The sequence below is a fragment of the Vibrio sp. Vb0304 genome (assembly GCF_033338995.1).
Classification (GTDB): Bacteria; Pseudomonadota; Gammaproteobacteria; order Enterobacterales; family Vibrionaceae; genus Vibrio; species Vibrio alginolyticus.
The window spans coordinates 115,343-173,013 of the sequence record NZ_JAWOTT010000006.1; the positions used below are offsets into that span (position 1 = coordinate 115,343).

A 57,671-nucleotide genomic window follows, 5' to 3' on the forward strand; every position below is an offset into this window, starting at 1 on the left:
TCGATTTCGAATACGATAGTACGACCGTTTAGACCGAACTTACGCTCAAGCTCAGGGTGAACTGTACCGATCACGCCCACTTCTTTGCCGTCTACGATGATTGCCGCAGATTGACCTGGGTGAAGTGCTGGGTTAGCTTTTTTGCTTTCAGGTGACAGTGCAGCGAAAGAGTACGCTTTTTCGTTCGCAGATAGCTCTAGAATCGCTTCTAGATCGCCCTTAAGGTCGAAGAAATCAACCGTGTTGGTTTCGATATCCCAGTGCTCTTCACCACGAGTACCAGCAATAACACCTGCAAGCATAGGCTCTTGACGCATGCCGTTTTCTGCAGATTCACATGGGATGAAACGTAGGCCATATTCGAATAGACGAACGCGTGGCTGTTGACGCTTCTGGTTGTGAACAACCGTGTTCAACAGACCTTGGATAAGACCAAGACGCATTGCTGACATGTCTGCAGAAATTGGGTTTGGAAGTACGAGAGGCTCAACACCAGGTACAACTAGCTTTTGCTGCTCAGGCTCAACGAAGCTGTATGTGATTGCTTCGTGATAACCACGGTCAACAAGAAGATCACGAACGCGTTTCAGTGGAAGATCCGCTTCAACGTGGTTGTGCATCTTAAGTGCTGCTGCTGGGTTTTGGTTAGGAATGTTGTCGTAACCGTAGATACGGCCAACTTCTTCAATCAGGTCTTGCTCGATAGCGATATCGAAACGCCATGTTGGCGCTACTGCCACCCAACCTTCTTCAGAAGCTTCAACAGTCAAACCTAGGCGCTCTAGGATTTCTACTACGTCAGCATCAGCGATGTGGTGACCTAGTAGGTTGTCTAGTTTAGTACGACGTAGAGCAACTTTGTTTGGCTTAGGTAGGTCTGCTTCAGACTCTACTGCAACAACAGGTGCTACTTCACCACCACAGATCTCAACTAGAAGCTGAGTTGCACGCTCCATTGCGCTCACTTGTAGTGCGTAATCCACACCACGCTCGAAACGCATTGAAGAATCAGTGTGCAGACCGTAGCTACGAGCGCGACCACGGATGTGGTCAGGTGCAAAGAATGCACACTCTAGTAAAACGTCTTTAGTCTCAGTTGTTACACCTGACTCTTCACCACCAAAGATACCTGCGATTGCAAGTGCTTTGTTGTGGTCCGCTACTACTAGTGTATCTGCGTTTAGTTCTGCTTCGCTGCCGTCAAGAAGTGTTAGCTTCTCACCTTGCTCAGCCATACGAACTACGATGCCACCTTCGATCTTCGCTAGATCGAATGCGTGCATTGGTTGGCCTTGCTCTAGAAGAACGTAGTTAGTGATATCTACCACAGGGTCGATAGAGCGAATACCACAACGACGCAGTTTCTCTTGCATCCATAGTGGCGTTTCAGCTTGAACGTTTACGTTCTTAACTACACGACCTAGGTAACGTGGACACGCAGCTGGCGCTTTCACTTCGATAGACACTTTATCGTCGATTGAAGGGGCAACTGCTTCTACTAATGGCTCTGTCACGTCAGCACGGTTTAGTACGCCAACTTCACGAGCTAGACCACGAATGCTGAAACAGTCAGCGCGGTTTGCTGTTAGGTCTACGTCTACTGTTACGTCGTCTAGACCTAGGAATTCACGGAAATCAGTACCGATTACTGCGTCTTCTGCTAGTTCCATGATGCCGTCTGACTCAACGTCGATACCTAGTTCAGTGAACGAACAAAGCATGCCGTGAGATGGCTGGCCACGTAGTTTCGCTTTTTTGATTTTGAAATCACCTGGAAGAACAGCACCAACTGTTGCGACTGCTACTTTCAGACCTTGGCGACAGTTAGGTGCGCCACAAACAATGTCTAGAAGCTCTTCTTCACCCACGTCAACTTTAGTTACGCGCAGTTTGTCTGCATCTGGGTGTTGGCCACATTCAACAACGTGACCGACTTTAACGCCAGTAAAAGAACCAGCAACAGGAAGAACGTCGTCTACCTCTAGGCCGGCCATTGTAATTTGGTGAGTTAGCTCGTCAGTAGTAACCGCAGGGTTTACCCACTCACGAAGCCATGATTCGCTGAATTTCATGTTGATGAACCCTCTGGATTACTTGAACTGTTTTAGGAAACGAAGATCGTTCTCGAAGAACGCACGTAGGTCGTTCACGCCGTAACGAAGCATTGTTAGACGCTCAACACCCATACCGAATGCGAAACCAGAGTATTTTTCAGGATCGATACCTACGCTACGTAGCACGTTCGGGTGAACCATACCGCAGCCTAGTACTTCTAACCATTTACCGTTTTTGCCTTTCACGTCTACTTCAGCTGAAGGCTCAGTGAATGGGAAGTAAGATGGACGGAAACGTACTTCTACTTCTTCTTCGAAGAAGTTACATAGGAAATCGTGCAGGATGCCTTTCAGCTGAGCAAAGTTTACGTTCTCATCAACCAGCATGCCTTCCACTTGGTGGAACATTGGCGTGTGCGTTTGGTCGTAGTCGTTACGGTATACACGGCCTGGTGCGATGAAACGGAATGGTGGTTTACCATTTTCCATCGTACGGATCTGTACGCCTGACGTATGAGTACGAAGCATCAAGTCTGGGTTGAAGAAGAAAGTATCGTGGTCAGTACGCGCTGGGTGATCAGCTGCGATGTTTAGCGCATCGAAGTTGTGGAATGCATCTTCGATCTCTGGGCCAGCCTCGGTGTTAAAACCAAGTTCGCCAAAGAACTTCTCAATACGCTCTACAGTACGAGTTACTGGGTGTAAACCACCGTTTTCAATACGACGACCTGGTAGTGTTACGTCGATTGTTTCTGCTGCTAGTTTCGCTTCAAGCTCAGCACGTTGTAGTGCATCTTTACGAGCTGCGATAGCTTGCTGAACTACGCCTTTCGCTTTGTTGATCTCTTGACCAGCTTCACGGCGTTCTTCTGGTGGTAGTTTGCCTAGGCTTTGAAGTTGAGCAGTTAGCTCACCTTTTTTACCCAGATACTGAACACGCACTTCATCAAGTGCGACTAGCGATTCGGCAGCTTCAATTGCAGTGCTCGCGCTAGCAATGATCTCTTCTAGATGTTGCATCGTTTCCTCATCTACCTGTAGGTAGTGTCCATAAGGGAGTGATTGGTTTTTTGATAGCTGTACATAGTAGCCAAACCGGGCACCAATGCCAAATTGAATTACGAAAAGAAGAGGTTATTGAATAAAAAGAGCACAAAAACGTCAAAAATGTCATCTTTAGTTAATCTGCCGTTTAGTTGTGCCCTTTTGTTTTAGAAATAGTATTGAATAGATAGCTCGATAAAATCGTCATCTCTAGCGAAGTAGAGCAAATCATTTGGTGTTTCATTTTTAAACAACCAAGCATCAATTTGCCACTTAACGTGATTCGATATTCGGCTCGATGCTTCTAACTTAGCATTGTAAACATCATCGTTATCTAAATCCTTCGTAATTCCCGTCAATACTTCCGTTCCGTCCTCATCATTGAGCGCCCAACGAATACCTGCAAACACATCATTTTGACCGATAGTTTGTGCGTTGTTCCCACGACTGTCATAGAGGTACTCACCAATAACTCCCACATCCCAAACCGTGTCAAATGCACCGACGAAGGTATACTCAAAACCCGTCACAAGACCGACATGATTATCAGCGCTATCTCGATAAACACTTTCTAGTTTCCATAACCAATCGCCAACAATTCCTTGCACATCCAGACCGACATGACTCATCAGAGCGTAGTAAGGCTTTAATTCTCCGTACTCTAAACGAAAGTAAGGATCCCGGTTTGTTCCATATAAATAGCTTAGGCCTACGTCCCAATCGCCAAGCATTTTCGAATATCGAAAAGCCACATCTACGTGCTTCTCTTCTCTGCTTGATTCATAGATAGCATCATCAGAGACAACGGGTTCGGTTCGCAAGCGGCCATCTGTACCCGCAAACGTTCGTTCCCTAAAGTAAGGTAACAACATTGCGTGGACGGTGCCCCAGTCTTTGAAAGAGGTAAAATGTAACATCGGCTGACCGAGTTTATCTTCACCATCGACGGCTTCAATGGCATCTGTTTGGTTTACGACATCAACTAAATGGGCTGATTCAGTCACTCCCCAAAAGACCTTACTAATCCCAACTCGAAGCTCATAATCATCCCAATAAGTCAGATAAAGTGCCTCTCGTATGTCGCCATGACTTCGCTCATCGTCTAGACCATCCAGACGATAGAAAGGTGTGAAAGTAAAGTTTGCATCACCATTTTGCATCTCCCAGTAAAATTCTGGCTGCAAAACCAATGACGTTTGCGCTTTGCTCTGACCCTGAGAGCCCGTTTTAAAAAACTGACGATGCTCAATATTGACTTGTCCTGCGAGCTCGACGGCAGTCAGAGGCATCGAGTAAAAAAAGGCTGCTGCACTAAGCAACAACCCAACATTTAATCGCTTCATTTTTCCTCCACTACCTCACTCGCTTCAACACATTCTTATGAAAGTCATTGTCTTGTAATCCAGTGTTAAAACGCATTTCGCTAGTCGTTAGCTCAGTACTTTTTCCTGTTTGATGGTTTGTCATCGCCATAGTGTGCGCTCGCCAATATTGGTTGAGATATTGCTTGTAATCGGAAAAAGAAAGCGTTTTTAACAAAGAGCCTTTGCGGTCGTAAAACTCAACTTTAAGTGGACGATAATGCGCTTTATCTAACCATACCGTTTGCTTGGTATAACCTGAGTTCTTATCGGTCGGAATTTGCTCTACGACGAAAACATCTTGCCCGTTTATGCTGTCATCTTTTAGGTAGTTGAAACGGTATTTTTCAATCTCAAAGGAACTGAGATCCTCATACGCGAATTCACTGCCCATAAAAGGACCTGATTTGTTACGCGAGGAAATACGTTTCACACGTTTCAGTGCAGGAAGGTAAAGCCATTGGTCATCGGCACCCACCGTATGAGAATGGTTAAGAAACGCCGTGCCTTTTACATCTCTCGGTTCATCAAATATCGTGAGCCCTTTGTTACCATCGCCATCAACTTCGAGTGATTGTAAGCGCATTAAACGTGTGCTGCTTTCTCCTTGCGCGTTTCGCAGAATCATTTGCATCGTAGCAACAGAATCCCCCCACCCTTCATCACGGGCTTTGCGCTCTTGGGCAATTTCTAGTCCTTTGGCTTCATCCGCCAACACCGCATGACTCATAATAAGCGAGACAGAAAGTACTGATACTTTTAAGGCATTTTTTACTAAATTCATGTTCAATCCTTTAATTCGTTATGACTGAGTAACAGTCTTGGTTTGAGAGTCAGTTGATTTAAGCTTATTTCGGCGCTCCACCTCGTCGTAAACGCCTTTGTCAAACAACATCAGTAGAGTCGGTAGAAAGATGAAATCCACAACAAGAGCAATGAAGATAACAATGGCACTCAACTGTCCCATATCGGCATTTAAGCGGAAGCTCGACATCGCCAGAACAGAGAAACCAGCAACAAGCACGACCGTCGTAATCCAAAGCGCGCGCCCCACGGTGCGAAAGGCGTAGCGAACCGCTTGCTCCGCACTGTGGCTATCTTTACGAGCGTGTTGATATTTAGAAAGAAAGTGAACGGCGTCATCGACAACAACACCAAGCGTTAATGTCACAACGACAGACAATCCCAAGTTTATCTCGCCAGAAACCAGCGCCCAAATACCAAAACCAATAAGCGCAGGAGCAATATTCGGGACAAGACTAATTAAGCCAAGCTTGAACGAACGCAAGGCAAAGATCAGTAATGCAGAGATTAAGACAAGAGTAATGGGCAAGGTTGACAGCATGCTGGCCATATTCGTTTCACCAATATGCGCAAACATCAATGAAGGACTAGAAGCAACAACATCATATTGAGGCGCGTTTTCGTTAAACCATTGGTAAATGCGATTTTCCAAATCAACAAGCTCGACGCTGCCCAAGTTCTCCACGGTGAGAACCATCTTGATCGACGACTTATCTACATTGATTTGGTTGTTCAAATCTAAACCATACGGTAGTGACATTTCGTAAAGCAGCAGATATTGAGCCGCTAATTCTCTGTCTTGAGGGAGCGAGTAATAAGCCTGATCATCTCCATGCATGTTCTTGTTTAGGCGCTTATAAACATCGCTCAAGGTCGCAACATGGTCCGTTTCTGGCTGCAACCTTAGCCAGTCAGTAAATTTACCCACGGTATTGAGAAAATTAGGATCCGCAATACCCTGCGATTCGTTGGTTTTTATCGCGATACTGATGTTCGCCATGCCACTGATTCGCTCTTCCATAAAATCAGCCGCTCGGCGAAATTCATTGCTATGGCCAAAGTACTCGACGGATTCATCATTGACTTTGTTCAGTGGAATCAAGCTCGCACTCGCGACAATAACAAGCACCGACAACGGCAATAAAGCATGTCGCTTTGACACCACGAAATCTCCTAAATGATCCATAAAGTGCTTTCTTTCATCAGAAATATCCGACTTCACCGTAACCGGAAGGATATTAAGCAAGGCGGGAAGTAACGTGATGGAAAGGAAACAAGCAACCATGACGCCAAGGGCTGATAGGTTGCCGAAATCTCTCAGGATTGGAGAATCCGACATATTCATCATTAAAAAGCCGATCGCGGTGGTAATGGAGGTAATCAAGATAGGCATGAAATTGAGCGCAATACTTCGCTCAATAGAGTGGGCTTTACTAAAGCCGTTTTGCATAGACTGACGCATTGTCGCGATGATGTGTACACAGTCTGCGACGGCAAGCGTCATCACCAAGGTAGGCACATTAACGGTCGCCGTGCTTAAGAACATACCAGCCCATCCTGACAAGCCCATTGTAACCATAACCGAGCCGATAATAACGATGAGCGTCGCGATGACGCTAAGCAATGAGCGCAACATGATGGTCAGAAACACCAATATCACTAGTAACATAGTTGGCACTAATGTTGCGCTATCATCTTGGGCTGCGGTCATAAACGCGTAGTTCATTGCAATAATGCCAGCCTTGTGGAATTCGGTGTCTGGGTACACTTGCTGATAACGCTCAATCATTCCGTTTATGTAAGCAACCACCTCTTGTACTTCAGCAGTTTTATCTATTTCAGGGAGTTGGACCGTAATGTTTACGACCGTGACATCTCCTTTTTCAGAAATCAGTGAACTTTTCAAAACCGGCTCACTCAACGCAATACTTTTGACTTTCTCTATTCGTTGAGGTGTCAATTCATATTCGCTATACAGTAAATCTTCGACAAGAAGATCATCTTCAAACGCTTCGGTATGCTGGTAGTTAGCGAGGGAATCAACGCGGGTGGAGTATGGAACTTGCCACGCCTCGTCAGTGATCTGCTGAATAAGAGATAATGTGCTAGGAGTAAAAACAGTGCCGCTCTTTGGCGCTATAACCAAAGCAAGACTGTCAGATTTTGCAAAGGTGGTTTGAATTTCATCAAACGCAAGTAACTGCTCATTTGTTCCATCAAAGAAGATGTCGTAATCTCCTCTAAAGTAAAGATTTTTTCCTCCAATGGTTGCTATGACAATCAATAAAACGGTAGCAAGCATCACCAATACACTGTAATTCGTTGGTAGCTTACCCCACCCTGAACGGGCGTATTGTTGAACGTTGTGATGTGGCATCACACTCTCCTTTTGTGACGTTTCGTCAAATTTAAAAACTAAAAAACAGCAAATGCTGTAAATAACCAGACAAACTCGACATGCAAACTTTAGATCGAATGAATTTGGCTACATAAGTTAGTTTTTAGTAACTTCCTATGCTTCTCGTGATCATTGGCTGAACGCCAACCTTCGAGATTTAATGACGATTCGTCACAATAGTGCGATAAAAAAGCCAACCATAACGTCAGATTGGCCTTTCCAGTTTATTAGCGATTCACTGACTCTAAATAAGCAAGCTCTTCACTAAATAACTCCTGCTCCACTCGACGCCAGGTTTTACGGTAGTCCCATTCTGTAGATAAAGGCGACCAACCTAAACCATCAAGTAACATATTCGCGTTGTGCAGTACTGAGAATGGGTCTTGAATTCGCTGAATACATCGACTGTTCGATGCATTTTGCGCCAAAGCGTTTGAACCGAATGCAATAGACCAGTTGGCGAATACAATAGCATCAGAACCAATTGCGGGAGAAAACTTAAGATCACCACATTCTACCGCATTGTTCACCAGCGCATCAGCACCATCTATTACTTGTTCTTCCAAGTTATTCAGTTCATTCACACGTTTAGGCGAAGCCTTCTCTAGAACCCAAGGCGTCTTTGCAACAATCGCACAAGTTGATAGTACTGGCTCCATACGAGCGTAAATACGATAACCTACATGCATCGCAATGATTTTTTCTCTGGTATTGCCATTAAATTTGGCGGTACGTTCGAAAAATATTGCTTCGCTTTTCAGCGAATGAATACAAAGCGCAAGAATCACATCTTCTTTGCTGCAAAAATGATTGTAGATCGTCCCTTTAGAGTAAGGGCTTGACGCTGTAAGCTTGTCCATCGTTAAGTTGGCAAAGCCTTGCTCTTGAACTAAAGACTTAGCCAATTGAATAAGCTCTATCTCACGATCAGCAATCGCCTGTTGCTTTTTTGTTAGCCCTGAAGACACACGACATCCGTCTTGCTTGCTATATTTTTTACAGCGAAAGTTAAACATAATCCTTTGATCCGTATACCAACACACTCCCAATAATTGTAACACGATTCTTTAATACAGGAACGCAACTAAAGTTGACGAACCGTCACAAATGACACTTCGTCATAATAGATCAAAAAACAAACATTTCAAGTATGAATTTATAATTAGAAGATAAATAGCTACCAATTATGCATACCCAAGTAGCTACAGGATGCTTGGTTCAACGAGAATGGTTTCTTTGTAGAGGAAGCGAGAGAGGCTTTGGGAGGAACAACGAAGGAAATCAGCATGTTAAAAATAACGAAAGTAGATGCTGAACAGGTATTATTCGAAATAAGCCCAAAACACTTTAAGTCTGAATTAAGAGCAAACACCGCTGAATGCCCTACTTACAAAGTATTTGCTGTCTTAGGCTTTTTCTTTTGCAACGCCCTTTCAGAAACTCTCTTCAAAAAAGGCTCAAAATCTATATAGATAGGCTTGGCTTATCACCTGCAGATGCGATGGCATAACGAATATCATCAATAAATCGCCCCTCTGTCTCAATAATGCCGTCAGAGAATGTGACTGGCTGATGTGGCCCAGCAAGTAGAACAATATTAGTAAAATCAGAGACATTAAAGTTCTCTGCTACAACATTTTTGGAATGAAAATCGATGACGGTCTTTGCGACTTGATCTTCCAGTAACAAAAGCTGTTCTTCGGTAATTTTCATACGCGCCAAAGCAACGCGAACACACTTATCGTGGGTAGTCGTCTGCTCTTTTATGATTTCGGTATATTTGTCGTTGAGCTTGGAGTTCTCTGCATAGCTATAATATAAAGGTCCGTGCAGCGTTATATTTTTATCTTCATCAACGTAAACGAGATCCAACAACTCTAATGCTTTTAAGTAATCGGACATGCTCTGCTCAGACAAGTCATACTTTTTCTTTAAAATAGAATAGCCGTCTTTACCTCGTAACATTCTCAATTCACGATAAAAGTCGTAAAGGTGAGGGAATTGAAAGAATACTTCATCCTGTGTGCGACTAAAGTAATCCTCGTCTTCACCTTGCAATTGATTTGCGAGCTTTTGTAGTTCATCTAACGTGCAATCAACCGCTCTACAATATTCCAGCAACTTATCTAAAGCGAGATTCGTGCTTGTAAGATGTCTCTTAAAGGTAGATAGTGGCATACCCATTTTCTCAGATAGCTCTCGATATGTTAGCCCTTTTGTTTTAATCGCTTGGCGTAATGCGGCTAGCAAGTATTCGGGAGTCAGATCTCTCATCTACAATTCCTTTTGGCAATGTTACAGCTGTATAGTATTTGTAACAATTTAGAACCGCTTGGCAAGGTATAAGTTCATATTTTTATAAGAAAAACATGAATTAATATACTGAAAAGAGAATTCACACAACAAATGAAAAATTCAATATGAATTCAATTTCATTATAGATATAAAATAATATGCAAAATAAAAGTGAAGCAATTACTCTAAATCATCGTGATTAATTTTAATAGTAACGTAAAGTTGAGAATATAAACCTATTCTCTCTACAAAAATCTAGAATAATTAACCTAAAAGGAACAGAACGGTAAATGCATAATAATTCACCGCTCTCTATTAGCATTTTTGCAATGCTATTCAAGTAGACTAGTCCGCTAGTTTCACTGCAGTACCAAATGCCAAAATTTCCGAAGAACCATCTACGATTGAGCTTGTGGTAAATCGAATCCCTACAATTGCATCGGCACCTTTAGATTCAGCGTCCGCCACCATGCGCTGTATAGCAATATCACGCGCGTCGGTCATCATTTCCGTGTAACCACGAATTTCGCCGCCAACAATGCTCTTGATACCCGCCATGAGGTCACGGCCAATATGCTTTGATTGAACAACATTACCAGTTACAACCCCTCTGATTTCAGAGATCTGCTTGCCAGGAATGCTTTCGGTCGTTGTGTAGATCATTTTTAATCCCTTATAAACGTAAAAATTTATACCCAAGCTACCTTATAACTAACATAAGATGCTAACCAATAAATTGAGAAGACTGATAAACAATACTCTAAATAGCCAAGCTAAAAGTCATTTGGGTATAAATTTTAGCAATAAAAAAGGAGAGCTAATGCTCTCCTTCTCTTAATCCTAAACTGCTCATTAAAGAGCAGCTTTCGCTTTTTCAACTAGAACTGCAAATGCAGCTTTGTCGAATACTGCGATGTCCGCAAGGATCTTACGGTCGATCTCGATAGATGCTTTCTTAAGACCATTGATGAAACGGCTGTAAGATAGACCATTTTGACGAGATGCCGCATTGATACGTGCAATCCATAGTTGACGGAATTGACGTTTCTTAGCGCGACGGTCACGGTAAGCGTATTGACCAGCTTTAGTTACTGCTTGGAAAGCTACGCGGTAAACACGTGAACGCGCACCGTAGTAACCTTTAGCTTGTTTTAGAACTTTCTTATGACGTGCACGAGCTTGTACACCACGTTTTACGCGAGGCATTATGCTTCTCCTAAACTAAACGATTGATAACTAAAAAGAATTAAGCGTATGGCAACATACGGATTACTGCAGCCACTTCACATTTTGGAAGGATTGCATTCGGACGTAGTTGACGCTTGTTCTTAGTAGTACGCTTAGTCAGGATGTGACGTTTTGTAGCGTGCTTGTACTTAATACCACCAGCAGTTTTCTTAAAACGCTTAGCAGCACCTTTGTTGGTTTTCATCTTAGGCATGATGAATAACTCCGCATTGAGTAGGTTTAATAAACAACGTAATTAGGGCGAACAAAACCCAGTCATATGCCTTTATATAAAGGAAAGCGGCTAGGTTTTAATTACTTGATGAGCCGTTAATTACTTCTTTTTAGGGGCTAGCACCATGATCATCTGGCGACCTTCAATCTTCTTAGGGAAAGATTCAACTACAGCAATTTCTGCAGTATCTTCCTTAAGACGATTTAGAACGTCAACACCGATGTCTTGGTGTGCCATCTCTCGGCCACGGAAGCGAATTGTTACTTTCACTTTGTTGCCTTCTTCAAGGAAACGCGTCAGGTTGCGTAGTTTTACCTGATAGTCTCCAATATCAGTTCCAGGACGGAATTTTACTTCCTTGATCTGGACCTGCTTTTGCTTCTTCTTCTGCTCTTTAGCAGTTTTGCTCTTCTCGAAGAGGAACTTACCATAGTCCATCACACGACAAACAGGTGGCTCGGCGTTAGGACTGATCTCAACGAGATCCATACCAGCTTCTTCAGCAGCTGCAATGGCTTCTTGAATCGATACAACACCAACTGATTCACCGTCAGCGCCTGTTAGTCGAACTTCACGAATACCACGAATTTCACCGTTGATACGGTGCGGGTTTTGTTTTACCGGCTGTTGGCCACGTCTTCCGCCTTTAATAGCTTATTCCTCCAGATTGAGCTTACGGCTAGAGATCTCGTCTTGGATGTATGCAATAAAATCATCCACTTTAAATTTACCAAGATCTTTACCTTTACGAGTACGCACTGCAATTTCGCCAGCTTCCATTTCTTGGTCACCAACAACAAGCATATACGGTACACGCTTCAAAGTATGTTCGCGGATTTTAAAGCCAATCTTCTCATTTCTCAAGTCCGCTTTAGCTCTAATTCCACTTTTTTGTAGTTTTTGTACTATTTCTTGAACATAACCTGACTGTTTATCAGTAATGTTCATAAGAACTGCTTGTTCTGGCGCCAACCAAGTTGGGAAGAAACCAGCATATTCTTCGATAAGGATACCGATGAAGCGCTCTAGTGAACCTAGAATCGCACGGTGAATCATTACCGGTACAAGACGTTCATTGTTTTCACCTACATAAGTTGCACCTAAGCGACCTGGTAGGTTGAAATCTAGCTGGACAGTACCACACTGCCACGCACGGTCTAGACAATCGTATAGTGTGAATTCAATCTTAGGGCCGTAGAACGCACCCTCGCCTTCTTGAATTTCGTATGGGATATCCATCGATTCAAGAGACTGCTTCAATGCTTCTTCAGATTGATCCCAGATTTCATCTGAACCTACACGTTTCTCTGGACGAGTAGACAGTTTCACTACGATGTTGTCGAAACCAAATGTTTGGTACGTATCGTACACCATCTTGATACAGTTTGTTACTTCTTCTTGAATTTGGCTCTCAGTACAGAAAATGTGAGCGTCATCCTGAGTAAAGCCACGTACACGCATAATACCGTGTAGTGCACCAGATGGTTCGTTACGGTGACATGAGCCAAACTCAGCCATACGTAGCGGTAGGTCGCGGTACGATTTTAGACCTTGGTTGAAGATCTGTACGTGACCTGGACAGTTCATTGGCTTAATCGCGTATTCACGGTTCTCAGAAGAAGTTGTGAACATTGCATCAGCGTATTTGTCCCAGTGCCCAGAGCGTTCCCAAAGAACACGGTCCATCATAAGTGGACCTTTCACTTCTTGGTAACCGTACTCATCTAGCTTAGCGCGGATGAATACTTCTAGATCACGGAAGATAGACCAACCATTGTGATGCCAGAACACCATACCCGGTGCTTCTTGCTGCATGTGGAATAGGTCGAGTTGCTTACCAATCTTACGGTGATCACGCTTCGCCGCTTCTTCTAGGCGAGTTAGGTGCGCTTTCAGTGCTTTCTTGTCGTGGAAAGCCGTACCGTAGATACGTTGAAGCATTTTGTTGTCGCTGTTACCACGCCAGTAAGCACCTGCAACATTCAGCAAAGTGAAGTGTTGACAGAAGCTCATGTTAGGAACGTGAGGACCACGACACATGTCGATGTATTCTTCATGGTGGTAAAGGCCTGGACGATCATCACGAGATACGTTTTCGTCTAGGATTTCCACTTTGTATGGTTCGCCACGTGATTCAAACGTATCACGCGCTTCCTGCCAGCTTACTTTTTTCTTAACCACTTCGTACTTGGTTTTCGCTAGCTCTTTCATACGCTTTTCAATCTTTTCAAGATCTTCTTGCGTTAGAGATTCGTCTAAGTCGATATCGTAGTAGAAGCCATTGTCGATGGTTGGACCGATCGCCATTTTAGCTTGAGGGTAAAGCTGCTTAAGAGCGTGACCAAGAAGGTGAGCACAAGAGTGACGAACGATTTCTAGACCGTCTACTTCATCTTTAACTGTGATGATTTCAAGGCTTGCGTCTTCTTCAATTAGATCACACGCATCAACGCGGTTACCGTTTACACGACCAGCGATAGTTGCTTTTGCAAGACCAGGACCGATCGATTGCGCAACTTCCATAGTAGAAACTGGGTTGTCAAATTGACGCTGACTGCCGTCAGGAAGAGTAATAATAGGCATGCTATGTCCTTTACAGTGGTGTTGCACACCAAGCAACACATGTTATTCAAATTAGAAGCTATTTGTTGAAAATAGTTGAGAGTCAATAAAGGCCTCTCGGTAACACGAATACCGGACCGTTATCGAAAATGGGATTGTACCTAGCTCACATTTAGAATGCAAAGCGCGATTTTGTTTTGTCATAAGAACTTAACCGCAGACCCGTCACGACAATCTGATCATGCTTTTTTAAGAGACCGCATAGCTGATGAATGGAATTGCCCCTCAATGAACTTACACAACAAATTACAATATCCCCTATTACGTGTGAACCGATACAAAGCCTAACACGCTGGGCGAGAGCTCAACGTGCGATTTAGGTATATAGTTGTTTTATAGAGTAGTTTGTATATAGGTATTCATCATGGTCTATTTCAAATCGCGCTTTATGGTGCTTCTAAGCACCTCGATATGTTCTTTGCAAGCCTTCGCATCAAATGACTTATATGGCCCGCTGCGTTCTTACGCACAATCCCCAATGCAAGTGGTTAGTCACACCAACATACTGCGTTCAGGACATAGTCTGCCCTATGGTTTTGTCGAAGCCTATGGTTCAGGAACCGTGGCAAGTGTTTGGGCTCATACTGATGAATACGCACTGGATTATTACCACAATCAAATCGAATTAGGCAGCAAATGGCAAGTCAGCAACCGTTGGCAGTTGGAGCTCAACTATCGATGGGTCTTTGCCGCTGACAACCATTTAGATGGACTGACGAAAAGCTTCCATAAACTTTTCGGTATCGGACAAAATGGGCGGGATAAAGTAGACAGAGATCGTTTTTACATTTCAATGCCGCAATATGATGTGCTTGAAGATGATTTCGAAGGACAAACACTGGCCAATAACCTATCTACTTACTTACAGTATCAAGTGTTCCAAAATGAACATCACGGCCTATCGATTGGCGGCAGTTTGTATTTTAACGATGTGGCTCACGGCACTTTTCAAGGTAGCAGTTTCGAGCAAGGCTTCCAATTAAACTACAGCTACTTAAGTGATGCTCATGCATTTTATTCGATGATTGGCATGACTTTTCGCTCGGATGACCGTGCCTTGCTCGATCTGCCCTATCGACATAATACGATTGCCATTGCGGGTGGGTACCGTTATGCCTTAGAAGATAACCATCACCTGATGTTGGAATATCATTGGTATCAAGGGTCAACAGAAGGACCCACAGAGTTTGCTGATGCCTCTAATGAACTGGTATTGGGCTATCGATATCTAATGGAAAATTCAGCGCTTGAGTTTTTAGCCGTAGAGAACGCAAGAAACATGGATAACAGTACCGATATCGCTTTCACAATAGGATATCGGTACATATTTTCATCAAGGTGATGAGAGCTATAGATTTAGCGTTGGTGCAACTGCGGCTGCGACTTGAGCATCGGTTGCATTGATCGGCAACGTAAACGAGCGATATTGGTCACCAGCCAAGCTGAGCGAACGGTCAATCTCTGCCAAACAATGCATGACCTGCCCTTCCAGAATAAAAGAGAGCTCAATTTCTTTTGATGAGATAAAGCCGCTGTTACGGAACTCTAGCTCTTGATAAATACCAGAGCGAGAGGCAAACGAGCCACCGCGCAAAAAGCCTTTTTCAACATCGGCTTTAACCATAGTGAAGCCAGCTTGCTCGATCGCTTGAATAACCCGAGATGCTACTGGTAGTGGTTTCACTTCAATATAGTCACGGTCACGCGGATCAATTGCAAAATCAATATCTAACGTCGTCTCGACCCAAACATGACATTGATTCTTAAGTGCGCTAACCGCAGTAATTGGTGTTTCGTCATGCAGTTTTAGCTCAAACGGAACCTGCTTTTCTTCATTAGGTTGAATCACAAAAGGGTCAACTGCTTTCAATTGATCGATAGTGAAGGTTTGATAACTTACGCTATCATCCACTTCGACTTTCATTTCCGTGTTCAATTTAATCGTAATAGCATCAATTTGTTGTTCGACGTCTCCGCCTTTGACATGAACATGCCCTTTCAGCGTCGCTCCTTGAAACACGCTCATTTCGTCCAAAATGGTATCTACTTTTGCAGAGCCGATCCCCAGTGATGCTTTCAATTTTTTAAACATACTTTTCCTTTTTTAACGACTTTTCTTCTAATAATCGTTTGTTTACACAATTGTTTTCTGCTGTGCAAGCAATAGACCACAAGAAAATGTTTGAATTCAATCATCAATCCAAATAATGCTCAACAGCAAGAGTCATTCAGCTCTGCAATAAGATTGTTCGGTCACTAAGCGGTACATTCGTCGAGAAATGTTTGCAATTTGTACCTAAATTAAGCAGTATTTGTATAGTCAAATAAAGGGAAATCATTATGTCTGCACCACTCTACATTCAAATTAAACAATTTATCCTGGATAAAATTGATGCTGGAGAGTGGGTAGTTGGTCATCGCATCGCCACCGAGATTGAGCTTACCGAGCAATTTGGTGTCAGTAGAATGACAGTGAACAAAGCAATTCGGGATTTAGTAAATGAGGGCCGATTACAACGTCGCCCACGCTTAGGCACGTTCGTGTGTGATCCTGGTGAAAAGTCAGAATCTCCCCTGCTAGACATTCGAAACATTGCCGAAGAAGTCAGCGATAGAGGGCGAAAGTATGGCAGTAAAGTGCTCAAACAGATTGCCATAAAAGCAGATGACAACATTGCGATAAAACTCGGCGTTATGCTAGGCACGACAGTGTTTTACAGTGAAATTATTCACTATGAAGACCAAACGCCGATTCAATTGGAGCTCCGCTGGGTGAATAGCCAATATGCCCCGAGTTATTTAAATCAAGACTTCACACAAATCACTCCAAATCAATACCTGTCAGATAATTGCCCACTCAGCGCGATAGAACATACTGTAGAGGCAATTGTGCCTGAAAGCCGTATTAAGCAAGACTTAAAAATGCAAGCCAATGAGCCTTGCCTTCTCTTGAATCGCAGAACGTGGAGCCAAGATAAGTTAGTCAGTACCGCCCTACTTTATCACCCTGGTAACAAATATAAGCTGAGCTCAAAAGTGCTCATTTAAGGGCAAGATTGGTCCTCTAGATCTACGTTTTGATCACATTTTAGCAACATCAATCTTGTCAGTGTTCTTATTTTGCTCTATTTATTTGTATATACATTTAATGATACAAATAAACACAGGGACACAAACATGGATTTGCTGATTGAAAACGCACGTCTGGTCACCATGCAGTCGGGAGAGCGCGGTTATCTGCCAACGTCTCCTGCTCGTATTGGCATTCAATCTGGAAAAATCGTTGCGATCAGCACCTGTGCAATTGGTGAAGACGAACCGCAAACCGAGTCTCTGCTGTCTGCCCAACATTACGCTCAGAGTATCGACCTTCAAGGCAAGTTAGTTCTGCCAGGTTTGATCGACTGCCACACTCATCTTATTTACGCGGGCAATCGTGCCAACGAATTTGAAATGCGCTTAAGCGGCGTGCCATATCAAGAAATTTCCAAACAAGGCGGTGGGATACTTTCAACGGTGCATGCGACGCGTTCAGCAACCGAAGCGCAGTTAGTTGAGTTAGCGTTGCCACGTTTAGACGGGCTACTCGCGAGCGGCGTCACTTCTGTCGAAGTGAAATCAGGCTACGGATTGACACTGAATGATGAAGTAAAAATGCTCCGTGCAGCCAAAATGCTTGAACAAGAGCGCAAAGTTAAAATCACGACTACACTTCTCGCCGCTCACGCCATTCCGCCAGAGTTCCAAGGTCGTGCAGATGATTATATTGAGCACATTTGTCAGGACATAATCCCTGTTGTCGCAAAGGAAGAATTAGCTACGAGTGTCGATGTTTTTTGTGAATCGATTGGTTTCAATCTTGAACAAACAGAAAAAGTGTTTGTAGCTGCAAAACGCCACGGCTTAAAGGTTAAAGGGCATACTGAGCAACTTTCTAATCTCGGTGGTACAGCCCTCACTGCGCAATACAACGGTCTGTCAGCGGATCACATCGAGTTTTTAGATGAGCAAGGTGTTAAAGCACTTGCTCGATCAAACACCGTCGCCACTCTATTGCCTGGCGCTTTTTATTTTCTAAGAGAAACTCAGTTACCACCGATTGAGTTGTTGAGAGAGCATAACGTGCCGATGGCAATTGCTACGGACGTCAACCCAGGTACATCACCATTTTCTGATCTCACACTCATGCTGAATATGGCGTGCACGCTATTTCGCCTTACACCGCAAGAAGCACTGCGTGGTGTAACGCAACATGCAGCCAAAGCTCTGGGTTATCAAAACTCACGTGGCGAAATCAAAGTAGGGTTTGATGCGGACTTCTCTATATGGGATATCGAAAGCCCTGCGGATTTAAGCTATCAAGTCGGAGCAAAACGTCTGGTAGGTCGTATAGTAAATGGTGAATACATTTCACACGGAGGCCAATAATATGTCTCAATTCGACCTACACTCTCCCCTATTTCATTGGCAAGGCCGTCATGATGCCGAGGACGGCAAGCTTGGTCAGCGAATTCATCACGTTGTTCAACGCCAAAAAGCAGATGAGTTGAGTGCCGTTGCGCATGGCGTCTCATTACTCGGTTTTGCTACCGACGCTGGCGTTGCGAGAAACAAAGGACGCATTGGCGCGAAAAAAGCGCCAGACTTAATCCGACGAGCACTCGCTAATTTAGCATGGCACCAAGACGCCCCACTATATGACTTAGGTACTGTGGTGTGTGAAGACGACTTACTGGAAGAGAGCCAAGCTCTATGTGCAGCAACCATTTCAAGCGCACTGCCCCATACGCCAGTCATCGTGCTGGGTGGTGGGCATGAGATTGCGTGGGCCTCGTTTTCCGGCTTAGCGGAATATTTTAAAGCGCACCATCCAGAGAAGAAGCCTAAAATCGGCATTATCAATTTCGATGCGCATTTCGATTTGCGCGCATTCGAGAGTAACCTCGCCGACATAAGACCGAGCTCTGGTACACCCTTCAACCAAATTCACCATTTTTGTCAACGTAACGATTGGGACTTTCATTACGCTTGTATTGGTGTAAGCCGCAGTAGCAACACTAAAGCGCTATTTGAAAAAGCAGATGCGTTAAATGTTTGGTATGTAGAGGACAATCAGCTCTGCTACTTAAACCACAGTTATCACTTAACTCAGCTTCAGCATTTTATTGACGACTGTGACTACCTCTATTTGACTATTGATCTGGATGTATTCCCTGCTGCAACCGCACCTGGAGTCAGCGCACCAGCAGCTCGGGGAGTGAGTTACGACACAATTGCCCCCTTTTTAGATCGAATTCTTCATTACAAAAATAAGTTAATGCTGGCTGATATCGCCGAATACAACCCAAATTATGACGTCGATAGTCAAACAGCACGATTAGCTGCCCGTTTGTGTTGGGATATCGCCAACGCAATGGCGGAAAAACAGCACAAACCATAATGCATCCCAGATGCCACTGATTATTACGACCAAGCAAGTACTTGGTCATCACGAGAAACTAAAGGAGTCTGAAATGACACAGCGCCAAGGACAAGATCCACGACTTGATACAAGCAGAACAATTCGTGCACCTCACGGAGATAAACTGCGCGCAAAATCTTGGCTAACCGAAGCCCCTCTTCGTATGCTGATGAACAACCTTGATCCTGATGTTGCAGAACATCCACATTCACTGGTTGTATATGGCGGCATTGGCCGAGCAGCGCGAAACTGGGAATGTTACGACAAGATTGTTGAAGTACTTGAAAGACTCGAAGATGACCAAACGCTTTTAGTTCAATCAGGCAAGCCTGTTGGTGTTTTCCCTACTCATAAAAATGCCCCACGCGTGCTTATCGCAAACTCAAACCTTGTTCCGCATTGGGCAAACTGGGAACACTTCAACGAGCTCGATAAACAAGGCTTGATGATGTACGGCCAAATGACCGCTGGCAGCTGGATATACATTGGCTCGCAAGGTATCGTACAAGGCACATACGAAACGTTCGTATCTGTTGCAAAAAAACACTTTGACGGTGACGCAAATGGCCGTTGGATTCTAACAGGTGGTCTTGGTGGCATGGGTGGTGCTCAACCTCTCGCTGGTACAATGGCGGGCTTCTCCATGATTGCAGTAGAGTGTGATGAATCACGTATCGATTACCGCCTACGTACAGGCTATGTCGATAAGAAAGCGACTTCTTTAGATGAAGCGCTAGCTATCATTAAAGAGTCAGACACACCAGTATCGGTTGGTCTACTAGGTAATGCAGCAGACGTTTTCTCTGAGCTGGTAGAACGTAATATCACGCCTGATGTCGTAACAGACCAAACGTCTGCACACGACCCGCTCAATGGCTATTTACCACAAGGCTGGAGCATGTCTCACGCAGCAGAAATGCGTTTGCAAGATGAAGCAATGGTCGTAAAAGCAGCGAAAAAATCCATGGCTGTGCAAGTTCAAGCGATGTTAGAGCTGCAAAATCGCGGCGCCGCAACACTCGACTACGGTAACAACATCCGCCAGATGGCCTTGGAAGAAGGCGTAGAAAACGCATTCGATTTTCCTGGCTTCGTTCCAGCCTACATTCGTCCTCTATTCTGTGAAGGTATCGGTCCTTTCCGTTGGGCTGCTCTCTCTGGCGATCCTGAGGACATTTATAAAACCGACCAAAAAGTAAAAGAGCTAATTCCAGATAATCCGCACTTACATAACTGGCTAGATATGGCTCGCGAACGCATCCAGTTCCAAGGTTTACCTGCGCGTATTTGCTGGGTTGGTCTTAAAGATCGTGAGCGTCTTGGTCAAGCATTCAACGAAATGGTGAAAAATGGCGAACTTAAAGCGCCCGTTGTCATTGGTCGAGATCACTTAGATTCTGGCTCTGTAGCAAGCCCGAACCGTGAAACCGAAGGTATGATGGACGGTTCTGACGCCGTATCAGACTGGCCATTATTAAACGCGCTACTCAACACGGCGGGCGGCGCAACTTGGGTTTCACTACACCACGGTGGTGGCGTAGGTATGGGCTTCTCGCAACACTCAGGTATGGTTATCTGCTGTGACGGCAGTGAAGATGCCTCACAACGTATTGCCCGCGTGCTGCATAACGACCCAGCAACAGGCGTGATGCGTCATGCTGATGCGGGATACGATATCGCTAAACAATGTGCAGCAGAGCAAGGGCTAGATTTGCCAATGCTCAACGAAGAACTGAAGAAGCTCAAGTAAGGATGAAAGAGATGTTAAATTTAACGCTAAAGCCAGGTCATATTAGCTTAAACGAACTACGCCAAGTGAGCCGTTCACCAGTCAACCTTACTTTGAATCCTGAAGCCATTCCGGCCATTGAAGAAAGCACACAGGTCGTAGACCGAGTCATCGCGGAAGATAGAACGGTTTACGGAATTAACACTGGTTTTGGGCTATTGGCTAACACACGAATAGCACCAGAAGATTTAGAAACACTGCAACGCAGTATCGTTCTTTCTCATGCGGCAGGTATCGGTGAGTTTATGTCAGATGAAACGGTTCGTCTGATGATGGTATTAAAAATCAATAGTCTGTCTCGTGGCTTTTCTGGGATTCGCCTAAAAGTCATTAATATGCTGACCGACCTAGTCAACGCACAAGTTTACCCTTGCGTACCTAAAAAGGGCTCTGTTGGCGCATCAGGTGACTTAGCTCCTCTAGCCCATATGAGCACTGTATTACTGGGAGAAGGACAAGCTCGCCACAACGGTAAAATCATTTCCGGGCAAGAAGCATTAAAAATCGCAGGTCTAGAGCCTATCACTCTGGCGCCAAAAGAAGGCTTAGCGCTACTAAATGGGACTCAGGCATCCACAGCGTTTGCATTGGAAGGCCTGTTTATCGCGGAAGATCTTTTCGCGTCAGCAACCGTTTGTGGTGCAATGTCTGTTGAAGCCGCTCTCGGCAGCCGAAGTCCATTCGATCCGCGCATTCACCGTGTACGTGGTCATCGCAGCCAGATGGACGCAGCACTCGCATACCGTCATTTGTTAGACACAACGAGTGAAATAGGTGATTCGCATACTAACTGTGAAAAAGTACAAGACCCGTATTCTTTGCGCTGTCAGCCTCAAGTGATGGGCGCGTGTTTACAGCAAATCCGCAATGCGGCCGAAGTATTACAAGTAGAGGCTAATTCCGTATCAGATAATCCGTTGGTGTTTGCTGAAGATGGTGACATCATCTCTGGCGGTAACTTCCATGCGGAGCCTGTTGCAATGGCAGCCGACAACCTAGCACTTGCGATTGCCGAGATCGGTAGCTTGTCTGAACGTCGTATGGCATTACTTATCGATAGCGCGCTATCAAAACTACCACCGTTCTTAGTCGACAATGGTGGTGTGAACTCTGGTTTCATGATTGCTCAGGTTACCTCTGCTGCGTTAGCAAGTGAAAACAAAACACTCGCTCACCCAGCGTCAGTAGACAGCTTGCCAACATCTGCAAACCAAGAAGATCACGTGTCAATGGCAACATTCGCGGCTCGCAGATTGAAAGAAATGGGCGAAAACACTCGCGGTATTCTGGCGGTAGAATACCTCTCAGCAGCACAAGGCCTAGACTTTAGAGCACCAAACAAGTCCTCTGAGCGTATTGAGATTGCGAAACAAATGTTGCGTGAAAAAGTATCGTTCTACGATAAAGATCGCTACTTTGCTCCAGACATTGAACAGGCAAATACTCTGCTTAAGCTGGCTATCCACAACACGCTCATGCCAGAGAGCTTGTTACCAAGTGTTCAATAACCAAGCATAACTGGCATTTCATCGAATAAACAGATAATGACTTGAAGGCTCTACGTTCAGCGTGGAGCCTTTTTACATACGATTAAACATGTTGATGGCACTGTTTATGAACGCCTGTCTACTTTGATGGCTATACTTTAAAAGATAGGCGAGCGAAAAGGTCGTTGTTTATTGCTTTCACAAATAAAAGCGTTGCTAAAGTATGCGTTTTTAACGTTTTATCCGCCGAAATAGTGTCTTATTGTTAGGATACGGTGAAGTTTTCACTGGATGGACCATTGCTACGCAGATATTCGCATATAATCCCACACAGTTTTGGTTACTACGTAAAAATTATGTTTCTAACACCTTATTTTTCAAACACTAATCACCAGTTTCAGTTCACTCGCGAACAAGCAAGCCACTTTGCAAAACGTGTCGCAGGTGACTACAACCCAATTCATGATGAAGACAACAAACGCTTTTGTGTCCCTGGGGATTTACTTTTCGCAGTGCTCCTTAGTAAAGAAGGCGTTAGCCAAAAGATGCGTTTTAACTTCTCTGGCATGGTAAACGATGGTGTAGCACTTCATATTGAAAATAAGTGTGACAAAGAAAGCGCTGTTGTTGACGAGGCAGGTAAAGAATACTTACACATGTCCCGTGAAGGTGAAACTAACCACGATCCGGCATTTATTGAGCATGTAGTGACAAATTACGTGCAATTTTCTGGTATGAACTTCCCTCACATCATGGTTCCTCTTATGGAAGAGAAGCAAATGATGATTAACTGCCAGCGTCCATTAGTTATTTATGAAAGCATGGAAGTCGAATTTTCACGCTTAGACCTTACGCATCCAGAGGTGGATTTCACTGGCGCAACATTCGATGTAGAAGGAAAACGAGGTGTAGTTACCTTAAACTTTGCGTTCAAAGAAGACGGTGAAGTCGTTGGTAAAGGTATTAAGCGCATGGTTGCAAGTGGCTTGAAGCCATATGACCAAGAAGCAGTTGACGACCTTGTACGCCGCTTTAATGAACGTAAGGATGCATTCCTAGCAAAGTTCGTTAAGGCAGCCTAGTCGACTGCCCTATCAGAAGCGCACAAAAAACGTGTTTACTAAAAGAAAGCCCAACGTCGACCGTTGGGCTTTCTTTTTATGTCTCATCCAAACAAAACTAAACGCAATGCTTAGAGCCAACGACGAACATGGTTTTTATAATCCACATACTCTTCACCAAACAATCGCTCTAAAACGCGTTCCTCAGGCTTGATTTGAAACCGATTCATATAACTGACAAATATCACGCCACAAAGCACCACACTCAAGTGCTGCCACCACAAACCAGTTGCTATGATTAGAAGCAATAATGCCGTGTACATAGGGTTGCGTGAAAAGGCAAACACACCAGTTCTTACAACAGAAGATGCCGCTTCAGGTTTTACTGGGTTCACTGTGGTTTTTACTTTGCGAAATTCATACACGCCAGCAATGCCCATGTAGCCAGACAACAAAGTTAATACACCTACTACAAATTCAACAAAGGGGACTCGAATGTTCATGCTCGGCGTCAAAACTTTAAGTCCGTACATCAAAAGTATGACTAGCAAAAACACCGCAACAGGTGGGACTTTGAGTTCAAGTTTTCTCAAGATTCATATCCTTTGAAAGGGTCTAAGTACGGTTTCTAAAAAGCCCAGTAAAACTGGGCTTGATTTAGTCCGATTACAACAAAGTTAACAATGCCTGAACGGGATGCTTGGGCTTCGTTCCTTCAAAGCGTTTCACTTGGCTGCGGCAAGAATAGCCTGTAATCAAACATCTCTCGCTATCCAACTTATCTAAGCTTGGCTTCCAGCTTAAATTGTAAATGTCTTTCGACATCGACAACTTATCAACCTCATGACCAAACGTACCCGCCATACCACAACAACCAACAGGTACCGTATTCAAAACTGCACCAAAGTGAGCAAAAATAGCGCCCCACTCTTTTTCCGCATTTGGCATTTTGGTTTTTTCAGTACAGTGCGCAAACAGATACCAAGGTTCCTGCGCCTTATGCTCTCCGCTTTCAAACGCTTCTAGTCTTGGGTAAAGCCATTCGTGGGCTGTTAGTACATCGAAATTACCTCGCTTACTGCCAAGCACTTCAGCGTATTCATCTCGATAACACAGCACCAAAGCAGGATCGACGCCAACTAATGGAATATCCAGATCCGCTACCATCGCCAAGAACTTCGCTGTGTCGGCTGCTGTGTCCTTAAACTGACGTAAAAACCCTTTAATGTGTTGTGCTTTACCATTCGGCTTAAACGGCAGAAGCACCGGATTCATACCCAGCTTTTTCAATAACTTAACGAAGTCTTCAACGACATCAGCGTCGTAGTAACTAGTGAATGGGTCTTGAACAATTAAAACATGTTTGCTCTTTTCAGACGAAGACAAACCACTGAGCGCTTGCAGATCATAAGGCGTTGTCAGCGACTCTACTCGTTGTTTCAAGGTGGGTACTGATAACAACGGCGCATCGACATACCCGACCGTAGATGCCGTTAAACTTTTCACCCACGACTGCTTCAAAACACCATTTACGACACCTGGCGCTTTCGCCATCATCGGCAGCATAGTCTCAATGTTCGCAACCAGATAGTCTTTTGCAGGACGTTGGTAACGAGAGTGATAGATGTTTAAAAAGCGCGAGCGAAAGCTCGGAACATCGACTTTAATCGGACACTGACTCGCACACGCTTTACACGCCAAACAACCATTCATCGCTTCATACACTTCGTGAGAGAAGTCATACTCGTGACGACGATTGATAGAATGACGTACGCGGTCAATCATGGTTTTGATTGATGTTTTGTTTTCTAGTGTTTGCTTTTCTAAGTCAAGAATATCAATGCCTTGCTCAGTAAGCTGACGCAACCACTCGCGAACCAAACCCGCACGACCTTTCGGTGAATGACGACGATCGGCTGTTACTTTCATCGATGGACACATTGGCGAGCTGGTATCGTAGTTAAAACACAAACCGTTACCGTTACATTCCATCGCTTGTTTAAAGCTGTCACGTACTTGAACGTCAATCTGACGGTCATAGTAACCACGTTTGGTATCGGTAACTTTGACAAGCTCTGCATCACTATCCAGCGGTGTACAGATTTTGCCCGGGTTCATTTTGTTGTGTGGATCGAATGCCGCTTTCACACGTCTCAGTTCAGTAAACAACTCGTCGCCGAAAAACTCAGGGCCATATTCTGAACGGAAACCTTTGCCGTGTTCACCCCACATCAAACCGCCGTATTTCGCCACCAGCTTGACCACTTCATCAGAAACTTCGTGCATCAATGCTTCTTGGTGCGGGTCACACAAATCCAACGCAGGACGTACGTGAAGCACCCCAGCATCGACGTGACCAAACATGCCGTAATTCAGAGACTTGCTGTCTAACAGTTCTCGAAACTCTACAATGAAGTCCGCCAGGTTTTCTGGTGGCACACAGGTATCTTCAGCGAATGCGACCGGTTTAGCACGACCTTTTGCTGCGCCTAACAAACCCACCGCTTTTTTACGCATGTTGTAAATACGCCCAATGCTCGCTACATCGTTACAAACTTGGTAGCCGATAATGCCCGCTTCTTCTGTTTCCAACATGGTATCGAGCTTGGCGGTCAACGCTGCAACCTGAGCAGCAACTTCCTCTTCGTCCTGACCTGCGTATTCCACCATATTGATGCCAAGCATCTCTTTATTTGGAACATCGGTAAGTAAATCGCTCACGGTGTGCCAAACGATATCTTGCTTCGCGAGATTAAGCACTTTTGAGTCAACGGTTTCTACAGACAGCGCTTTCGCCTCTACCATAAACGGTGCATTACGCAGTGCAGAATCAAAGCTGTTGTATTTAACGTTAACCAACGTACGCGCTTTCGGAATTGGCGTCAGGTTCAGCTTTGCTTCGGTAATAAATGCCAATGAACCTTCCGCGCCGCAAAGTACTCGTGTGATATCGAAACGGTCACCGTCTTCATTCAAGGCATTTTTTAAATCGTAGCCCGTTAAAAATCGGTTAAGAGGAGGAAACTTATCTACGATCTGCTGGCGTTTTTCACGACATACGGATTCCGTTACACGTAGCGCCTTGGCAGCAAACTCGCCTTCTTTTGGGTAACCATGGGACAAGTCCGACTCTAAAATTGAACCATCAGCAAACACCGCTTGTAGCGACAAAACATGATCGGATGTTTTTCCGTATTTCAGAGAACCTTGACCAGAAGCATCGGTGTTGACCATGCCGCCAATCGTTGCACGGTTACTGGTAGATAAGTCTGGAGAGAAGAAGTAGCCATAAGGGCGAACAGCGTCATTTAACTGGTCTTTCACTACACCAGTTTGTACACGAACCCAGCCTTCTTTCTCATTAATCTCAAGCACTTTGTTCATGTGGCGAGACATATCCACCACAATACCTTTGGTTAGCGACTGACCATTGGTCCCTGTGCCGCCACCACGAGGTGAAAAGGTAATTCGTTCGTACTTTTCTTTATTGCTCAGTTTCCCGAGGAGAGAAACATCTTCTGTCGTTTTGGGATGAACGACAGACTGAGGAAGTTGCTGGTAAACACTGTTGTCAGTGGCAACCGCTAGTCGGCTTGAATATTGGCTTTCGATATCACCAGTGAATCCGGCGTGCTCAAGCTCTTTCAGAAAACTAAGAACAAGAGGATCGACATCAGTTTGCGAGTGTAATCTTGGTAACATTTGCTTCCTGCCCCTACGACGCTGATCCGATCAGCTGCGGGTTGTGTAATTATTTGCTCACTTCTCATACAAATTGGCGCTAAGCGAAAAAACACCACAAAAGAGTTAGTGAAGTAATATTCTTTGAATTTCGTCACTTTACAACATTTAAAAAGACGAGCAAATCAGAATCTCGATACAATAATTAAACTTATGCTTTATTTTTTCACGCTTGATGCCTACATTGGGGAACGAATCGCGTTTCTAGATGAGTTTTCAGAATGAAAAAAAATAAAATTGTGACCACTGAAGATATCCTTCTCAAACTTTGCCAGTCTGTTTCTGGCGTACTTACTTCGGCGACATCTTCTCAAGTAAATTATTCAGCAATGGTGCAAAAAATCCACAAGACTAGCCTCAAACCAGATTTTGGCTGTTTTGTTCTGTTTGATGGCGGATTTACCGGGCTAGTTGTGATTAATTTTACGGCAAAAGCCGCACTGGAGATCTACACCAACTACATGCGTAATATGGGCATGCCAGAAGAAGAACTGGCAATATCTCATACTTCTGACGAGGTAGGCGATGTTCTGGGTGAACTCATGAATCAACTGGTCGGAGACTTCACTAATAAAATTCGTAAAGACCTGCAAACGAACATCACACAAAACCAACCAAAAATGCTGGCGCTGAATAAGCAAGTTATCTTACAAGTTGATACCAACCTTGACCGCCCTCAAGCGCGCAGAGTGACGTTCTCCACCGAAAACAACAATATTTTCTATCTCGAACTAGCAATGGATAAAACTGAGTTCATCCAACTGGAAGAGTTTGAAGTTGCTGAAGACGAAAACCCAGACGACATTTTAGAGGCAACACGTAAACAGTTGGCTGAGAAAGAATCTAAATCGTCGGGATCAAACGATGATGCCGATGACTTGCTCAACCAGCTCGGGTTGTAATTCTAACGAATCTTAATGAAGAATGGCTTCTTAGACACAAGTACGACTTCATACTGATTACGACGAACTAAAACGCCAGCCTCGCTTAATGCGAGGCTTCTTTTTATGTGCTGAAATTATCTTCAGTCCCACCTTGTATTTCGTTTTTATGTCAAAAAAGGTAATATGTCTGACTTCATAAATTTTCTGCTTTCGTTACTGGTTGTCGATGGATAAACAAAAAGCTCTGAAAAAAATCGCCAAGTGCTTAGAACTGGGCAATTCCGCTAATGTTAATGAGGCTGCCAATGCTATCAAAATGGCACATCGCCTCATGCTTAAATATGGTCTCGATAAAGACGATATTGAGTTCATCAGAATGGGAAAAACACAATCTTCTCATCTGCTACCAGCGAACATCAGTTCTACCATATTGCGAGTGATTCGCGGCATTAACACAAAATTCGGTGTCGAAGCAGTATTGTTGAATCACAAAGGGCTCAAACGTGTCGAATTTATCGGTGAAGCAGATCGCGCTATTTTTGCTGCATTTGCTTTCGATATTGTTTATCGCGAGATGAACGAAAGTACCGGACAATTCCGAAACAGCTTTGCTGGCACCGGCACCTCTTCTCAGGAAGTGACTCGCCGTGTGAACTCATTTGTATCTGGCTGGGTGGAAGGCGCGATTGAAAAATTGCCAATTATTTCTCCAGATGAAGAGTCGGCCAATAAAATTAATGACTATATTGATAAAGAATTCCAAAACATTGACCGCGAAACGTTCAAGAAGCAATTGAAAGAAGCAATGAAAAACCTAACTGAAGACTACGAAGTGGGCTTAAAGAAAGGTAGAAAGGTTTCAGTTAACCGTGGAGTGGGCGGCGAACAAGCACGCAAAATGTTGGGCGATTCATCGAAATAGCCAGAATAGTAAAGGATTCACATAAGCAGCAATGACTTCGATGTCGATGGGGCTTACTTTGAGAGCTTTGGCAGTATTGGTAGGAATTTTCTTACAGAAACTCTTATCAATCTTACTTTCTCATAACAAATATTAATGCTTGTTTATTCATAATTCGCATCCCATTATGAGGCATGGTTTCGCCTCAGTTTTATACGGAGATTTTCCCTTGAAAAAGGTGCCTATTGCACTAGCTCTAGTGCTAGCTCTTACTGGCTGTCAAGCCACTCAACGCCAAAATGCAACAACGGGTGAATACGAAACTAACTCCACCACGCAAGGCGCGCTTATTGGTGCGATCGCTGGCGCAGCAATCGGCCTAGCAACGGGTGATGATGCTAAAGAACGTCGTCAGCATGCACTCATTGGTGCAGCCGCAGGCGGAGCGACTGGCGCTGGCGTTGGTTACTACTTTGACCAACAAGAAGCGGAGTTACGTCGCGCTTTGCTAAACTCTGGCGTACAAGTTCAGCGTGTTGGTGAAAATCAGCTTTTACTGCGTATGGAAAACGGTATCGGCTTCTCTTCAAGCTCTTACCAGCTTGATGCTAGTATCCATAATACTCTACGCGGTGTTGCTCGCATCCTAGTTGAGTACCCAGATACCAGTCTCGTTATTGACGGTTACACGGATAGCACAGGTAGTGAGTCATACAACCAAACGTTGTCAGAGCGCCGTGCAGAGTCCGTACGTCAATTCCTAGTATCTCAAAACGTTGCACCTGGTCGTGCAATTGCACGCGGCTACGGCGAACGTAACCCAATTTGCTCAAACCAAACTTCTGAAGGTCGTGCGTGCAACCGTCGTGTTGAAATCCAGATCTTGCCACTGAAGTAATTTGGTTGCACCATAACGGTAATAATAAAAAATTACCGGAGCAGGCCTAACCATTATCGTTAGGCCTGACATATTAATGTCTGTCAAAACGTCTGCCCTACTCTGCTTATTTAGCCTCAGCTTTTCTGGTTACTCGCTTGCCTCTCAAGCTCCAATTGACCCCATCGAACAATATGAGTATGCACAGCAATTATTGGCATCACACAAAGCTGAAGCCTCACCAGAAACGCGTTACTGGCTAGAGCAATCCGCCAACCAAGGTTACCTCCCTGCGCAAAAACAGCTCGCGAACGACTTTGCTAAAGGGATAAATGGCGAAAAAAATGAAACACAAGCGTTATATTGGCTAACCTCTATCGCACTCAATGACCCAACCGATCGGGGCTTTCTTCTCGCTAACTTTATTCAGCGCAATCAAGATAAGGTCACAGCATCTCAATTGACTGAAGCCTTGTATCAAATGGCTTCTCAGCATAATCCAGCAGCAGAACAGGCTTATAATCAACTGTTAGAGCAGCGCTTCAACCAACTGCGAGCTAAACAAGTCTCGCAAATAAAGTCGCTCGATAAAAAGGCGGAGCAAGCACAGGAAGAGAAAAGCACAGTTGCAAACCCCAAAGTAGAACACTCGCCGTTTCTATGGCTGATTTGGCTAGCGGCGATACTCATCATCAGCGGCTTAAGTTTCCTCGTGATCAAAAAACTCAAGCAGAATAGAAAAGCGCGTGAAGCCAAAGGGGAAAGCCAAAATCAACGAATGGCGGAAAAAATAAAAGAGCTAGAGTTTACGAACAAGCAACTGAAGCGTCAGTTAGAGAAAGTATTCAGAGAATTTAAGAAATCCAAAACTCAGGCAGAAAACCATAAGCTAAGCGTCGCGTGTGCTATGTTTGGCTACACACCACAAACCATCCCTGATTTACAGGCAATCAAGCTACGCTATAGACAGTTATCAAAGCTTTATCATCCTGACACAAGGGGCAGTGAAGAAGAAATGAAGCGACTCAATCATGCCTTTAAGCTCGTCTCACAAAATGTTACAAAACAGTAAAAATAGGTCAGGATACTTTGGCTACCATGCTTTTATTCCCATATAATCAAACACCGCAATCGATCTCCCTCTCAAAGAAATTAACAGACATTTAACTTAAGTCGCGCTTTTATGCCATAATGCCCGGCGCAAAATAACACCTAACGACTCAAATTAATCTAGGTGGGGAGAAAATCAATGTTCACTGAAGAAGGCACCTGTGATTGGTGTAAAAAACCTAGTCTTGTAACTCGTCACGATTATTTAGATGGCAAGCACCACTACTCATGTAAAGCTTGTTACGATATGGCAAAAATCGACGTGCGCCTATTTAACCAAGGCGAATTGCAAATGCGCGAACGTTTGCAACGAGCGAGCTAAGCAAGACGGAATCAATGGAACTGATTTTCAAAGGCGCCTTTTATAAGGCGCTTTTTTGATCTCCCAAGCCTATTTCCAATCTCTATCTCGTATTCCCTCCTATCCTACATAGCATGTCGCATCGGTTATCAGCCCTCTTCCACTGTATACAAACCACTGTCCGTGAAAAACACCTGTATATACAGTAGTAAACCCCTGTATGTCTCTCGTCCAACTTTCTACTCACCTCACATTTTTAAATTGATGTTAGACATATCAGAAATAAAAAATAAACAAATAAATTCAATTGCTTAAAGTAAAATTCTTTTATTTCCTTTTCAAAAAACCGCAAATAACTTTTGAGAAACTTGTTGATCAGGTCGCCAAAACAAACTACTGTATAGGCATACAGCATGTATAAAGGAACAGTAAGATGCAGTTACAAAGTCAATCTCATACATACTCTCGTTACAACGTATTGGCACAAGCAACTAAGCCCATGGCCGTTTCGGATCAGCTTCTATCTAAGCTGGCTGTTTTATCGCAGCAGAAACAATGGATTTTGTTTACAGCAGACTGCCCTCGTCCAGACTTTGAACAACTCACTGCTTCTAATATTTGCTGTAAAAACGTTATTCAAATGAAGCCCTCTCAACAGCTTTCAGAAGTCGAGATCGTGATAAAAGCCATCCGATCAGGCAATGCCAGTGCTGTTGTCGCATCCAATAAAATTGCACTTATGAATCAATCTATGTTGCGCGACATGGCGCAGCGCTATCAGTGTGAAGTCTTTTTCGTCGAAGGCAGAGTTAATAAGTACCACTAATAAGTTCGACGTTATCCATCCTGCATCTCGCCTCCTTTTTAAGGGGGCTTTTTTTGTATTAAAGAAAATAGGCAAACGTTTGCTTTTTCTCTGGCGAGTTAAAATAGTTCTGGTATGATGCCCACATTCGATTTATTCAGCGCCCACATTTTGCTGAATATCTTCTCTTTCTGACGTTTGATTAAGATGATAGGAATGTCGCAATGAGCCTTGCTAATCAAGTACTTGCCGTCAATGACGACCTGCCAATTCGCACCCATAAACCCGTTCATAGTGGAAAAGTTCGTTCAGTTTACTGGTTAACTGATGAAGACAGCGCCCGACTGATCAAAGAAAAAGGATACAATGTCGCGCCAGATGCGCCTTTGGCTATCATGGTGATTAGCGACCGAATCTCTGCGTTCGATTGTATTTGGCATGCTGAAGGTGGTCTTAATGGTGTCCCGGGTAAAGGGGCTGCGCTTAATGCGATTTCTAATCACTGGTTCAAACTGTTCAAAGAAAATGGCTTAGCAGATAGCCATATTCTAGACATTCCTCACCCTTTTGTTTGGATTGTACAAAAAGCCAAACCGGTAAAAATCGAAGCCATCTGCCGCAAATACATCACGGGTTCGATGTGGCGCGCTTACGCAAATGGCGAGCGCGAGTTTTGTGGAATCCAACTTCCTGAAGGGTTAGAAAAAGACAAAGCACTGCCAGAGTTGCTAATGACCCCATCCACAAAAGGCATTCTAAAAGGCATTCCCGGTGTGCCAGAAGCGGATGACGTTAATATTACTCGTCAAAATATCGTAGACAACTACGAAGCATTTAACTTCTCAAGTGCGGACGATATCGCACTCTACGAAAAACTGCTGAAAGAAGGCTTTAACGTTATCAGCCAAGCATTAGAAGCAATTGACCAAATCTTTGTCGATACCAAATTCGAATTTGGTTATGTTCATGATGCTGCTGGCAATGAAAAGCTGATTTACATGGATGAAGTGGGTACACCAGACTCGTCTCGTATATGGGATGCTAAAGAGTACCAAGCAGGTCACATCGTAGAGAACTCAAAAGAAGGTTTCCGCCAGTTCCTACTTAACCACTTCCCTGACCCAGATATCTTGCTAAATAAAGAACGTATGCCAGAGCGTGAAGCACTCGCTCGTGATAATGCTTTACCCGTCGAATCTTTGATGGCGATTTCGAGCACCTACATTGGTATTGCCGAGAAGATTACAGGCAAGCCGATTCATTTGAGTGAGAATCCGAAAGCGGAAATCATCGAAGTTCTGAGCAAAGAATACGGATTGATTGACTAGCACTGTCGCTAGATTGCTAAATGCTTTCCAATAAAAAGTCCGCACTAGCTTGCGGACTTTTTTCGTATTAGGCTCAGTTTAGCCGATATTTAACGTAGTGCCATCTGTTGTAGAGGCTGACTTGGTCGTCACCTGATATGTTTTGTCTTTAATCGTTGATACGAAATACCAGGTCGACTCTGCCTTGTCGGGCGTAAAAGTAACGCGCATAAAGCCACGCTGTTTGATGTCTGCCCACTGTAATTCTGACACTAAGTGCGGCAGCGTGTATTCCATTTGAGCGATCGCAACAGGGTCTAACGCGAGGTAGGCCTCTAACCCAGGGGAACTCACAGAGCTAGTCGCAAACTCTACCCCGATAGGATGCTTAGATACGTCTTTAAGCTCACTTGCCCATGCGTTGTGCGTATCTCCTGCCAAACAGACAAAGTTACCACTGCTGGCTTTGGCCAGTTGATAAACGTTCTCTCGCTCAACGTAGTAACCATCCCATGCATCTAGGTTATATGGCAAAGCAATGGTATCTAAACTTGGGTCAGAGAGATAACCCGTAATCGCAGAGTTTACCGCTAATAACGCCTCTGTTTTTTGTTCTTCAGTGGCAGTAAACAATTGAAACATCGCGGTCATAACCGAACTTGGCAACTCCATACGAGACATTAACACTTGTTGCCCTAGCACATTCCAAGTTGCGTCGTGCGTACTGAACGCATCCATCAGCCAAGCGAGTTGGTCAGCGCCTAACAGCTCTCGGTCTTGACTGCGCGACTGGGCAACTAAACCGCCAATAGCTTCCATCGTTGGTGAGCTGAGCGAGAAATAATCCAACGGTTTATCACGCCCCACAAGTCGCGTGTCGAGCATCATCAAATTGACTAAACTTCCAAACGAAAACTGACGGTAAATCAGCATGTTTGAGAAAGTGTTTTCACGAACGGGCAACCATTCTGTCCACGCGGCAGCCGCAGATGCACGACGATCATTAAAACTGCCTTCCTCTTCTTGATGGTTTTCCGCACCATTTTTCCAAGTATCATTTGCAAGCTCATGGTCATCCCAGACAGCAATCATTGGTAGGCTCGCATGTAACGCTTGCAGATCAGCATCTTGGCGATATTGCGCATACCGTTTTCGGTAATCATCTAAGGTAATACATTCAGTGCCTTTGCTTGGCTCTCGCCCTAGTGCCTCAGCATCTTCACTAGCGTAGCCACCAGCACCATACTCATAAATGTAATCACCGAGATGAAGCACCACATCAAACGGGTCTTGCTCATGTTGATTTAAAATCTCTCGATACACATGGAAATAGCCAGCAGGATAGTTTGCACAAGAAACAACCGCCATGGATGCCTTTTCTACACCATCCTCTGGTAATGTTTGAGTTTGCCCGACTTCGCTAGTGACATCTCCAACCATGAATCGATAGTAGTAGCGAGAATTTGCGTTGAGATTTTGAACATCGACTTTTACCGTGAAATCTCGGCTCGTGTCTGTGGCAAAAGTGCCACTTTGCACGATATCAGTAAAATTTTCGTTAGATGAAACTTGCCAGCTTACATCTGCGTAGCTTGCTGAGGTCGTAACTCGAGTCCAAATGATTACTTGTGTTTGAGTAGGATCTCCACTCGCCACTCCGTGCTCAAAGGTAACCGCAGCAGATTCACTAGCATCGCTACCACAGCCCACCAGCCCGGTAACAATCGCCGTTGAAGAGGCAGCTTTCATAAAGTCTCGACGAGACAAAGACATATTGACTTCCTTTCTTATTGTGTTTGTTTTTATGCCCAAATGACGTGGTGACTCGATCATCCTTGTATGCCAATAAGGGACGTTAATTCGAACTTACAGTACCAACCACTTAGTCGGTAATTTGTCCTAAAAACACAAAGTTAGAAGCTAGTTATGACAATTGCATTTCCAAACGTTACATTTTTGTTAATTTAAGTGCAAATACTCTATATTCATCACATTTCCTAAGACCTGCGACAAAAACCTCAAAATAAAAAGCGACCTACTTTGAGGTCGCTTTTCATTGCACTATTGTTAAGTGGTACATCGATGAAGTGGAAATGTTCAGCCTAAAACTTGATGTTAAGGACATCTTGTTCTGACGTATCCACCTTCAACTGACTGCGAGATTCTATGTACTCGATTTGCTGAACATCGAGCGAATATGGCATAACGACTCGCAATTCATTGATCCCTTCATGTTTAGCTAGCTGGGTTAAGCGGACCAAATTGGATTCATCACTTTTACGAGAAGACATCGATTTTAATGCGGCATCCCACAACCGATCTTCAGGCTTGCTCAATTCCGCAATGTTCTGTTTCCACATCAAACCGAAAATAGGCGCGATGGTGGCAAATGCCTCTAAAAAGGTCCATTTCTTACTACCTGTCGCTCCTAAAAAGCTAGTGTAGTCGAATTCAATGCACGTCTTTCCTTGTTGATCCATTCTATGCCCCCGACACTCGAAAATGAGATATACCAAATATCGTTCAACTGTTTTGATATAGCAATGGGATATAAAACATTCGTCTTTTATGCCCTAATTTACATACAAAAGGAAATATTAAAACCAGCTTTGTAACAACTGATGTACAGCTTCGCCATATATAAGCATTCAATTGATTAATATTTCAATTAAGAAACTAAAAACAACACACAAGTAACGCTATCAATATGAAATAATTATAGATTCACCAAGAAAATATCAATTCTTGTCACAACGTCATCCGCCGACCTACTTCACATCAATCACTCGACTGGCCTTTTTATACTGTATCTTCCAACCAGCCCAGCGTGGCAGCTCCCAACGCTTCGGGTCTCCCTTACGGTTTCCCTCTCGATAAACGACCTGTACCAGCTTGCGAGACGCGTAATACTCAACATCCAGTTGGAGTTCTGGCAGCGAAAGTTCTAAAGGGTACTGCTCCGTGAAATCGTCGTATTCCCATTCTGGAACACCGTTAAATGTTAAGTCTTCCGGTTCAAATAACGCCATATCATCGACATTTTCAACGCCTAATGTTTCCAACTGATCCTTTAACCAGCTAGAAAATGTCAAGGAGGCCAAGTCGTTAACCTCTTCTCCTTCGACATTAAGGCCCAATGCGTTGTAGAGTTTCCAGTGTTGGATTTGTTGTTTTCTTTGAGAAGCAAAACCTGGTAACAGTGTCTCGTCTTCTATCATTTCGACAATAGACTGAACAGCAACATCACCTTGTAACGCTTGGTGTTCAGAACAGACTGTTCGCCCGGCGTAGACCAAATGCATTGTTGCTCTTGGCGTCTCTTCTTCATAATTCGTCTCACCTTGTCGCCACTCCCCAAATTCAAGTTCGCGTAACAACGTCAGCGGGATAGGCATCATAACCGATGCGAGGTTTAGTGTTTGCTTAACACCTCGTCCTGGCACGCTATGGCTATCTAGCACGATGGCCGCTTCTTCTTTATCAGGAAAGCGGCTGTTACGCCCAACCAGCATCTCGACTACGCCATTTCCTAGAGCATCCCTTCGACGAGCTCGTCGGACAAACACAAGCTCAGGGTGCAATGAGGCGATGGAGAAAAAGAGCGCTTCACGTTTATATCGAGAGGCAACGTCAAGTTCCGGCAATTCAAACACTTCTCGCATTTGTTTCGCTAAACCTAGTGCCTCTTCGAGCGCGCTAGCGTCAATGATAATGCCTGAGAGTTGCTCCCCTCGAACCAAACGGATCAGTAAAGAGGCATCACATCCGTATGGCTCCTCTTGAGATAGAAGCTCAGCAACTTCACCACTTTGTCGCTGATAGAGCTGCGCAGGCACAGATAAGGCGGCAGCCAAATCAATCATTGCTTCCTTCTCTGGCTTCGCTTGAATTCTGGTAACGAGATCGGCAAACAGTGCATCAATGGGTAGTGGATATACTTTTCTCCCGTGCTGCGTGACATTGCCATCCTCATCAATCGCTTCCATGGATAACAACGTCGAATGAGATGCCTCTAGCGACTTTTCTGGAATTGAGTCGAGAAAATCGAGTGTTGAGAGACGGTACCCACAACAAGCCGCTGCCAGCATGGGCTCGACGAGCTCTTCTCTGTGTAATTCTGGAGGCGTCACTAATTCTAAAGGCGCGTGCTCACCATATAGACGAATACAAGCCCCTTCGGTAACGCGACCTGCTCGCCCCATTCGCTGCGCGGCACTGGCCTTAGAAATGTTGGTTAATGTCAGTGCTGTACGTCCATTTCGTTGTACAGTTCTGCGCTCTAAACCACTATCGATTACCACACGGATGTTAGGAATGGTCAGAGAGGTTTCCGCGACGTTGGTTGCCAATACGACTTTCCGTTGCTTTTGTACCGTCAGCGCACGATGTCGTTCTTCATCACTGACCGAGGCATGAAGTTTAACCACCATGACATCACTGCTGCTTTGTAGCATCTGCGCGCATTGGGCGATCTCTTTACGTCCTGGGAGAAAAACAAGAATATCGCCATCTTCATCTTCCAGTGCTTCTTTTACCGCTCCGACAACCTCCTGTTCACATCCCTTTTTGTTCGGTAAATAGCGGCTGTCTGTGGAACGATGTGTCACCGTGACTGGAAAGCAACGTCCCTCCGAACGCAGACGCTTAGCATTCAGGTAACGAGAAAGCTTTTCGCCTTCTAAGGTAGCGGAAGTGACGATCAATCGATGTTGATTTTCTTGCTTCAAAATGGCGGTTAATAGATCAATATCCCAGCGTCGCTCGTGAAATTCGTCCACTATCACGACATCAAAGTCTGCTAGCTTGTTTTCCGAAAACCAACGCAGTGCAACCCCCGGAGTCACAAATACAACTTCGGTTTTTTCATCAAAGTAGGCATGAAGCTTGATCGCGTAACCGACTTTGCGACCTATTGGCTCTCCAGATTGCTCCGCAAGAAATTCAGCCAGCGAGGTACAAGCAATTCGACGTGGTTCAATAACCAGAACGCGTCCGTGTTTTGCCGCCCACATGGGCAAGCGGGTAGATTTACCCGACCCGGTTTCGGCTTCCACCACAAGATGGTTAAGGTTTACATGATGGTCAAACTCGGCTTGCAGGCTGTCGATAGGTAGTTGAAACATAGAAATTGGATTTGATTTGATGATGCAAAACATTATACCCAAGTAAAAAAATCCTGCTTTAGGTATCTCTAAACAACCAATATTGCCGATATTTTCGTCGGTATCTGAATTTTTTTGCGACATTACATTGATGTGCATCAACGCATGTTTACAACTAAATAGTGAACCCGTTAAAATTTGGTGCGCATCCTTCAACCCTACATAAGGCACCCAATGAACAACGATAAACGCCCACTATATATTCCATATGCGGGTCCGGCTCTTTTAGCAACCCCTCTTTTGAACAAAGGCAGTGCATTCTCTGCTGAAGAACGTAGTTCATTCAACTTAGAAGGTCTGCTTCCAGAGTCGACCGAAACTATCCAAGAGCAGGTGGAACGTGCCTACCAGCAATACAAAAGTTTCGAAAGCGATATGGATAAGCACATTTATCTGCGTAACATCCAAGACACCAACGAAACATTGTATTACCGCCTAGTGCAAAATCACATTTCTGAGATGATGCCTATCATCTACACGCCGACTGTTGGCGCAGCATGTGAAAACTTCTCTAACATTTACCGTCGTGGTCGCGGTCTGTTCATTTCATACCCGAACCGTGACCGTATTGACGACTTGCTGAACAACGCAGCAAACCACAACGTTAAAGTGATTGTTGTGACAGATGGCGAACGTATCCTTGGCTTGGGTGACCAAGGTATCGGCGGCATGGGTATTCCAATCGGTAAACTGTCACTATATACCGCGTGTGGTGGTATCAGCCCTGCTTACACGCTACCAATCGTTCTTGATGTGGGTACCAATAACCCGCAACGCTTAGCTGATCCGATGTACATGGGTTGGCGTCATCCTCGTATTACGGGTGCAGAATACGATGCATTTGTAGAAGAGTTTATCCAAGCGGTACAGCGCCGTTGGCCTGATGCTTTGATCCAGTTCGAAGACTTTGCTCAGAAAAATGCGATGCCTCTTCTAGAGCGTTACAAAGACCGCGTGTGTTGCTTCAATGATGATATTCAGGGTACTGCAGCTGTTACTGTTGGTTCTCTACTTGCAGCTTGTAAAGCAGCAGGAACTCAGCTTTCTAAACAACGTATTACCTTCCTAGGGGCAGGGTCTGCTGGTTGTGGTATCGCAGAAGCGATCATCGCACAAATGGTATCGGAAGGAATTTCTGACGAGCAAGCTCGCTCACAAGTTTACATGGTTGACCGTTGGGGTCTGTTACAAGAAGGCATGCCTAACCTTCTTGATTTCCAACAACGCTTGGTGCAAAAGCATACCAATACGAAAGAGTGGGAAAATGAAGGAAATGGCTTCTCACTACTCGATGTAATGCGTAACGCCAAGCCAACGGTACTAATTGGTGTTTCTGGTGCTCCTGGCCTATTTAGCCAAGAAGTCATCGAAGAAATGCATAAACACTGTAAGCGTCCGATTGTCTTCCCACTGTCGAACCCAACAAGCCGCGTGGAAGCGACACCGAACGACATCATTCGTTGGACAAATGGTGAAGCACTGGTTGCAACAGGTAGCCCATTTGAGCCAGTGGTTCATGAAGGTCGCACTTACCCTATTGCACAATGTAACAACAGCTACATCTTCCCAGGCATTGGCCTTGGTGTACTTGCTGTCAATGCAAAACGTGTCACTGACGAGATGCTAATGGAATCAAGTCGCGCGCTAGCAACATGTTCTCCTCTAGCAATCAATGGTCGTGGTGCACTACTTCCACCACTGGAAGAGATCCACTTAGTGTCGAAAAAAATCGCATTTGCCGTTGGTAAAAAGGCAATTGAACAAGGTGTCGCATTAGAAATTACTGATGAAGCATTGAACGTGGCAATTGAACAGTCGTTCTGGCAACCTGTTTACCGCCGCTACAAACGCACTGCGTTCTAAGCTTGAGACAATTCGTTTAATAATTAGTCCCTACCATGTAGGGGCTTTTATTTTTTTATCATCCTAACCAGATTTTGGCATAAATGGGCTTCTCTCTTTTTGTTTCTATCAGATATGATGAGAACTACATTTTTAGTTAAGGATATAAAACGTTTTGTTGTTTTCTCGCATAAGATCAAAGTGGAAGCTGAAATTTTCCTGGAAGCGATTTGCTTTGATTTTGTCGATCTCTGCACTTAGTCTGCTTGTTTCTGTTATAGCCATCGACCGGTGGGTGGTTTTACAAGCCAAAGAGAGCATTTTCACTGAATACGAGCAAATCCCTCAACATGAGGTTGCCGTAGTTCTTGGTACCAGTAAATACATCGGAAAGATCCTCAACACTTACTACACTCATCGCATTAATGCGGCGATTGAGCTTTACAACCAAGGCAAAGTAAAACAGTTTTTATTGAGTGGTGATAACGCCCACCGTTCATACAACGAACCGTGGACAATGAAACGCGACTTACTTAAAGCAGGCGTGCCTGAAGAAGTGATTCACCTTGATTATGCTGGCTTTCGTACCTTAGATTCGATTGTACGAGCGAAAAAAATTTTTGCTTCGGAGCGATTTCTGATTGTGACTCAGCGCTTTCACTGTGAACGCGCACTGTTCATCGCTGATGCTTACAGCATTGATGCACAGTGTCTCGCGGTAGCAGGGCCGACGGCCAACAAGCAAAAAACATCGATGCGTGTTCGAGAACTGCTAGCCCGTGTGAAAGCGTTTTTAGACCTGTACATTATCAATACGCAGCCTAAGTTTCTTGGCCCTCAAGAACCTATCGTTGCAGTAAAAGAGCCAAATAAAGCAGCTAACGAGCCTCTTCAAGTCCCCGTCGAATAGAGGAATAACGTGGCTCACAAGCCTAGTAACATTTCTATAAAACAAATGGGTAGTTTTCTACCCATTTCCAATTCTCAACATCACACTTTCTAATTTGCTCTACGATTCAGGCAAAACTCTTTTTCGCATTCAAAGTAACATTTCATCAATAAATAACTACAAGTCAGTTACTTTGCCATAAAAAAACCGACAAAAGGCAATGCAAAAGGAGCACTACCCATGACCGCACTCGCTGTGACATTGAAGAATTGGTTCTTCACTCGCAACAGCATGATTTTGAACGCGAATATCCTATTGTTCATTATCTTGTTTAATACCTTACCCTTTGAACCACAAGTAGTAACCGGCCTGAGCATCTTAGTTTTTGTTGCTATTCTGTGGCTAACCGAAGCGATTCACGTCAGCATTACTGCGCTGCTCATACCACTACTTGCGGTATTTTTGGGTGTGTTCAACACTCAAGCCGCACTGAATAACTTTTCCAACTCCATCATTTTTCTATTTTTGGGTGGTTTTGCACTAGCTGCGGCTCTACATAAACAAAAGTTAGATCAAGCGATTGCAGATAAAGTACTATTGCTGGCAAGAGGAAAAATGTCTGTCGCTGTATTCATGCTATTTGGTGTGAGTGCTGGCCTGTCAATGTGGATTTCAAACACCGCCACCGCCGCGATGATGTTACCGCTTGTTCTGGGTGTGATGACAAAGCTAGACGCCAAGAAAAACCACAACACCTTTTTGTTTGTTCTACTCGGTATCGCTTACAGTGCTTCAATTGGTGGTATTGCAACACTGGTTGGTAGCCCACCAAACGCAATTGCAGCCGCTGAAGTTGGCCTAAGCTTCACTGAATGGATGAAGTTTGGTGTACCTATTTCCCTAGTATTAATGCCAATCGCTATCCTCGTATTGTACACGATGACTAAGCCTGACCTTAGCCACAAGTTTGACCTTGACCATCAACCAGTCGAATGGACAAACGGCAAAATGATTACGTTGGCGATTTTCTTACTGACCGTAACTTTGTGGATATTCAGTAAGCCTATTAACGCTATGCTGGGTGGCTTCGCGAAGTTCGATACTCTTGTAGCCATTGGCGCCATCCTTCTACTTGGTGCTTCTCGCGCCGTCGAGTGGAAAGATATTGAGAAAACAACCGACTGGGGTGTGTTAATCCTATTTGGTGGTGGTATCTGTCTGAGTAACGTCCTAAAAGCAACTGGAACAAGCGTATTTTTGGCTCATAGCTTGTCAGGCTTCCTTGAGCAAGCCGGTATTCTCTTAACGATTCTTGCAGTGGTTGCTTTTGTTGTCTTCTTGACTGAGTTTGCGAGTAACACCGCCAGTGCTGCGCTACTTGTCCCTGTATTTGCGACCATTGCAGAAGCCTTAGGCATGTCTCCGGTTATTCTCTCTGCACTGATTGCCGTCGCTGCATCTTGTGCATTTATGTTACCTGTTGCAACACCTCCAAACGCGATTGTGTTCGGTACGGGTCATATCAAGCAAAAAGAAATGATGCGAATTGGTTTCGTATTAAACATTGCCTGTATTGCTGCACTAACGCTTTTCGCTTGGTTGTTCTGGTAAAAATAGCAAATTCGATTAGCACTACACTGCTGCTCACGGTAATCGTATCGATAACCCAAACTTCCCCCCTAAGTGGTGTTCAGCAGTTTCCCTCTTGGTGGCCAGTTGGCCACCTTTTTTCTTTCCTTTTAGTGAACGGCTATCAGGCTTGCTTCTTTTCGCAAGCAAGTAAACCATAATGAGCTTCCACTCGGTTGCGACCATTGCGCTTCGCCTGATACAACACTTCGTCAGCTCTCGCCATTGTTTCTGAGACGCGTTCATTCTGCATTTGGGCAATGCCAATACTGCAAGTTAATGATTCACCGTGCACCCACAAATGATCCTCCACATTTTTGCGAATCATTTCTGCCTTCTCTAACGCTTGTTCAATATTGGTATCAGGGCAAAATACGACAAACTCTTCGCCGCCCCAACGAACGAGTCGATCGTCTGAGTAAATAGAAGTCGCTACCACCATGACAAATTCGCGCAATATGTCATCCCCCATTTGGTGCCCAAATTTGTCGTTCACCTTTTTAAACTTATCCAAGTCCAAATAGAGAATACTGAAGGTGTTATGCCCCCAGCGAACCTGACGAGATTGTTGTTCCAGCCAGTGTTGCACAGCATATCGGTTCATCGCGCCTGTCAAAGCATCTCGATGCGCTAACTCTGCAAACTCATAGTTTTGAGCTCGCAAAGTATCATTCACCTTTTCCAAATGACGGTGACGCTTTTGCGCTTTTTCATAAGCCACTCTATTTTTTCGTAACTCATGCAGTGAAAAAGCCAGTCCAAGCGCCATCCAAGAGAGTAATAATGCATACAACAATGTTTCTTGCGCAAGGTAAGCGCCTTCAAACTCAATTTTATCAATCACAATTCTATGTTTACCAAGTGCCGCACCAGACCCAGTTGCAATATCAATACGTGTGATGTTTGAAAATTCAGGTGCAGAGTGCTCAATCGCGACTCCGTTATCTGCTAACCACCAGGTCATCACCTGAAGATTTTTAATCGGAATTTCGACAATATCGATCGAACCCGACGGAGAAAACTGCATGCCATTATATTTAATGGTGTACTCGTCGTCCGGCTTGGAATACTCAGAATTATAATTGCGAAGATACAAACGTAGGTCGTGGCTAGGGTTAGCCCCTATTCCTGCCTCTTCATATCGCACCTTCAATCGAATCGTATGGTAGTTGGAAAGGTCAATACCCTGTGTTGGCGTTGCTGAATCGGTATAAACCGAGATTCCGCAGTAAGGCCAAGCATACGAGCTCTGCTTTAGTTCACAGCTAAGAACTAGGCTTTGCCGATCGTATGTGATATCAGCCTCACTCACACCTCCTTCACTGGCATCTTTAGTTGCATAGATATTGAAATGCTCAGGTGTAATGGTCAGCTTTCGCGTATCGCCAAGCACACTATAAAGGGCAACCAAACTGATAGTGCAAATAGAAAGAGCAAAGATAAAGTTATGGATCCACTTCATGGGCAAGTGACCTGCTGAGATTATATGCAATACGTGAGGTTCAATAATTTCAAAAAATGAAATCAAGGTGATTTATCAAGAAATAAAATCACTTTCTCATTCAATTCTTAGTTTCGACACATAGTAACGGATTTTGAACCGTTATCACGTTTTAAAATTTCTAAAAAGTGCAGCTCAACTTCTATTTGCGAAGCATTTCACAGCCATAATTTTTAGAAAATAAAACACGATGCATAATAATTTAGTGCAAGACATTTACTTTAAAGCTCCTGTCAACCCTGCATCTCTTCTCCACTTCAGTATATACTGTGCAAAAACACAATAATGAGTAATGTCATGTCATTAATTGCAACTGGCACGCTAAACAAAATGCGTGCTTCTCTGGACGGTGCCGTCAACTACCGTCTTCCTGTCGGTGAGGAAGAAATCGACTTAACTCCGTTTCTGGGTAAAACGCTCACACTGACTCACACTGGCAATATTTTTTGTTGCTCATGTGGAAAGAAAACGAAAAAGAGTTATTCGCAAGGCCACTGTTTTGTATGCATGAAAAAGCTAGCAAGCTGCGACATGTGTATCATGAAGCCAGAGACCTGCCACTACGATCAAGGGACTTGTCGCGAACCACAATGGGGTGAAGAGAATTGCATGGTGGATCACTTTGTCTACCTGTCCAACACATCCAGCTTAAAAGTTGGTATTACTCGTCATACTCAAATCCCGACTCGTTGGATTGACCAAGGCGCGACTCAGGGCTTGCCAATTTTTAAAGTAAAAACTCGCCATATCTCCGGTTTAATTGAAGTTGAACTGGCGAAACATATCGCAGACAAGACCAATTGGCGCACACTGCTTAAAGGTGACGGTGAACCTATGGCATTGCAGGACCGTTTTGCTGAGCTATTGCCTTTAGTCGAAGAGAAAATTGCCGAGATAAAACAGCAATTCGGCGAAGATGCCATTGAAGTATTAAACGAAAGCATTACCGACCTTAGCTACCCGGTACAACAGCACCCAACGAAGATCACTTCGCATAACTTCGATAAAAACCCGGTTGTTACTGGCACTTTGCAAGGCATTAAAGGTCAATACCTCATCTTTGATACTGGCGTTATTAATGTAAGAAAATTCACTTCCTATGAAGTTGAAGTTAGTGAGTAATCGCTTGTAAAACGCGTTGATTCAAATAAAAACGAAAAAAGCTCGAGTTTGACTCGAGCTTTTGTTTTTCTATTAGGAAGAAATCGTTAGTTATGCGTCAAGGATGCTTTCTAGCACATCGAATAACATATCGACTTCTTCTATTGTATTGTAATGCATACAACCAATTCGCACTACACCACCCGATTCTTCTAAACCAAGTTGACGAACTAAGCCCAACGCATAAAAGTGACCATTCCATACACAAATGTTATGTTCACCCAGTGTTTTCGCGATGAACTCTGGAGAATATCGGTCAAACGTTAGCGCAAAAGTTGGCGTGCGGAGTTGGCTATCTTCCTTTGCGATACCGAATAGATTGACACCATCTAATGCATTCAAACGCTGTAAGAAACGCTCACTCAAGCGCTGCTCATGTTGTTCATACAGTTGGTAGCTTTGCTCCAACCGTTGGCGAAGAGGTAAACCGACTTCACCAAATTGAGCCAGATACTCAACCGCAGAAACGACACCAGCAAGACCTTCAAAACTTTGCGTTCCTGTTTCAAATCGACCAGGGCCTATATTAGTGGCAGGCTCGACTTTGTAAGGGCGAATACTGTGGAGCCACTGATCGGCTATGTAAGCAATACCAACGTGCGGTCCGAAAAACTTGTAAGCTGAGCAAGCTAAAAAGTCACAACCTAACGCTTGAACATCAACCAAATGATGAGGCGCATAATGGACGGCATCCACATAAACTTGTGCCCCAACATTGTGCGCCATGCTGACTACTTGCTGTACATCCACAATAGAACCCGTCGTGTTCGATGCATAAGTCACAGCGACAAGGCGCGTTTTATCAGAAAGAAGGCGGCTTAAATGCTCCATATCCAGCGTACAATCTTCTTCGTTGATACGAACTTGATGAACCGTAACGCCTTTATCTTCTGCCGCTTGCTGCCAGCTGGATACATTTGAATAGTGATCCAAAGCGGAAACAATGATCTCATCTCCTGCTTGCCAATCTCGACTAATCGCGCGACTAAGCTGAAAGGTTAGTGAGGTCATATTGGCACCGAAGACAATATTGCCAGATGAAGGGGCATTAAGTAGCGCCTGAGCCGACTCACGCGCATTTTGCATTACGTCAACGGTCACTTGGCTAGAAAAATAATGCCCGCCTAAGTTAGCGTTGAAACGACCTAAATACCCAACCATGCTGTCTAGTACTGGTTGAGGCACTTGTGAGCCACCTGGACCATCAAAAAACGTCACGGGCTTGTCGTTGTGGTATTGAGCCAACGCCGGAAATTGCTCTCTGATCTGATTAAGATTGAAGTTCATTACGCTTATCCGTAGCAGTGAGTACAAATACATCCATATGGCCCGCTTCGTCATCAATAACAGAGCGGATTGGGCACGCGTTATGCCACAGCTTGCTATCAGCCAAGATTGCGACCTCTCCGGTTTCTAGCACTTTACGGAAAAATGGGGCTTGGTTATGGCTGCTGTACAGCATGATGTCGCCACCGATGATGTTATGGCGTCCCACACCAACCATTGCAATGTGATCAAAACCGTCTTGGTGCACACCTTCAGGTGCTACTTGGGTTTCTTCTTCCAGTGCCCTGATACGGATTTGGTGAATTTCTATTTCTTGACCGTTTGGCAGATGATTCGCATTGACAAACAATTCACACATTTCTCGAAATCCATCGCTGGTAAGAATATCCTTCTCAATTGGCTCGAATTGTCTTACAACATCACCTTGAAATCGGTTGATATCAGAGGATTGAACAAAGCTATTTTTATTTAAGTCGATGACTTTGCCGTTATCAAAACCAACCACAGAATAACGTCGTAGTCGATACTGACCATCTGCATGTTCGGTACGAGGCAGTTCTTCAAACGATGGGGAAAGCTGCTCAATTGCTGCCATGCTGAGCTGTGTTAAATGTAGAGTATTCTCACGTGAATGTAACATCATTTGCTCCTTTAATGAGGCACATTAATTAACATTTAATTTACACACTAGGTTACGCAAATATTCTGCAATTACCAGCTTTTAACGTTGATAGCTTCAACAAAACGACGAAAACAACATAACAAACCAAACCAAACCACAAAAACAGAGCCATGTTTCAGTTTTACGCTTTGACAATATTTGAAACTAGACTTCTCTACTACGAATAGAATTTTATGCTAGAAGTCAACGTTCTCAATCAATATTTAGTGGGTTCTAATCTATAACCAATTATTCGATCACAATCGTTGTTTATGCTTTTAAAGCACTAAGAATTTCCATACAATCGAGGGAAATGTTACGCCCTTTTTGGAGCCATAATGAGCGACGTAAAACACTGTAAATTATTAATTCTTGGTTCTGGTCCTGCAGGATACACAGCTGCCGTCTACGCAGCGCGTGCAAACTTAAACCCTGTGCTTGTGACGGGAATGCAACAAGGTGGTCAGCTAACCACCACAACTGAAGTTGAAAACTGGCCAGGCGATGCTGAGGGACTGACAGGTCCAGCATTGATGGATCGCATGAAAGAACACGCCGAGCGTTTCGAAACTGAAATCGTATTTGATCACATCAATGAAGTAGAGCTATCACAACGCCCATTTCGTTTAAAAGGCGACTCAGGTGAGTACACTTGTGATGCCTTGATCATATCTACCGGCGCATCAGCAAAATACCTTGGCCTTGAGTCTGAAGAAGCATTTAAAGGTCGCGGCGTTTCTGCTTGTGCAACCTGTGACGGTTTCTTCTACCGTAATCAGAAAGTTGCAGTTGTGGGCGGTGGTAACACGGCTGTTGAAGAAGCGCTATACCTATCTAACATTGCGTCAGAAGTTCACCTGATCCACCGCCGCGATTCATTCCGCGCAGAGAAGATCCTTGTGAAACGTCTGATGGATAAAGTTGAAAGCGGTAATATCGTTCTTCATACCGATCGCACTCTCGATGAAGTACTGGGTGACGATATGGGCGTAACGGGCGTCCGCATTAAAGACGTGAACAGCGGTGCGACAGAAGATATCGATGTAATGGGTGCATTCATCGCAATTGGCCACCAGCCAAACACACAAATCTTTGAAGGCCAAGTAGACATGAAAGATGGCTACATCATCGTTCAATCAGGTCTTGAAGGCAACGCAACACAAACTAGTATCGAAGGTGTATTTGCAGCTGGCGACGTAATGGACCACAACTACCGTCAAGCGATCACCTCTGCAGGTACAGGTTGTATGGCTGCATTAGATGCTGAACGTTTCTTAGACTCACTTGGTGACAAATAACTTTTCACATTTGTGTCATATCCTTAAAGCCCAGCGGTATTCCCGCTGGGTTTTCTTTTGTATACTACCGCCTCATTAAAACAATTATCATTAAGCCTTCACGATGGATAAGAAAAAGCAAAGCAGCTTGAATAAGTGGCTGAAGCAACAAAGTAAGTTAGCCAAGCGCTGGCTTATGATTGCGATAGGCCTAGGCGTACTTTCAAGCGTGTTTTTATTGGCTCAAGCAGCCCTGCTCGCCTCCATTCTGCACCAGTTAATCATTGACCAAGTCGACAAAGCCGACCTCATTTGGCATTTTGTTGGGCTCGGTGGCACGGTTATCGGTCGAGCTGCTTGTACCTGGGGTCGAGAGCTTGCCGGTTACCGTTGCGGGGAGCAAATTCGAGTTTATATTCGCCAACTCATTTTAGATAAAGTTCATAAACTTGGGCCAGCTTACATCAAAGGCAAACCTGCTGGCAGTTGGGCAACGCTCATCTTAGAGCAGGTAGAAGATATGCAAGATTTCTTCTCACGCTACTTGCCTCAAATGTCATTATCGGTACTAGTGCCTTTCATCATTTTGGTTGTCGTATTCCCAGTAAACTGGGCAGCAGGCTTGATCTTCCTGGTCACTGCACCACTAGTGCCTATTTTCATGGCACTGGTTGGGATGAAAGCCGCAGAAGCAAACCGTAAAAACTTTAAAGCGATGCAGCGTTTGTCGGGTCACTTTTATGACCGCTTGCAAGCAATGACAACCATTCGCTTATTCGATAGAACAAAATCTGAAACTGAGACGCTAAAGGGTGCTTCAGAAGTCTTTCGTACTCGTACCATGGACGTTCTGAAAATCGCGTTTCTGTCTTCTGCGGTGTTAGAGTTTTTCACTTCCATTTCTATCGCAATTACCGCCGTCTACTTTGGCTTTAGTTATATCGGGGAGCTGAACTTCGGCTACTACGGCACAGGTGTTACGCTCTTTGCTGGTTTGTTCATTCTGATTCTTGCTCCAGAGTTTTATCAGCCATTACGCGATTTGGGCACGTTCTATCATGCAAAACAGCAAGCGGTTGGCGCAGCAGAAAGCATTGTCGAGTTTCTGGATTTGGAAGTCGATCAAATCAAAGATGGTACCCAAGCGTTAGATAAAAACAGCCCTATCCATATTGAAGCGGACCAGTTAACCATTTTTAGTCCGGAAGGTAAGCAGCTCGCAGGTCCCCTATCCTTCTCTCTTGAAGCCAACAAAAGTACGGCTTTAGTTGGACCAAGTGGCGCAGGTAAAACAAGCTTGGTAAACACCATCCTCGGTTTCATGCCTTATCAAGGTAGCTTGAAGATTAATGGTTGTGAATTGTCGCAACTGGATCTAGCCACATGGCGAGAGGCAGTAAGCTGGATTGGTCAAAACCCGATGCTATTACACGGTAGCATTCGAGATAACATCACACTAGGTAAGCACACTATTCAGGATGCAGACGTACATTCTGTGTTGAATGACTCTCACGCTGCTGAATTTGTTGAAATGCATGGGTTGGATTATCCGATATCTGATCGTTCTGGTGGTTTATCTGTCGGCCAAGCGCAGCGTTTAGCACTGGCTCGCGCCATGCTACAAAATGGTCGTTTTTGGTTATTAGATGAACCAACCGCAAGCTTAGATGCTCGCAGTGAAAAACTCGTGATGGAAGGCATTAACAAGTATGCGCATGCCACAACGAATTTGATGATTACTCACCAACTTGCGCCTTTACAAAACGTATCGCAAATTCTTGTTATGCAGAACGGCCAGATTGTTCAACGTGGTGATTACGCCACACTGTCTACAGAAGATGGCTTATTTAAAGACATGTTGGAAGCGAACCTCGCACAACGTGAAACAGACAAGGGGAACTTAGATGCGTGATTTACTCCCTTATCTAAAACTCTATAAAAAACACTGGTTTGGTCTTTCGCTAGGTATGCTACTGGCATTTCTGACCTTAGCGGCGTCTATTGGCTTATTAACGCTATCAGGTTGGTTTATTTCAGCCGCAGCGGTGGCAGGCTTGACGGTTGCTCGTGAGACCTTCAACTACATGTTACCAGGTGCCGGGGTACGCGGCGCTGCAATGGCTCGAACCGCAGGTCGATGGGGAGAACGTGTCGTTAGCCACAATGCAACGTTCAAGCTGCTTACCGATCTACGTATCTTCTTCTTTAAGAAACTTGCACCACTGATTCCGGGTCGTGTTTCTACGATGCGTGATGCCGATCTGCTCAACCGCTTAGTAGCGGACGTAGATGCGATGGATCACGTATACCTTCGACTTATCAGCCCTGTCGTGATTGGTATTTTTGGCATATTGAGTTTAACGGCTGTCCTGGCGTTCTTTGATTGGCATCTCGCCCTACTGCTTGGTTCGATTCTTACCGTCATGTTGTTTGTATGGCCAGTGCTGTTCTATAAACTGGGTAAAAATAATGGCGAGAATCTCACTCATCATAAAGCGCAATTGCGAGTGGCGACACTGGACTGGCTTCAAGGCTACAGTGAACTGAGTATCTTTGGAGCAGAAGAACGTTATCGTAATCTCATTCTAGAGAAGCAGAAGCAGTTGCTGTCTAACCAATTTGTGAACGCGAATTTAACGGGCATGGCTTCAGGCCTGCTTATGCTGGTGAACGGCATTACACTGGTTGTGATGCTTTGGTTTGCTGCAGACGGCGTAGGTGGTCGTGCTCCTGATCCTTGGATTGCGCTGTTTGCGTTTGCAACCATGGCGAGCTTTGAGATTCTGATGCCTATCGCGAGCGCATTCCAGTATCTCGGTCAAACGTTGACTTCTGCTCGTCGTTTAAATGAAGTAATTTTGGCTGAACCTGACGTCGCCTTCCCTGAGCAGTCGAAACATAAAGACACAACGTTAGACATTGAATTCGACAGCATTGATTTCACTTACCCTGACGGTCAGCAAAAGGTGCTGAAAGACTTGTCACTCTCACTACCGTTGGGCACTAAAACAGCCATTGTAGGTCAAACAGGTTCTGGTAAATCAACACTGATTCAGCTTCTTTGCCGCTACTGGGATGTTAACCAAGGTGAAGTTCGAATCGGTGGTACAAAACTGCAAGATTGGAGCGAGTCGGACCTGCGAGCAGCAATGACTGTGGTCAGTCAACGCGTAGATGTACTAAACGGGACACTACGTGACAACTTACTCATGGCCGCTCCGGATGCAAGTGATGAGCAACTGTCTACTATTTTACAAAAAGTCGAGCTTGGCGGACTTCTTGAAGAGCCGGGGTTAGACGCTTGGTTAGGCGACGGCGGTCGTCAGTTATCTGGTGGTGAGAAACGTCGAATCGGTATTGCTCGAGCATTGCTACGTGATGCCCCAATCCTACTCTTAGATGAACCGACTGAAGGCCTCGATAAGCGTACGGAACGAAAAGTGATGGCGCTTTTCAATGAACACTTTGCTAATAAGACAGTAGTATTCATTACACACCGACTGATAGAGCTAGAAAGTATGGATAGCATCTGTTTGATGGAACAAGGTGAGATCATCGAACAAGGCGACCATCCAACGCTACTCGCTCAAAAAGGTCGTTACTACCAGCTATTACAATCTCTATGATTCGATTTTCAGTGACGAAAAGGGCTCATCAAACGATGAGCCCTTTTGTTATTCCTGTATTATTAGTTACCTAATTAAGCACGTATACAGTGCTGATTTACCGACCAGATTTTTTGAGATAAGCCGCCATTTCATCTTCCGGAACCATGCCCCCACCTGTTGCCCAAACAAGATGTGTTGCGTTTTTGAGTTTTTCTTCGTCAAATTTCATTCGAGACTGATAAGCATGGTTATTCGAGACGTGCACTGCCCCAATCATACCGGCTAATGCAGAAGGCTCTAGATTAATACCTTCCAGTTCACTTAACTCACCCAAGTGGTGATACATACGAGCGTCATCAATGGTGTAAAAACCATCAAGTAGCCTTTCCATCGCTCTTCCGACAAATCCCGAGGCACGCCCGACTGCCAAACCATCAGCGGCGGTGATGTTATCGATACCCAAATCTTGTACCGAAATATCGTCATGCAAGCCTGTATGTACGCCCAACAGCATGCACGGGGAGTGCGTTGGCTCTGCGAAAATACAATGGACATGCTCGCCAAACGCTACCTTCAAGCCAAATGCCACGCCACCAGGCCCGCCGCCAACACCACAAGGAAGATAAACAAACAATGGATGATGCTCATCAACCACGATTCCCAAGTCATCAAACTGCTGCTTAAGACGCTCACCCGCAACAGAGTAACCTAGAAACAGCGTCCGTGAGTTTTCATCATCGATAAAGAAACAGTTGGGATCTTTTTCTGCCTCTTTACGACCTTGCGCGACAGCAATACCATAATCTTCTTGGTGCTCTACGACATTAACACCATGTGACCGGAGCTTATTTTTCTTCCATTCCCGCGCATCCGCAGACATGTGGACTGAAACTGAAAAACCCAGCTTCGCACTCATGATACCGATGGACATACCAAGATTGCCGGTTGAGCCAACTGCAATACTGTACTGCTTAAAAAACTGCCGAAACTCATTGCTGAACAATTTGCTGTAATCATCGCTTTCACAGAGCAAGCCAGCATCAAACGCCAACTTTTCTGCATGAGTGAGCACTTCATAAATACCACCTCTCGCTTTGATCGAACCAGAAATTGGCAAATGACTGTCTTTTTTGAGCATTAAACGGCCCAATATTGGCGTGTCGTATTGCTGCTCCAAACGCACTTTCATATTGGGAATATCCACCACTGGGGACTCAATAATGCCACGCGACGTTTCCGTTTCGGGAAACGCTTTCATCAAATAAGGCGCAAATCGTGCTAGCCGTTCACTCGCCGCTTGAATATCTTCTTCATCTAACCCGACATGAGGTAAGCCTTCCTCCAAGGAAGTGATATGGGGGTTAAACCAACAAACCTCTTCAAGATCAATAAGTGCTGCCAAGAGTGGGAACTGCTTAGTCAGCGCTTCAATATTTGCCTTGGTCATTTTACCTTCCTGGAATGATGTGAGTTGAGATAAACAAAAGCACCGCAATAGCGACGCTTTGGAGAACAACTATCAGTTTGAGCTTACGCGTAGTTTTTCTCAAACTCTTGCATGAAGTCTACTAACGCTTGAACGCCTTCAAGCGGCATTGCGTTATAAATGGATGCTCGCATACCACCAACTGCTCGGTGACCTTTTAGCGCTTTCAGCCCTTTAGAGTCTGCTAGCTCAAGGAAGGTTGCATCCAGTTCAGGCTTAGCAAGTTGAAATGGCACGTTCATCAAAGAACGGTTTGCTGAGTGCACGCCATTACGGTAGAAATCAGACTGATCGATGTAATCATACAGTAGCGCGGCTTTAGCGCGGTTCACTTGCTCAATCGCTTTTACTCCACCCTGTGCCTTCAGCCATTTGAAAACAAGACCAGACAAGTACCATGCAAATGTTGGTGGCGTGTTGAACATTGATTCTTTTTCTGCCAAAACAGTGTAATCCAAAATACTTGGTAGTACCTGCTTCGCCATACCTAATAAATCATCGCGCACGATAGCAATAGCAATGCCGGAAGGACCAATATTTTTCTGAGCGCCCGCGTAAATCACACCGTATTTAGACACATCGATTTCACGAGAAAGAATTGTCGAAGACATGTCAGCAACAATCGGTTTGTCGGTGATAGGAAGATCGTTAATCTCAATACCATCAATGGTCTCATTTGGACAGAAGTGAACGTAAGCCGCTTCTGGAGCAATTTTCCATTCACTTGCAGGTAGAACCGCGACTTTCCCGTTGATTTCTGTTTTTGCATCAAACACGTCTGGTTCGCAGTATTTTTTCGCTTCAGCTACCGCGCTTTCAGCCCAATAACCACCATCGATGTAAGTTGCCGTATCGGCATCACCAAGTAAGTTTAGAGGAACAGCAGCAAACTGAGCACGAGCACCACCTTGGCAGAACAGCACTTTATAGTTGTCCGGAATATTCAGAAGATCACGTAAATCCTGCTCGGCTTCTTCTGCAACTTTGATGAACTCTTTGCTTCGGTGGCTGATTTCCATGACCGAAGTACCAAGGCCTTGCCAATCGATTAGTTCCTGTTGTGCTTGCTGCATAACTGCTTTAGGCAGACCTGCTGGTCCTGCACTGAAGTTAAATACGTTGTCCGTATTTTGTTCCATGATGCTCATTGCTCCTGCTATGTAAATATTACGAAATTAATATCACGTTTTTGCAGTGATAAAAACAAGAAAAGAGGTCTTACGACCTCTTTTTAAAGACTAAGCGTTGAATTGGAACAAATTCGCAACAACACGAATTACTGTTGCTGCATCAAAGCAGGCATAAGTAGAGCCACCAATGGGAACTCATGCCCATTTTCGAACTTCAATTTGCCTTCACCAATTTCTGCTTTTAATTGATAACCGCCCTCTACTTTTTCGATCAACTCCATAATAAGGAGCTCATCAATCCCTTCTTGAATAAATGGGTAATGCGTTACTAATTCATCAGAGAAGTAAGTGCTAAGTTCACCAGTAGTGGCCGTCACCAACTTCATTGGATCTTGAGTAATATGCTTAGTACCTTCAGGGATGGATAGTTGCCACTCGTTGTGGAACTTGCCGTCACCGAACGCGAGTGAAAGCTCGTTCACGGATAAATCAAAACCTTTGCTAAACAGCGTATCGACATGCGGCAATAAATTCGCAATTTCCTGCTCATCTAACATAGGAGAGCTTTGATAGATAGACATAATTTGATCAAAAGACTGGCTATCCACATCTGCAATTGAGAAATCCAACTTAAAGTTATCGACATCCGTCCCATCAGTTAAACGTAGTTTCTTAGCATCTAGGTTTAATTGACTGTTCAGCTTATCACCAGACTCACTCATCGTAGTGTTACCACGGTAGCTCGCATTTTCAATCAAAAAGACAGGCGTTAAGTTCGCATCAACCACATCTAGCTTCTCTAGAGAGAAAGATTGCTCGCCTAACCAGTAGCCTTTTGCTTGCTTTCCTTTACCTTGCCCTGTCAATGCATTCAGATGAAGCTCTTCACCGTTTTCAAAATCCACTTGAACAGAAGGAACGGAAACTTGGTAATTGAGATCACCCAATACCGTAACATCACCTGTTACTTTTGCAGGGCTTGTAGAAACAGAAACACCTTGCGCTTCGTTACGATAATGCCAACTGTCTAGGTCGAGGATAAATGCTGTATTGCCATTTAGTTGAGTCTGGCTATGCATCGTGAGAGGCAAAAAGTCATTGTCCACCAATTTTGAATCTGCTGTTAGGCTTGTTAGACCGTGGCTAACATCACTGGTTACGTCAAACGTCGTTGGCATACCATCACGCCCTAACTGCGTTTTAAGCTCAGGATCAACAACTGAATAACGAGTCAGCACGACTGAAGACAAATAGCCACGCTGATACTCGACCACTTCGCCTTTAATCATTTCATCATTCATATTGGTAATACCATCTTCAATGATGGACTGACCAATTTGTCCGACAGCCAATGGCCAACACAGTGCTAATGAGATAGCACCACCAATGGCGCCGATTTTTTTAAGATTTTGCATAACGTCACTTATTAGATATTTTCGGTCAGTCTACCCCAAACCACCTGCGGAGAAAACATTGAGACAAATCAGACTATTGATGCTTATTCTAGTCCATTAATCAGGAATCATACTTGGCTCCCACTCATCATGTCCTTTTATTGTTAAAGTTTGCGTGGCTAAGTTTTAACCGGAGCTAAAACATCTGTGAATCGTTATGCTGTGTTGTGTCTCGACAACAACCCAATCAGTGCTGAACAGTTTCGATTGGAGCTGTCTGCCTTCTCAAGTAAGTTTGATATTTTTTCTGTCGAATCGATAGAAGAGGCTCAAAGCGCTTTAGAGTATCTAGAAGAAAGAGAACAGACTGTTGCTTTAGTTATAGCGAGCCATCACGCTCATTTTAACGGCGTGGATTTTCTTATTGGTTTAGACCGGATGCCACATACCGAGCAAGCAAGAAAAATTCTTATTAGCTGCTCGTCTGATATAGAGGCAATTCTCACTGCCGTTAATGAGGGCAGGCTCGACCACTGCCTCACTAAACCTTTGCCAGATCACGTCTTATTTAACACAGTGCAAAAAGAGCTGACCCAATTTATCTTGCGAAATGGCAAAGAAGACCTGCTAAGTTACAGTCAGATATTGGATCATCACAGCTTGTTGCGAGCGCACATCAATAACCAGATGAGCCATTATCAAGCCGGATTCTTACACGACTACCACTCGATGTCTGATGCCGAGTTAGCCGAGCAAGTGATCTCCGCTCTCCAGCAATTTTTTAAAGATAATGACGAAACAAGAGCGTGCCGTACATACTCACCTGAACACTTATTAACCGTGGAAGGCGAGCCAAATTGCTTTTTGTGGTTTATCACCG

The 57,671-nt window shown here is 44.4% G+C and carries 47 protein-coding genes (2 of these 47 running past the window's edge); 23 read left to right on the plus strand and 24 right to left on the minus strand.

The window, feature by feature from the left end:
* The 6 genes from pheT to R7P35_RS10805 form a co-directional block, all read right to left on the minus strand.
* Positions 1-2,072, minus strand: partial view of a phenylalanine--tRNA ligase subunit beta gene (pheT, locus tag R7P35_RS10780; protein ID WP_065274407.1) — the 5' portion only. It extends 334 nt beyond the left edge of the window; 2,072 of the gene's 2,406 nt are visible here — the first part of the coding sequence; it begins with the start codon at positions 2,070-2,072; its stop codon lies beyond the left edge, outside the window.
* Positions 2,073-2,090: 18 nt separating this feature from the next.
* Positions 2,091-3,074: a phenylalanine--tRNA ligase subunit alpha gene (pheS, locus tag R7P35_RS10785; protein ID WP_005385470.1), complete on the minus strand. Its 984-nt coding sequence runs from the start codon at positions 3,072-3,074 to the stop codon at positions 2,091-2,093.
* Positions 3,075-3,265: 191 nt separating this feature from the next.
* On the minus strand, positions 3,266-4,441 hold the full coding sequence (locus R7P35_RS10790) for a hypothetical protein (protein ID WP_171344749.1): 1,176 nt from the start codon (positions 4,439-4,441) through the stop codon (positions 3,266-3,268).
* Between the two features lie 10 nt (positions 4,442-4,451).
* The gene (locus R7P35_RS10795) at positions 4,452-5,243 is read right to left on the minus strand and encodes an outer membrane lipoprotein-sorting protein (protein ID WP_318092076.1); all 792 of its coding nucleotides are present in this window, start codon (positions 5,241-5,243) and stop codon (positions 4,452-4,454) included.
* 18 nt (positions 5,244-5,261) lie between these two features.
* Complete coding sequence (locus R7P35_RS10800; protein WP_318092078.1) at positions 5,262-7,640, minus strand: efflux RND transporter permease subunit; 2,379 nt, start codon at positions 7,638-7,640, stop codon at positions 5,262-5,264.
* Between the two features lie 248 nt (positions 7,641-7,888).
* Positions 7,889-8,677 (minus strand): TetR/AcrR family transcriptional regulator, encoded by a 789-nt coding sequence (locus R7P35_RS10805; RefSeq protein WP_005377913.1) that lies wholly within the window; start codon positions 8,675-8,677, stop codon positions 7,889-7,891.
* 270 nt (positions 8,678-8,947) lie between these two features.
* On the opposite strand from R7P35_RS10805, the gene R7P35_RS10810 reads away from it, so the two are divergent.
* Complete coding sequence (locus R7P35_RS10810; protein WP_005377915.1) at positions 8,948-9,133, plus strand: hypothetical protein; 186 nt, start codon at positions 8,948-8,950, stop codon at positions 9,131-9,133.
* Here the strand turns inward: R7P35_RS10810 and R7P35_RS10815 are convergent.
* The 6 genes from R7P35_RS10815 to thrS form a co-directional block, all read right to left on the minus strand.
* Positions 9,126-9,935 carry a helix-turn-helix domain-containing protein gene (locus R7P35_RS10815; protein WP_005377917.1) on the minus strand — a complete coding sequence of 270 codons (810 nt, stop codon included), beginning with the start codon at positions 9,933-9,935 and terminating at the stop codon, positions 9,126-9,128. The two genes, R7P35_RS10810 and R7P35_RS10815, sit on opposite strands and share 8 nt — an antisense overlap.
* A gap of 366 nt (positions 9,936-10,301) precedes the next feature.
* A complete protein-coding gene (locus R7P35_RS10820) occupies positions 10,302-10,619 on the minus strand; it encodes a heavy metal-binding domain-containing protein (protein WP_005377919.1) in 318 nt (105 codons plus the stop codon).
* Positions 10,620-10,808: 189 nt separating this feature from the next.
* Positions 10,809-11,162, minus strand: coding sequence for a 50S ribosomal protein L20 (rplT, locus tag R7P35_RS10825; protein ID WP_004727974.1), 354 nt, complete (start codon positions 11,160-11,162; stop codon positions 10,809-10,811).
* Positions 11,163-11,202: 40 nt separating this feature from the next.
* Complete coding sequence (gene rpmI / locus R7P35_RS10830; RefSeq protein WP_005377932.1) at positions 11,203-11,397, minus strand: 50S ribosomal protein L35; 195 nt, start codon at positions 11,395-11,397, stop codon at positions 11,203-11,205.
* Between the two features lie 120 nt (positions 11,398-11,517).
* Complete coding sequence (gene infC, locus R7P35_RS10835) at positions 11,518-12,069, minus strand: translation initiation factor IF-3 (protein WP_080276913.1); 552 nt, start codon at positions 12,067-12,069, stop codon at positions 11,518-11,520.
* Between the two features lie 3 nt (positions 12,070-12,072).
* Positions 12,073-14,001, minus strand: coding sequence for a threonine--tRNA ligase (gene thrS / locus R7P35_RS10840; protein WP_005395892.1), 1,929 nt, complete (start codon positions 13,999-14,001; stop codon positions 12,073-12,075).
* 403 nt (positions 14,002-14,404) lie between these two features.
* Between thrS and R7P35_RS10845 the strand changes: the two genes are divergently transcribed.
* Positions 14,405-15,382, plus strand: coding sequence for a DUF3187 family protein (locus R7P35_RS10845; protein WP_053303168.1), 978 nt, complete (start codon positions 14,405-14,407; stop codon positions 15,380-15,382).
* Positions 15,383-15,388: 6 nt separating this feature from the next.
* On the opposite strand, the gene R7P35_RS10850 is transcribed toward R7P35_RS10845, so the two are convergent.
* The gene (locus R7P35_RS10850; RefSeq protein WP_042521960.1) at positions 15,389-16,132 is read right to left on the minus strand and encodes a sporulation protein; all 744 of its coding nucleotides are present in this window, start codon (positions 16,130-16,132) and stop codon (positions 15,389-15,391) included.
* A 248-nt stretch (positions 16,133-16,380) separates the two neighbouring features.
* Between R7P35_RS10850 and hutC the strand changes: the two genes are divergently transcribed.
* The 6 genes from hutC (at position 16,381) to R7P35_RS10880 (ending at position 23,859) form a co-directional block, all read left to right on the plus strand.
* Complete coding sequence (gene hutC, locus R7P35_RS10855; protein WP_042521962.1) at positions 16,381-17,088, plus strand: histidine utilization repressor; 708 nt, start codon at positions 16,381-16,383, stop codon at positions 17,086-17,088.
* A gap of 129 nt (positions 17,089-17,217) precedes the next feature.
* Complete coding sequence (gene hutI, locus R7P35_RS10860; RefSeq protein ID WP_053306946.1) at positions 17,218-18,468, plus strand: imidazolonepropionase; 1,251 nt, start codon at positions 17,218-17,220, stop codon at positions 18,466-18,468.
* A 1-nt stretch (position 18,469) separates the two neighbouring features.
* A complete protein-coding gene (gene hutG / locus R7P35_RS10865; protein ID WP_033905138.1) occupies positions 18,470-19,480 on the plus strand; it encodes a formimidoylglutamase in 1,011 nt (336 codons plus the stop codon).
* A gap of 73 nt (positions 19,481-19,553) precedes the next feature.
* The gene (gene hutU / locus R7P35_RS10870; protein WP_025998636.1) at positions 19,554-21,251 is read left to right on the plus strand and encodes a urocanate hydratase; all 1,698 of its coding nucleotides are present in this window, start codon (positions 19,554-19,556) and stop codon (positions 21,249-21,251) included.
* An 11-nt stretch (positions 21,252-21,262) separates the two neighbouring features.
* Positions 21,263-22,798 carry a histidine ammonia-lyase gene (gene hutH, locus R7P35_RS10875; RefSeq protein WP_213904719.1) on the plus strand — a complete coding sequence of 512 codons (1,536 nt, stop codon included), beginning with the start codon at positions 21,263-21,265 and terminating at the stop codon, positions 22,796-22,798.
* Positions 22,799-23,133: 335 nt separating this feature from the next.
* Entirely contained in the window at positions 23,134-23,859 is a 726-nt protein-coding gene (locus tag R7P35_RS10880; RefSeq protein WP_017821813.1) for a DUF3581 domain-containing protein, read from the plus strand.
* A gap of 110 nt (positions 23,860-23,969) precedes the next feature.
* On the opposite strand, the gene R7P35_RS10885 is transcribed toward R7P35_RS10880, so the two are convergent.
* Together R7P35_RS10885 and R7P35_RS10890 are read right to left on the minus strand one after the other, a co-directional pair.
* A complete protein-coding gene (locus R7P35_RS10885) occupies positions 23,970-24,431 on the minus strand; it encodes a methyltransferase family protein (protein ID WP_033905135.1) in 462 nt (153 codons plus the stop codon).
* 73 nt (positions 24,432-24,504) lie between these two features.
* On the minus strand, positions 24,505-27,540 hold the full coding sequence (locus R7P35_RS10890) for an FAD-binding and (Fe-S)-binding domain-containing protein (RefSeq protein ID WP_064368092.1): 3,036 nt from the start codon (positions 27,538-27,540) through the stop codon (positions 24,505-24,507).
* Positions 27,541-27,800: 260 nt separating this feature from the next.
* Here R7P35_RS10890 and R7P35_RS10895 point away from each other — a divergent pair, with 260 nt between their 5' ends.
* The 7 genes from R7P35_RS10895 (at position 27,801) to R7P35_RS10925 (ending at position 33,785) form a co-directional block, all read left to right on the plus strand.
* On the plus strand, positions 27,801-28,481 hold the full coding sequence (locus tag R7P35_RS10895) for a DUF3334 family protein (protein ID WP_005388843.1): 681 nt from the start codon (positions 27,801-27,803) through the stop codon (positions 28,479-28,481).
* 208 nt (positions 28,482-28,689) lie between these two features.
* A complete protein-coding gene (locus tag R7P35_RS10900; protein WP_005377954.1) occupies positions 28,690-29,385 on the plus strand; it encodes a DUF2786 domain-containing protein in 696 nt (231 codons plus the stop codon).
* A 208-nt stretch (positions 29,386-29,593) separates the two neighbouring features.
* Positions 29,594-30,262 (plus strand): OmpA family protein, encoded by a 669-nt coding sequence (locus R7P35_RS10905; RefSeq protein WP_318092080.1) that lies wholly within the window; start codon positions 29,594-29,596, stop codon positions 30,260-30,262.
* Between the two features lie 76 nt (positions 30,263-30,338).
* Positions 30,339-31,313, plus strand: a complete 975-nt coding sequence (locus R7P35_RS10910; protein ID WP_054574051.1) for a J domain-containing protein — start codon at positions 30,339-30,341, stop codon at positions 31,311-31,313.
* 177 nt (positions 31,314-31,490) lie between these two features.
* Entirely contained in the window at positions 31,491-31,673 is a 183-nt protein-coding gene (locus tag R7P35_RS10915; protein ID WP_005377960.1) for a hypothetical protein, read from the plus strand.
* A 412-nt stretch (positions 31,674-32,085) separates the two neighbouring features.
* Positions 32,086-32,478 (plus strand): SulA-like leucine-rich domain-containing protein, encoded by a 393-nt coding sequence (locus R7P35_RS10920; RefSeq protein WP_005377962.1) that lies wholly within the window; start codon positions 32,086-32,088, stop codon positions 32,476-32,478.
* Positions 32,479-32,681: 203 nt separating this feature from the next.
* Positions 32,682-33,785, plus strand: a complete 1,104-nt coding sequence (locus R7P35_RS10925; protein ID WP_064376418.1) for a phosphoribosylaminoimidazolesuccinocarboxamide synthase — start codon at positions 32,682-32,684, stop codon at positions 33,783-33,785.
* A gap of 78 nt (positions 33,786-33,863) precedes the next feature.
* On the opposite strand, the gene R7P35_RS10930 is transcribed toward R7P35_RS10925, so the two are convergent.
* The 3 genes from R7P35_RS10930 to R7P35_RS10940 all read right to left on the minus strand — a co-directional run bounded on the left by R7P35_RS10930 (position 33,864) and on the right by R7P35_RS10940 (position 38,887).
* Positions 33,864-35,537: an alkaline phosphatase D family protein gene (locus R7P35_RS10930; RefSeq protein ID WP_064376419.1), complete on the minus strand. Its 1,674-nt coding sequence runs from the start codon at positions 35,535-35,537 to the stop codon at positions 33,864-33,866.
* 329 nt (positions 35,538-35,866) lie between these two features.
* The gene (locus R7P35_RS10935) at positions 35,867-36,244 is read right to left on the minus strand and encodes a hypothetical protein (RefSeq protein ID WP_005377965.1); all 378 of its coding nucleotides are present in this window, start codon (positions 36,242-36,244) and stop codon (positions 35,867-35,869) included.
* 288 nt (positions 36,245-36,532) lie between these two features.
* Complete coding sequence (locus tag R7P35_RS10940; RefSeq protein ID WP_213895494.1) at positions 36,533-38,887, minus strand: helicase-related protein; 2,355 nt, start codon at positions 38,885-38,887, stop codon at positions 36,533-36,535.
* 213 nt (positions 38,888-39,100) lie between these two features.
* On the opposite strand from R7P35_RS10940, the gene R7P35_RS10945 reads away from it, so the two are divergent.
* From R7P35_RS10945 to R7P35_RS10955, 3 genes are all read left to right on the plus strand, one after another.
* Positions 39,101-40,789, plus strand: coding sequence for an NAD-dependent malic enzyme (locus R7P35_RS10945; protein ID WP_005377977.1), 1,689 nt, complete (start codon positions 39,101-39,103; stop codon positions 40,787-40,789).
* Between the two features lie 154 nt (positions 40,790-40,943).
* Positions 40,944-41,678 (plus strand): vancomycin high temperature exclusion protein, encoded by a 735-nt coding sequence (locus R7P35_RS10950; protein ID WP_005388862.1) that lies wholly within the window; start codon positions 40,944-40,946, stop codon positions 41,676-41,678.
* 219 nt (positions 41,679-41,897) lie between these two features.
* Positions 41,898-43,268 (plus strand): SLC13 family permease, encoded by a 1,371-nt coding sequence (locus R7P35_RS10955; RefSeq protein ID WP_017634863.1) that lies wholly within the window; start codon positions 41,898-41,900, stop codon positions 43,266-43,268.
* A 142-nt stretch (positions 43,269-43,410) separates the two neighbouring features.
* Here the strand turns inward: R7P35_RS10955 and R7P35_RS10960 are convergent, their stop codons facing one another.
* Positions 43,411-44,748, minus strand: coding sequence for a GGDEF domain-containing protein (locus tag R7P35_RS10960; RefSeq protein WP_042522150.1), 1,338 nt, complete (start codon positions 44,746-44,748; stop codon positions 43,411-43,413).
* A 336-nt stretch (positions 44,749-45,084) separates the two neighbouring features.
* Here R7P35_RS10960 and R7P35_RS10965 point away from each other — a divergent pair, with 336 nt between their 5' ends.
* Entirely contained in the window at positions 45,085-45,909 is an 825-nt protein-coding gene (locus tag R7P35_RS10965; protein WP_005377984.1) for a DUF2797 domain-containing protein, read from the plus strand.
* 90 nt (positions 45,910-45,999) lie between these two features.
* Here the strand turns inward: R7P35_RS10965 and R7P35_RS10970 are convergent, their stop codons facing one another.
* Together R7P35_RS10970 and R7P35_RS10975 are read right to left on the minus strand one after the other, a co-directional pair.
* Positions 46,000-47,235: a cysteine desulfurase-like protein gene (locus R7P35_RS10970; protein ID WP_005377986.1), complete on the minus strand. Its 1,236-nt coding sequence runs from the start codon at positions 47,233-47,235 to the stop codon at positions 46,000-46,002.
* Positions 47,219-47,875 (minus strand): 2OG-Fe dioxygenase family protein, encoded by a 657-nt coding sequence (locus R7P35_RS10975; RefSeq protein WP_005377989.1) that lies wholly within the window; start codon positions 47,873-47,875, stop codon positions 47,219-47,221. Before R7P35_RS10975 ends, R7P35_RS10970 begins: the two co-directional genes overlap by 17 nt.
* 359 nt (positions 47,876-48,234) lie before the next feature.
* Here R7P35_RS10975 and trxB point away from each other — a divergent pair, with 359 nt between their 5' ends.
* The 3 genes from trxB (at position 48,235) to cydC (ending at position 52,799) form a co-directional block, all read left to right on the plus strand.
* Positions 48,235-49,194: a thioredoxin-disulfide reductase gene (trxB, locus tag R7P35_RS10980; protein WP_005377991.1), complete on the plus strand. Its 960-nt coding sequence runs from the start codon at positions 48,235-48,237 to the stop codon at positions 49,192-49,194.
* 103 nt (positions 49,195-49,297) lie between these two features.
* Positions 49,298-51,085: a heme ABC transporter permease/ATP-binding protein CydD gene (gene cydD, locus R7P35_RS10985; protein WP_213904721.1), complete on the plus strand. Its 1,788-nt coding sequence runs from the start codon at positions 49,298-49,300 to the stop codon at positions 51,083-51,085.
* On the plus strand, positions 51,078-52,799 hold the full coding sequence (gene cydC, locus R7P35_RS10990) for a heme ABC transporter ATP-binding protein/permease CydC (protein WP_054576431.1): 1,722 nt from the start codon (positions 51,078-51,080) through the stop codon (positions 52,797-52,799). Before cydD ends, cydC begins: the two co-directional genes overlap by 8 nt.
* A gap of 97 nt (positions 52,800-52,896) precedes the next feature.
* Here the strand turns inward: cydC and R7P35_RS10995 are convergent, their stop codons facing one another.
* From R7P35_RS10995 to R7P35_RS11005, 3 genes are all read right to left on the minus strand, one after another.
* Positions 52,897-54,228 (minus strand): D-serine ammonia-lyase, encoded by a 1,332-nt coding sequence (locus tag R7P35_RS10995; RefSeq protein WP_213904722.1) that lies wholly within the window; start codon positions 54,226-54,228, stop codon positions 52,897-52,899.
* Positions 54,229-54,311: 83 nt separating this feature from the next.
* Positions 54,312-55,406: a 3-phosphoserine/phosphohydroxythreonine transaminase gene (gene serC / locus R7P35_RS11000; protein ID WP_005378000.1), complete on the minus strand. Its 1,095-nt coding sequence runs from the start codon at positions 55,404-55,406 to the stop codon at positions 54,312-54,314.
* Positions 55,407-55,543: 137 nt separating this feature from the next.
* On the minus strand, positions 55,544-56,812 hold the full coding sequence (locus R7P35_RS11005) for a DUF945 family protein (RefSeq protein WP_318092083.1): 1,269 nt from the start codon (positions 56,810-56,812) through the stop codon (positions 55,544-55,546).
* Between the two features lie 186 nt (positions 56,813-56,998).
* Between R7P35_RS11005 and R7P35_RS11010 the strand changes: the two genes are divergently transcribed.
* Positions 56,999-57,671, plus strand: the 5' end (the start) of a protein-coding gene (locus R7P35_RS11010; protein ID WP_054576429.1) for an ATP-binding protein. Its footprint extends 1,268 nt past the window's final position; 673 of the gene's 1,941 nt are visible here — the first part of the coding sequence; the start codon lies at positions 56,999-57,001; its stop codon lies beyond the right edge, outside the window.

What these genes read in the sequence shown, in the direction of transcription:
- R7P35_RS10955 (WP_017634863.1), top strand. Translation starts at nt 41,898, where the DNA reads ATGACCGCACTCGCTGTGACATTGAAGAATTGGTTCTTCACTCGCAAC.
- thrS (WP_005395892.1), bottom strand. Translation starts at nt 14,001, where the DNA reads ATGCCTATTATTACTCTTCCTGACGGCAGTCAGCGTCAATTTGACAAC.
- R7P35_RS10920 (WP_005377962.1), top strand. Translation starts at nt 32,086, where the DNA reads ATGCAGTTACAAAGTCAATCTCATACATACTCTCGTTACAACGTATTG.
- R7P35_RS10800 (WP_318092078.1), bottom strand. Translation starts at nt 7,640, where the DNA reads ATGCCACATCACAACGTTCAACAATACGCCCGTTCAGGGTGGGGTAAG.
- R7P35_RS10935 (WP_005377965.1), bottom strand. Translation starts at nt 36,244, where the DNA reads ATGGATCAACAAGGAAAGACGTGCATTGAATTCGACTACACTAGCTTT.
- hutG (WP_033905138.1), top strand. Translation starts at nt 18,470, where the DNA reads ATGTCTCAATTCGACCTACACTCTCCCCTATTTCATTGGCAAGGCCGT.
- R7P35_RS10880 (WP_017821813.1), top strand. Translation starts at nt 23,134, where the DNA reads ATGTTTCTAACACCTTATTTTTCAAACACTAATCACCAGTTTCAGTTC.
- R7P35_RS10925 (WP_064376418.1), top strand. Translation starts at nt 32,682, where the DNA reads ATGAGCCTTGCTAATCAAGTACTTGCCGTCAATGACGACCTGCCAATT.
- hutI (WP_053306946.1), top strand. Translation starts at nt 17,218, where the DNA reads ATGGATTTGCTGATTGAAAACGCACGTCTGGTCACCATGCAGTCGGGA.
- rplT (WP_004727974.1), bottom strand. Translation starts at nt 11,162, where the DNA reads ATGCCTCGCGTAAAACGTGGTGTACAAGCTCGTGCACGTCATAAGAAA.
- rpmI (WP_005377932.1), bottom strand. Translation starts at nt 11,397, where the DNA reads ATGCCTAAGATGAAAACCAACAAAGGTGCTGCTAAGCGTTTTAAGAAA.
- R7P35_RS10900 (WP_005377954.1), top strand. Translation starts at nt 28,690, where the DNA reads ATGGATAAACAAAAAGCTCTGAAAAAAATCGCCAAGTGCTTAGAACTG.
- hutC (WP_042521962.1), top strand. Translation starts at nt 16,381, where the DNA reads ATGTCTGCACCACTCTACATTCAAATTAAACAATTTATCCTGGATAAA.
- R7P35_RS10805 (WP_005377913.1), bottom strand. Translation starts at nt 8,677, where the DNA reads ATGTTTAACTTTCGCTGTAAAAAATATAGCAAGCAAGACGGATGTCGT.
- R7P35_RS10945 (WP_005377977.1), top strand. Translation starts at nt 39,101, where the DNA reads ATGAACAACGATAAACGCCCACTATATATTCCATATGCGGGTCCGGCT.
- cydD (WP_213904721.1), top strand. Translation starts at nt 49,298, where the DNA reads ATGGATAAGAAAAAGCAAAGCAGCTTGAATAAGTGGCTGAAGCAACAA.
- R7P35_RS11005 (WP_318092083.1), bottom strand. Translation starts at nt 56,812, where the DNA reads ATGCAAAATCTTAAAAAAATCGGCGCCATTGGTGGTGCTATCTCATTA.
- R7P35_RS10910 (WP_054574051.1), top strand. Translation starts at nt 30,339, where the DNA reads ATGTCTGTCAAAACGTCTGCCCTACTCTGCTTATTTAGCCTCAGCTTT.
- R7P35_RS10970 (WP_005377986.1), bottom strand. Translation starts at nt 47,235, where the DNA reads ATGAACTTCAATCTTAATCAGATCAGAGAGCAATTTCCGGCGTTGGCT.
- hutH (WP_213904719.1), top strand. Translation starts at nt 21,263, where the DNA reads ATGTTAAATTTAACGCTAAAGCCAGGTCATATTAGCTTAAACGAACTA.
- R7P35_RS10810 (WP_005377915.1), top strand. Translation starts at nt 8,948, where the DNA reads ATGTTAAAAATAACGAAAGTAGATGCTGAACAGGTATTATTCGAAATA.
- R7P35_RS10960 (WP_042522150.1), bottom strand. Translation starts at nt 44,748, where the DNA reads ATGAAGTGGATCCATAACTTTATCTTTGCTCTTTCTATTTGCACTATC.
- pheS (WP_005385470.1), bottom strand. Translation starts at nt 3,074, where the DNA reads ATGCAACATCTAGAAGAGATCATTGCTAGCGCGAGCACTGCAATTGAA.
- R7P35_RS10820 (WP_005377919.1), bottom strand. Translation starts at nt 10,619, where the DNA reads ATGATCTACACAACGACCGAAAGCATTCCTGGCAAGCAGATCTCTGAA.
- R7P35_RS10940 (WP_213895494.1), bottom strand. Translation starts at nt 38,887, where the DNA reads ATGTTTCAACTACCTATCGACAGCCTGCAAGCCGAGTTTGACCATCAT.
- R7P35_RS10845 (WP_053303168.1), top strand. Translation starts at nt 14,405, where the DNA reads ATGGTCTATTTCAAATCGCGCTTTATGGTGCTTCTAAGCACCTCGATA.
- R7P35_RS10890 (WP_064368092.1), bottom strand. Translation starts at nt 27,540, where the DNA reads ATGTTACCAAGATTACACTCGCAAACTGATGTCGATCCTCTTGTTCTT.
- R7P35_RS10930 (WP_064376419.1), bottom strand. Translation starts at nt 35,537, where the DNA reads ATGTCTTTGTCTCGTCGAGACTTTATGAAAGCTGCCTCTTCAACGGCG.
- R7P35_RS10915 (WP_005377960.1), top strand. Translation starts at nt 31,491, where the DNA reads ATGTTCACTGAAGAAGGCACCTGTGATTGGTGTAAAAAACCTAGTCTT.
- trxB (WP_005377991.1), top strand. Translation starts at nt 48,235, where the DNA reads ATGAGCGACGTAAAACACTGTAAATTATTAATTCTTGGTTCTGGTCCT.
- hutU (WP_025998636.1), top strand. Translation starts at nt 19,554, where the DNA reads ATGACACAGCGCCAAGGACAAGATCCACGACTTGATACAAGCAGAACA.
- R7P35_RS10965 (WP_005377984.1), top strand. Translation starts at nt 45,085, where the DNA reads ATGTCATTAATTGCAACTGGCACGCTAAACAAAATGCGTGCTTCTCTG.
- R7P35_RS10795 (WP_318092076.1), bottom strand. Translation starts at nt 5,243, where the DNA reads ATGAATTTAGTAAAAAATGCCTTAAAAGTATCAGTACTTTCTGTCTCG.
- R7P35_RS10975 (WP_005377989.1), bottom strand. Translation starts at nt 47,875, where the DNA reads ATGTTACATTCACGTGAGAATACTCTACATTTAACACAGCTCAGCATG.
- R7P35_RS10790 (WP_171344749.1), bottom strand. Translation starts at nt 4,441, where the DNA reads ATGAAGCGATTAAATGTTGGGTTGTTGCTTAGTGCAGCAGCCTTTTTT.
- cydC (WP_054576431.1), top strand. Translation starts at nt 51,078, where the DNA reads ATGCGTGATTTACTCCCTTATCTAAAACTCTATAAAAAACACTGGTTT.
- R7P35_RS10850 (WP_042521960.1), bottom strand. Translation starts at nt 16,132, where the DNA reads ATGTTTAAAAAATTGAAAGCATCACTGGGGATCGGCTCTGCAAAAGTA.
- R7P35_RS10815 (WP_005377917.1), bottom strand. Translation starts at nt 9,935, where the DNA reads ATGAGAGATCTGACTCCCGAATACTTGCTAGCCGCATTACGCCAAGCG.
- R7P35_RS10895 (WP_005388843.1), top strand. Translation starts at nt 27,801, where the DNA reads ATGAAAAAAAATAAAATTGTGACCACTGAAGATATCCTTCTCAAACTT.
- R7P35_RS10995 (WP_213904722.1), bottom strand. Translation starts at nt 54,228, where the DNA reads ATGACCAAGGCAAATATTGAAGCGCTGACTAAGCAGTTCCCACTCTTG.
- serC (WP_005378000.1), bottom strand. Translation starts at nt 55,406, where the DNA reads ATGGAACAAAATACGGACAACGTATTTAACTTCAGTGCAGGACCAGCA.